The organism is Sphingobacterium sp. UBA2480 (assembly GCF_002341965.1).
Classification (GTDB): Bacteria; Bacteroidota; Bacteroidia; order Sphingobacteriales; family Sphingobacteriaceae; genus Sphingobacterium; species Sphingobacterium multivorum.
Map to the genome: position 1 here is coordinate 634,386 of NZ_DDPA01000009.1, position 57,671 is coordinate 692,056.

Consider the following 57,671-nt stretch of genomic DNA (forward strand, 5'->3'; position numbering starts at 1 on the left):
GCTGTGCATTGATAAGTTCAGCTGATTCTTTGAGTTTTGATTTTATCGCATCATATTGGTTTTGGGCTTGCCTTCCTGAGATGTGAAACGGAACTCCGATCTGACGATCTCTGACGGAATCAACGATCGCTTCACGCGCATCGTTTACGTCATCAATTACACCGACTAGAGCGCCGATCTGAGGATTCGTACGTTCGATATTTGCTTTAATTACATCGAGAGCTGTTTTCTTTTCGCAGACGACAAGACATTTCAGTCCATTGGCAAGTGCATTTGTGATCAATGCAGTTAGTGATTGACTTTTTCCCGTCCCTGGAGGGCCTTGTATTATTTGATTCGGTTCATTTCCAAGAGCACTTATTATAGCCTGTTGGCTGGGGTCTGTATCTACGGCGCTGAAAGGTGTTGTCGATAGATTTTCCACTTTAAGCTCATCAAATTCAAAGGCATCGAAGCGATCCAATAAGCGGGAAATGTCGGTAATAATACTTTCTTTTTGCGCTCTGAACAAACCAAAAATACCACCAAAATGAATGTAAGCTTTGTTATTGGCGATGGCATCTATCTGGGATGCTTCGGGTAATACATTGATAGCTGTTTCAAAGTTTTTGCTTAGCACCTCGAGTATCTGCTCTTTACTATTCGAATTGAGTGCCTCCAGTGCTTCAGCACAAGCGTTCACTAATTCGTTGCTATCAATCAGTGCGTCATCTAAGGCTTCATTGGTCAGACTGGGCAGTGTGATGTCATCTTCACTTTTGATAAAAGAAAGGAGGACTTCGTTTATACTAATCGGGTGAATATCTGAATCCACTATTTTTCCATTTGCTTGAACCACTTTATTTCGCAAAAACGACCATTCATTGACTTTGTTTTTAGATTTAACGGCCTCTAGTTGCCAAATAAACAATGGGGCTTTTATGATCTTAGCGGGGTCTTTTGAAGATCTTTTTATAAGAATGGGATAGCCGAATCCGAGGGTTTTCATCCCATGTTCTTTAAAATAATCCTCATTTTCGATGATAATGGAGTTCAGTCGTTTAGAAATGACTGTCAGTTTCTTTTGAGTCTCCGCATCTTTTTCATTGAGGTCTATCTTATCAAATGAAATCTTAAATTCAAAGTTTGCTTTGGTCAACAAGGTATCCAAAAATGATTTGGCGAGACCATCCTCAATGAGGTCGAGCTGCTGCAGGTCTAACCGTGTGGCCAACCTTCCTGGCAATGCATTTAAATGAATAGAACGGGCGTTACCGCCTTTTAATTTACTTTGTAAAGATTGCAGGAAAATCTTGGATGACATAATTGTAATATTTGTATTTAACCTAAGATACAAATATTCGGTACAATTAGCAATGCAATCAATTGCTGGTCTCCTAGAATACCAATTGTAAGAGTCCTGCTCTCCGCTTTACCATCTTGCACTACTCGGAATCTGTAATGGGTATTTGGCCGATACAGTTAGTCATGGGAAGGGAGGCTTTTTAATGGTAAAAGCATAGTCCTATCGTCAAAGTAATTGTTTGAATAGCTGAAAATTTTCATCATCAAAACAAACTATTGTAATTAGTTTGATTGTAGTATTTGATTCAAGAAACTGATTTATCGCTTTAATCGATATTTGGGCAGCCAATTCCTTCGGGAATCTGTATATACCTGTGCTGATATTCGGAAAAGCAATTGTTGTACAGTTATTATCCGCAGCCAGTCGAAGAGAGTTGAAGTAACAATTTGCCAGGAGGTTCTTTTCATTCTTTTGGCCGCCGTTCCAAACAGGACCGACGGTGTGGATGACATATTTAGCCTGTAGATTGCCAGCTGTGGTGATAACTGCTTCACCCGTTTTGCAGCCCCCTTGTCTAGCTACTATCATTCGGCATTCTTCCAGAATAGCTGAACCACCCGCTCGGTGAATGGCACCATCTACACCGCCACCACCAAGTAAGGAGCTGTTTGCAGCGTTTACGATTGCATCGACTTCGACCTTAGTGATATCTCCTTTAACAACGTTTACTATTTTGTTCATTTGGTATGGATAATGTTCGGAAATTTGCATTGGCGTATCCGATGACAATAATATTTTAAATTTAATAAAAGTTACCCATTAAAGCTTCCTTTATCAGCTTAACACAATATTGGTTTCTTCTTTTGTAAAAATTAGCTAGATTAATGTGATTAAATAATATTCATAACGCTAGTACAGATCGTCAATTTTATTGTTGTCTGTTTCGATATCAATATGTAAATTTATTACGCCATAGGCCATATAACATTTTAATTTACATGAAGATCCTATTTATTTTTTTAGTCTCACTGCTATTCGTTTATCCATCGTTTTCACAAAGCGATAAATTGTTAGGTCAATGGGTTTTAGACTTTGCGCTGACTGAACAAAATTCGCTTGTTCCTCTAGATAATCCCTATTTTTCCAATGAGGTTATCTATGAAATAAGTCGGAATAAGATGAAGATATCAGCTTTTACATTTGACGCGAAATACATTGGCGATAACGAGATCGACCTGGGTCATATGAAGCTAAGTTATACATTCAGCGATGGCTATTTGACAGTTATTGAGAAGGGTACTGAAATCAAACTCTATTTTTTAAAGAGAGACGATTTTGTTAAAAAATATCCTGAATTTGAAGAAGAACGCATACTTAGTGAGGGTAGAGAATTATATATTGCAAATACGCTTTCCAAATTAGTATTCGATAATGGGACCATAGATCCCAATTCTTTTATCACGAATGGGGCACCACTATTGAAAAAGAAAACATCCAAAAATTACTTTATGAAGGCCGCGTTTATCCTTGACCGGCGTAATCAGATTTCAAATATTGTTGTTTCAAACATTGAAGAAGATGACATCAGGCAGCAAGTCATAAAATCAATAGAACGTTGCAGTAAATTTTATAAAAATTATACGGGGAAAGATTTATTGATCACACTACCTTTTAATTTTTTTAAAATGTATCAGTTTTTTGATCCTGAAACCAAAAGAGTTTATCGAGCCTATCAACAGGGAGAAGAATGGTTTGGGAATTCGGAATTTGAAAAAGCAATCTTTGAATACGAAAAGGGTATAGACACAAAAATTGATATGGAGCGATACGGCAATGTATTTTACCACGATTATATTATCCACCTTGGAATTGCGTATTTATTGACGGATCAAAAGGAAAAAGCTGCCTCTACATTTCGAAAGTTGGGCGATGAAACGAATTTTAAGATTCGGAACTATTTACGTTTTTATTGTCGATCTTAAAAGATGGAAATCTCGTAAAAAAATAAATCTCACCCTTCCGATGGTTGTGCCGCAATTGCTGTTTTATCGGTTATCATTGGCTTGTTAGCAATTCAATCGAAATGTCTGCTCGTCATATTTGTTCTGCTTCATATTTTACAATAGATTTTGATAAGCTTAAGATACATTTTTATTATCGTATTGAAATTATAAAACCATTGCATTAATGGATGACTTTCCTATCTTAGTCCTATGCTGTACAATCCCTTTGAACAAGTCACCAAAAGTTCCTTTCGCGAGCTTGTCGAGTCGGGCTATGCCGATTTTGTGCTGCAGCGCTTGGAGTGGCCCGACGTTACGGAAAAGACAGGCTTTCTCCTTACGCCGTATGACGATAAGGTTTGTTACGCATACTTATTGAATGAGGAAAGAATAGTAGGAGATATATGGTTATACAATAGCGTTCCTACGCCGAGCGAACCCGAATGGCATAAAAGGGAAAATCTACCATTTTTAAATCCTGCAGCGTTTGTCAAAGAGAATCTTGAACCATTTGATGCGAGTTCACTTGTCTAGGTAATCTGGGATTTTGGAGAAGAAACAGTGGCTAAGATATTTTTAGCGTCCAGATTGATCGCAAAGCTAACCGTAGGATCGTGTCCCGGTTGGTCTAACCTGGTCACTAAAGATGGGCCTTTGGCGCAGAAGATGTAGAACTTTTACAATATAATTGTCAGTAAAGATTCCTATGTGTTTTTATTTCTTCGATCCTTTTATAATAAAGTTTTCTTTGTTTTTGTTTACGAAATGGGTCAACAGACAAATAAATAAACGACAATATAATAATAACAGAAAAAAAAGCAGCTACATACATTAACCAAGTAAAAAACTTTTTCATTTTTTTCGGGGCAGTCCCAATAAGTATGTGAATAAAAACTATGGATTCCAGTTATGTTCCTTATAACTGGAATCTTTTTTTCAAATAAAGTTAAGAATTGTGATAAGATCCATAGTTATTGAGATTTTATTATCGTTAACTCGCCATCATCAAATCCCAACGTTATTGCTATCGCCTGGGCAAAAATTGAAGTTTTGAAATCTTCGGATTTTACATACGATTGGACTAACGATTCAGCACATTTTAAAATATCCTGCCAGTCTTTATCTTTTAACAACTCATTACCGAATGAAAAATATTTCTGTTTAGGTTCAAAGTCCATATTTGCAGCCCAATCGTCATCATCTTTATCGAATATTTTGGAGCCGGTGAGATACATGGTGAAACCCTCTTTAGATTCGAAAAGCCCGAAATTGAACGCAATTATTGATTTATCAATTCTTTCAATTTTGTTGATGTTATCCACCCATTCGTGGAATCTTTGATCGACTGGTTTAACTTTATGCAGATAGCTCATCATGATGCAGTAGGAGTAATGTCGTCAAAAGTAATAATTAATACCTATCTATTCTGGTTTTATTTTCACGCCACAGCTCCTGTTTTACAGCAGTAGAGCTAATTCAATAATTACAAAAAATGGCTCCCATTTTCCATATTTGAAATCGACGAAATTGAACTTAACTAATGTCGACTCAAAGAGTAATTTGGCTGAATTGACTTATCAGCTAGATCGTGGTATTACGTTGCAACAAAAAGCATCAGATAATCCAAATTATCCAATTCATACCTCGCTAGATTTTTTGGGACGAGATCGGTTACGCTTGTTTAATAATGGAACTATTAAGGTGTCAAATTTAAATGAGGCAGGTTATGTAATTATGAGCGGGGAGCTTATACCAGAAGGTAACGTTACAGCTGATCCCTCAACAATATACATCCGGTCTGCTAAATCAGGAGGGAGCTTGATTCCAGGTTCAATTTGGTTTAAACAATCCACAATTGGTAATACAGGCTGGGTGCGAATTGACAATGGTAATGCAACAACGACCGCAAAAGGAGTCGTTAATCAGGCTGCTACATCTATGGATTCGGCACCTAGTCCAAGCACGGTTTATACCCAGGCTGAGGCACAGGGTGTACTAGCTGAACTTAGAGATTTAAAAGCTAAGTTGCGAAGCGCAGGAATTTTAGCGAGCTAACCGTTTAACTTGGAACGAATAACAGTTTATATAAATAAACATTTTTCTTGTAGAAACCAAATGGAAAATTGTTTGTGACCTTTCTTCTTCACGTAAGAAGGAAGGTTACTTTTTTTATTGAAAAAGTAAATATTGGTTTCAGACAATTTTTTTACCGCTGTTTGCTGGCATTAAAATTAGATTATTCAGCGATCATCACCTTTTCCTCCTTGATATTATTTAGAAAATCCGTGTATTTTATGGGTAGCTTTTTTCTGTGGTAATAAAAATAGAAGTCAAATGAGCCCCCGATGATTCCCTTTTCCGGAGCATATACAAATCGATCAATTCCTCGCTCAAAATCATAATTATACTCATGTTGTGTCCAATCTACATAGGTCCAAAACTGATATCCCGTTGCATGCTGTGCTAAGGTGATTTTTTTTGATAGATATTCTCTTCTGTCCCGGGACCAATCTAAAAAGGAAAGCGGGTCTTCACCTATCCGATATAAAGGGAATTGTAAACTAGGATAAGCGCCTTTAAATATTTTTTCGAATTGAAGCACACTATAGGCCGAATCTTGCGTATTGATAGTCCCATAGACATTCGTAAAAGCTTGCGGACGATTGCGGACTGCATAAAACTGTAACAAACAATATTTTGGTGCATAATAAGTATCTCCTTTTTTTATAATTAGCTTATACGCATTAAAATACTTTGTTGTTTGCTTCACAGTAGTGTTGAAGTACGATAACGTATTTTTTTTATGAAGCTCTTCCAGATCTTTAAAGTTAATCATTGAAGAACGTACAGTATCAGGGTTGATTTCATACCAATCTTCTGAACCATCTAAATCAGGTAGAATGGAAAATAGCATGATATTATAATCATGTTGTCCATTATATATACCCTTATTACCAATAAACGTTTGTACCTTACTCATTACATTAAAAATATGCACTTCACGCTTAATCTTATATAGCGGATAGGTGTTTAACCTAAAGGACGAGGCTGTAAACTCTTTGCTATCTTCTTCAAAAAGGAAATATTTGGTGTGACTAAATCCTTTATTGAAGGACAATAGGGAGATAAGGACCAACCAAATTATAAGGCACTTAGTTTTAAGCATAGCAATGTTCATTTTGTTTGTTAATTAGTTTCTTTCAATTAAAAATTAGTTGCATTTAGTACCTGCTTTGCCATCTCTATGAGTCGAATTAACACTTGACTTAACTGCATCGAGATTATTTACTATTTAAAAGTCCAAAACTATCAGAAAGGGAGTTACATCATTTAGGTAAGTGTGCAATCAATTCAACTTCTAATTTAGCGTCTGACATATATAACCTTTGTACTTGTATCCAGGTAGCGGCAGGAAAGTCATTATTGTAAAACTTTTTCCTGACATCATTATATTTCTTTATTGCTTCAATGTCTGTCGTGTATAAATTCTCTTTCACTACATGTTGAAATGTTGCTCCAAAACTGGCCAAAGATGCTTTTAAATCATTGTAAACTGCTTGAATTCCTTTAGGGGAAAGATCCGTAGTTACGGCGCCCGATATATAAAGAACGTTATCAACTTTTAAAACCTGACAATATCCCGCTGTTGTATCCTGTTTCATTTTGTTGTTGTTCCAATGCCATTTTTCTTTTTTGATATTTTTTTCCTGTGAAAAAGTATTGCTAAAAATTAAGAGCAATGTAAGTAAAATAAGGTATTTCATAGCTTTTGGTCTTTATTTAAATGGAGATCTTCATTGTTTAGTTATTTCCCTAAATTAAGAAATTTAGGAATTGGTTACACCTTTTCAGAAATTTCTATCTCTATTTCAAAATAGCGAATAACGGCTCCTCCGTTATAATGTTAGACTTTTATGCGTTACAGGTAGGAAAAGAATCCTGCTACCAACTAAAAATGTCTTTTACCGGTTGCCTCATCTCAATTGAATAAAAAAATCACCCTTTAACAGACTTTTCGGTATATCCCACATACCGCTTACATATACTTTGTTTTCCTCAGATCGCCATCGTAGCAACCATACTTTTGCTATACACATAAAAACAAAAGAAAATGACAAATCAATTTTTAATTAAAAACACAATGGCAGATATGCGAAGTCTATCTACTTGTGAAATTACGCTATTACAGAGCGGCTGTTATGCAGGGGTGGAGTTGTTAGGCTATTATGAGAAAGGGGATACACCTGCTCCAATTATCTATTTTTTGAGTACTACGCTTCTAGATGATGATGGTGGCAGTATTATCCAAACAGGAGATATTAAATTAGAACATCAATTTATTGGAGAGCTTAATGTCAAATATTTTGGAGCCAAAGGCGATGGACTGCATGATGATACATCTGCCCTACAAAAGACCATCGATTACGCGCCCATAAACAGTGAAGATACGGTTGCAATAAGTCCTAAAGGCTTTGCAAACGGTTTTAATATTCAAATACCAAAGGGGCGTTATAAGATAACAGATACCATTGTTTTGAAACGGGGACTGAATATCAAAGGAGCATCTCTTGAATCTACTCAACTTCTGTCTTTTTTACCTGGTTCAGTAATAAAATACAGTGATGAGGGTAGATATATACAAGATGAAATCAAAATAAGTGATTTATCGATATGGCAGGATGCGTCTGTCCCTGCTACGAATGGCGCTGCTATTATGCTTGATTTCGGTTCCACTACTGTTTACAGCATGAAGTTAATGGTTGAAAATATTTACATTGAGGGAACATATGACGGTATTACTGCCGTAGCGCTTGTAGGTTCATCAATTAAGAACGTTTTTATATCCCAATGCGTGAGACATGGTATCTATATCCCAATGACAATAGGTAATAAATCTTCGAGTAGTACATCGTTAACATTATACAACTGCTACACAAGTTCAAACGGAGGTGATGGAGTGAGGATAATCAACGGAGCCTACATTTCGCTCGTTGGTTGTGCATCAGATTCAAATACTGGGTATGGCTATTATATTCAAGAAGGATTGGGGCACTCGCTTTTTTCTTGTGGTTGTGAAGAGAACAAATCTGGAAATATCTTTTTGTCCAAATGCCAGGGAATTACATTAAATGTAACAAGCCTTTTCTCTGAGATTAACGGTGAAATTGATGGTATAACAATCCATCAATCGCACAATGTCAATATAGCAGGATATGCAAGAGCTATAGGAGGAAACACAGGATACGCCGTAAATATTTCTCTTAATGGGGGTATGGTGGATTTATCAAATCTAAGTACTGAAGATTTGTGGCAGACAAAACGCATTAATACAGGCGTGCTGGTCAGAGATTTAAAAAGCGCACTCGTGTGTAGAGACGGACAGTTCGCGCTCAATGGAAATACTGTACAGGCTGGAAAATTAGTATCAATTGTAGGCTTCTTGCCTGAGTCTATAAAAACCTCCGTAGAAAATATCGCTTCCTTTTCTAAAGCTGATTCTACTCGGAATGTTAACCATTTTGTGCAATCAATAGTTTCGGATAACAACGAGTCGTATCCACTATTGGTCTCAAATTATACAGGCGTTGCGGTTAAAGGTAATTCTGCAACTGTTCAGAAATTTGCGGCAAACTACATTGTTGAGTCAAATATCGGTAGCGCTGCCAACGCCAATATAATGATTGATACACAGAGTGGGACAGTTCCGGTCGGAAACTGGAATATATATTCTGAAAGTCAGCGCAAGTCCTATTTTCGGGGGCCTTTGGTATTAGGCTCCAATAATGGCAGTGAAATTATGGGGGGAAATGGCTCTCCAGAGGGAATTGTTTCTGCAAGAGTTGGGAGTATATACATTAACAGTGCAGGATCGTCTTCGTCAGATAGTATTTTTGTGAAAGACAGTGGTTCTGGGAATGTTGGATGGTTGGCTTTTGTTCCTATGCGAAAAGCTGCAGCCGCGGCAAATTCTGCAGCAGATCCGAGTACGACGTATATGCAATCTGAAATGCTGGCAATCTTAACTGAGCTTCGTGATCTTAAAACAAAATTACGAACTGCCGGCGTTTTGGCGGTTTAATTTTCTAAACGTTTCCCCTCTTAGTTAGGGGGAACGTTTCGCATTCCTATATACAGGATTTAAGCAATTCACCATCTTATAGATGACAAGACGTATGAAGGGTGACATCTTTATTGACACACTTTTGTGTAGAATTAAAAATAAGGAGATTTCTTCATAGGTGTTTTACCTATCTTCCAAGATAATTATATTACCAAATGAAAAGATATTTAGTATTTATTACGCTACTGGGGCTAGGCTTTGGTGCGTGTAAAAAAGATCGGGTTGTCGAGCCTGAACATCAAAATGTTGAAACAATTAAAATTGCTGGGCATGTTTATCCAAAAGATTCCATCATGAATGTTTTTGAAAAATACAGTGGCTTTACAAAAGAAAGATTCATTTTCAACCAAGAAAAAGAGCAATTCTACATTGCTGATTACAAACTATTTGTTGAACCTTCTGATTATATTATACTTAAAAAATAATGAGATATCTAATTTATATTCTTTTTTCGCAAATTCTATTTTTGAAAACCTTTGCACAGGGGAATTTTGAGAAATATGGTGTGAATGTTGAATTTATTGCTGAACCAAATGTAACTACTATTAATGGTGGTGTTCAACTTTTTTATAACTCGTCAACTGATAATAATTATAAATTCAAAATTTTAGCCAGGATTTCAAGAAATGATAAAGGTAAAAGTGATCAATATGGGGAGTTTACGTGGTTGAGGCTAAAATACGTCACCAATGGAAATACCTATGTAATAGCAGATGAACTAATACTCTATTTTGTTGCAGATGGATTGAATCAAAGCCCATATCGAGAGCATGTAATTGAAATACCTTCAACAATTCAAACTGATGGCCAAATAGTAGGGGAGTTTTTTAATCGCAATGGTGCTACTATCAATGAGGTTAAAAGTATTAATACACCGTTGATAACTAAAATCATGAGTGGCCCTTCAGTACTATGCTCAGAGGGAATATATACCTTTGGAGGACCTGAGCCAGTATCGCTTGAAAATGGAGCAAATATTGCAACGCTAACAAGTTTAGGAAATAATCAATGGAAGCTAACAAGAAACGGTAGTGCTACAGGTGTAGTAAAGTTGAGATCAACTACACAAGGGAAAACTTTTGATAAAGAAATAGTTATCGGCACTCCTGCACCTACTATTTCTGGCGCATCTCAAATAAATACAGTTGGAGAGTATAATTATGTTGTATCGAAGAGTGCCGCTAATACAATTACTGAATATAATCTAATGCTTGGCGGAGATGTTGAATTAATTCCAGTCTCCGAAACTCAATTTAAGATAAAAGTTGTGAATCCTAATACTTCTGGGTCAACTATGGTTGTTAAAGTTAGGGCAAGAGAAACAAATTCTTGTGGGACATCAAGCTATACAATTAAAAATATTACACTTAGTGGCAACATGTAGCTATTGGAAAGCCACCTAACATTATCGTGTAAACAAGATATTCTCCTTATAAGGTGAATTTTCTTCAATTTTTAAGCTTTCCTCAGTTCTCCAGAGGAAAGTTTTTTGTTTATATTAGATATTCTATGGGAAGTTTAACAAAATATGTATCAGATGATCGCCCTGAGTTCGCCGTATTTATCGAAGATGACGATAAGGTCTGTTATGCCTACCTTTGGAAAGAAGGTGAAAATATTATTGCCCATGTGTGGCTATACAATGTAGCGCCAACTCCGAGTGAGCCAGAATTGCAAATAGAGGAGAATCATCCCTTTTTAAATCCTGCGGAATTTGTTGGAGAAAACCTTGAACCATTCGACGCTTGGACGCCTGTTGAAGTCACTTGGGATTTTGGGGAAGAAATAGTAGCTAGGATATTTTTATCTGAAAGGTTGATCGCGAAACTTACCGCAGGTGCAAACCCTGGTTGGTCTAGTCTGGTCACTAAAGAGGGGCCTTTGGCGCAGAAGATGTAATGTTTTTACGAAAAGAATTGGAAGCAGGTAGTTTTGGCTTTTCGAATTTAACATAAAATGTTAGCCCAACGTTGGCTAACATTTTATGTTAATGCAATTACATAGTGAATATTCTATTTGTATGTTTTGAAAGCCTCACCGTGATTAACAAAATATGGGCCGAAATTTCCACTCAAATTAGACGTGTAAGCATAGACGCCAGATTTCGTATTATACCATTGATTTATCGATACCAGTTCAGGATCGCTATTATTGCTTTTATAAGCGGAAAAGGCTGTTCCATGATTAACGTAATTTGCACCAAAATTTCCACTTGGGTTAGTAGAGTAGGCATAAACGCCAGTTTTGGTATTATACCATTGATTAACTGGAACAGTTTCATTGGTTGCTTGTTTTGGAGTCCAGAATACTATACCATGATTTACATAATTTGCACCGAAATTTCCATTGATATTCGCCGTGTACGCATAGATGCCGTTCCGAGTATTATACCATTGATAAATTGGGACTACTTCAAGAGATTGCAATTTATTCTTCTCTAGATATCTATTTACTGCTGCAACTATTTCAGCTTTTTTAGTTGCAAAAGAGGCCGGAATAAAATCGTAAATAGGATATGTATTGTCCCAATCGATTTTAACTAATCCAGCATTATTTACGTTTACAGATTTTTCCCAACTTCCCTTGTTTACTTGAGGAAATACAGCATCCTTTCCTTGGTTATAAGTAACATCAACACCTTCTCCGGCTTTATATTTAATATATAAATTTTGCTCCACATTTTGAGATGCCAACGTTTCATTTGTGGTAACAGTCTTATCTACATCTAATCCTAAACCAATTTTAGGTAACATTGCTTTGAAGCCGGCTTTTACAGTATTCTTTTTATTTGTGGTGTTTGATTGATCTGTAGAAGAACTTTTGTACAACACACGTAGTGTACCCCCAAGAGTGATATCTGTTAATACATGGGTACCGTAGGCCGCTACAAATGCATCTGCGCTGAGTGTTTGTAAGTCTGTTATAAACTTAGATGTAACATAATTTGACATCACTGTAGGCGTTTCCTCAATTCGCATCGAGCTGACATATTTTAACACATCTATGGATGCAAAAGCGTATTTTGTGGAATAAGAATATTTAGTAGTTAACTCGCTATTGCTAGTTATATTTCCAGTAAAAAACTTCGGTAAAGCGCTAGTTCCTGGATCTACCTTAGCTGAAACATTTGTTTGTTTGATTATATCCTGCAAATAATCATTAGAAGAATAGCCGTAATAATATAAATTAGTTCCTCCTGTTTCAGGGTTTACTATAACGGAATATTGCAAGTCATTCGAAAGCTTCTCAACATCAATGACAACCCTTCGGTAAGAGTCTTTATCTAAATATTCTTTGGTCGCGTCATAGCTAAATCCTAGCATACGATATTTTGAGTCCCCTACGGAAGTCTTCAAATTGGAATTAGCTTTGAGCACCTTATCTGCGGCGTTTTCGGGGGATTGTAATATTTCCTTTTGGCAGCCTACGAAAAATAATGGCATAAATAGCCCGATGTACTTGTGTTTCATGAATTTTACGTTCTTTATTTGAAAATTATCTATTGTTAGTAGTGTTGATATTGCTTTCTAAGGTAATATTTTTTTTCAAGAGTAATGTTTTGTTTTTATTTAATTATTGTTATTGTATAATTTCTTTTATTGATCTGTGTGATGTTTTTGGTGATAATTTATTTTGTTTTATATGGTCGGGTATACCTCCTAGATCCTTATTTTTCAGTATTGTTTATTTTCACAATTCTGCTTCCAATTACGGTTATTAGTGTCTAATTCTCTAATTGTCAATAAATTATTTATGCTATAGGGCTTTATTTAATTGTTATGCTATAATAAAGGATATTTATACTTTTCCGGAGAGTTTCCCACTGATGTGGGGGAAGTTATTTTTCTTTTACAGTTCCATTTTTTACTGTTATAAATATTAACTTTTCGGTCACATACCATTTAGACCGTTAGTTGCCTTAACCTAAGTGATCTATCTGCGTGCTTTTATAAGCCTGTGTAAGCTTCAATTTTTTATAAAAATTATCTACCTAATAATAATTGTCTGTCTGAAGATTAACTCGGTTGTGGTTTCCCCGAATCAATTGTTCTTTGAGACTTTTCGGTATCTCTCCCATACCGCTTAGAAAGCGCCGGTTTCACTCAGATGGCCCTTGTTACTACCATACCTTTGTCTATATCATTTAAATCAAAAAAATATGGCAAATCAATTTTTAATTAAAAACACCATGCAGGATATGAAGGATCTTTCTGCAGACGAAATCGATGGATTAAAAGGGAACAATCCAATCTATTCCGGTGTAGAGCTATTGGGGTACCACGAAAAGGGCGATACTCCTGCACCAATTATTTACTATTTAGTGCCAGTTAACCAAGATCCAGGACCTGATGACGGAGGCAGTATAATTAAAGTTGGGAACGTAAAACTCGAACATCGTTTTAGTGGAATGGTTTCATTGAAATACTTCGGTATCCAGGATGGAAGTGCTAATGATACCATTCGAGTTAATAATGCGGTATTGGCAGTTGAGCGATATAAGGCCGAAGGATATATCGTGCCTTACACCATAAATCCTATTATGATTGATGCGGTATCACAATCGGTTTCAGGCAACAACTATACGAGAGGTATTATTCAGAAATCAAACCAGACAGTATATTTTGAAACAGGCGCAAGATTAAAGATTATACCCAACAGTTCAGGTGGTTATGCGGGTTGGAGCTTCTATAAAGTTGAGAACGTTAAAATAGTGAATGGATATATCATTGGCGATGCTGATGTACACATCGCACCAAATAATAGTATTTGGAAAAGATGGGAGAGTTTGACCCAATTTACGCTGGGAGACTATATTTATATACACCGAATGGGATTTAAGGTAAATCAAACAGGCATAAGTGCTGCTGTTCGTCCATTTTATAAAGCTGGGAGTCTGCCTATTGGTACAATTGTACAGAACGGAAACTTAGTTCTTGAAGTCGTAAATAACGATCTGGGAGAATGGGGGCACTGTATAGAAGTAACGGATTGTAAAAATATCGAATTTCATGATTTTCGTGCAGACAAAGCTTGGGGTGATGGGATTTATTTAGGGAACGAAGCAGGAAACATAAATAGAAGCAAACACAATACGAATGTCAGTTTTTTAGGTAAAACATATTTTGAATCCTGTCGAAGACAAGGTATATCCGTGATAAGTTGTAACAACTTTTATGCGCAACATTTGGAGGGTTATGATATAAAAGGGGCGGATCCAGAGGCTGTAATTGACTTTGAACCCAATTCTTCCACTCAAACTATTAGCGGAGTGGTTGACAATATTACCGCGGTAAAGTGTGGCTATTCGTCTTTATTTGCTTCGCAATCCAATGAACTTAAAATACGAATCGGTTCTGTGCAAAATATAGACTCATTTCTGACAGGATCACTTCATTTTCAGGGCTTAGGGCACGTCAGTGAAAATCCTGAAAATTATGTGCATGTTGGCAGCTATTATGCCAATAAGTGCCATGTGGCCCCCGTTCAATTGTCCAATTGGTTTGAAGGGTACCAATCTTCCGTTAGAGTAGATAATATTTTAATAGATGAGTGGTCACCTGATGGCGATGGGGAAACAAGTATCGTTTATTTTAAAAATATTCTTAAAGATCAGCAGGGAAATCTAGTTGCTTTGAATAAACCCATTACAAATATTGACATTAAGAATTTTGGATTTAATAAACGGATATTTGCTACGGGTGCAATTTTTAGACCCTTCATGATGTACGCAGAAATGTTAATGAGCCCTAATAACTATCTGAATAATATTAATATTGATTATAACTATTTTGACTATGATGCGACTGAAGATGGACAAAGCTCTTTTGCTGTTAATAACAATTCTGTCAGGACATCGATAAAAACGACCTCTACAGCCACAGCTTCGCTTAAAACCAGTTTGGCGACTCAATCTGTCAAATCTGGAGACATTATATACACAACGGCGTCCAACACTACTTTAAGGGTTTTAAGAAGAGGATTTACTGAGGCAATTGTCATTAATTCATATCAAGCTGCTGATGCTGCTACTTTTATCTTAAACTTGGGTTCACAGAGCGGTTTTACCGAAGTTGAAGCAATAGGAGTTGCGGTTACAGCAAATACGTTTACTCTGAGGTATGGTGCAGTGTTCAAGTTACAAAGAGTGAACGACTCAAAATTACGTGTAACTATGTTATACTACGGATCTAAAAATATCAACAATGTAACGCTTATAGGCACGCCTTCAGGGTCGAATCTATTAGATATTGCATCCGATACCACTTATGGCAATTCAGATGTATTCTTACACTGGGATTCGTCAAGAGCGAATTTGGTTAACTATCCGCCGAATGGCCGGGGAAGTATTATCCAATATACGGATTCCTCTACTGGAGCAAAAACATTCCTGGCCTTTGGATACAGTGGGGGAAATGCTCTTTTCTATTTGGGGAATAAGGTGGGATCCGTCGTGAATTGGGTAAATATGATGCAGATGGCGACTACCTCATTAAAGGGAATAGTAAATCAAACAGTAGCACTGCCGAATATCACTCAACCTGACCTAAGTAATACTACAGCTTCTGATGTCGCCGGGTTGACTACTTGGATCAATACCAATCTAGTTCCTTTGGTCAATGCGATTAAAGCTTCGCAAAATGATGAATTAATTAATCAGCGTATCGCTGGACAGCAAGCTACCTAAATCTTTTACTAACAATTGGTCATGACTCAAGCAGCATTTCAAGAAAATGAATAATTGTAATCCAAAATAATATGTCCGATCTTAATTAGGTCAAAGCTCAAAGTCAGTTAAATTCTGGCTCAAGCTGAAATCTAGCCAAAAGCCTTTCTTAATGGTTTTAAGGAAGGCTTTTAATTTTAAAAACGCATAAAATGCTAACAACAAATAATCAAGTATTTGTGATATTTAAATTTGCTTTCTCTAGATTTAAAACCTCAGATAATTTAATTGATTTTCGATCATAATATGCTTTAGAATCTTGTGATTGACTTGTTTCCTTACATGTTAAGTAATTTTCGCCGTCTACTTCAATATCATGTCCCGCATAAAAAAATATAAAACAACTATATTCTCTAATATTTTTGGCTAATTCATTTATGAGATCTATCCATGTATCTATATCAATATCTTCATATTATAGGGTTTTATACCCAAAGGATTTAAAAATATTCTCAATGGATTTAGCGTCATTGATCGCGTTGTCAAGTTTCTTAAAATCTGATGCATTATTGACACCAATACAAACCGCTAATACTTTCATAACATTGTTATTAAAAAATGGTATTTGTTAAAATTAGAAATTCGATTGATCGTTGTTATTGCTAGAAAATTCCTAATCCGGTATTGATGCCAATTCCAAACCAAGGCTTATTTTGATAACTCCATTTGTTTGAATCAGTACCGAAATTATTATCGAAGCCTAATGATAGAACTAATCCAAAATTATTTCTTGCTAAAATTGCATTTACGCCGTAAGACAGTGCAACGTTTGTCCTATCAATAGTCCAAATAGAGGGATCTTTAACCGTACTTTTTTTCAAATCCGCAGAAGTGAGTCCAATGAATGGACCCAAGGTAATAGAATAGTTATTTAGTGCTCTATTACTTATTCTGGAATAACCAAATGTTCGACCATAGTTTACACTAACACCCAAACTCGATGATATTGTTGATGCGGAATAATCGTTCTCTGGTCGAAACCTAAATGGTGTTGTACCTACCCCCCATGTCCAAGCGCGAAATGGAACCTTAATCGTTTTGGTTGGTTCACCAATTTTTTTTCTAGCTTCTAAATCAATTTCGAACCTGCCACCATTCTGAATAGGTGTTTGGTTTGTTATGCAATTTGAATCCGGATATTGATTGTCAGATGTTATGGTCCAAAAATCTATTACAGGAATGCCTTTGTCAAGAGAAATTATTCCCTTGAGATATTTACTGCAAATTTTAAGCTTTTTCTCAAGAACTCCCTCTTTATAGATTAATTTTAGATATTCTGATTCAATATCGGATCTTTTTATTTTATGATAAAATTTGGATCGATTCTGTGAATAAGAATTTAAAGTGAAAAATAACAAAAAGAAGAATGTCAAATTACTTTTCATAATGATTGTCTTTTTAAGTTTATAATTATTTTGGCTTATTCCAAATATGCAAAATTTAATTCAAAAAATGTTTTATGGAAAATATTTTTCTCTCACGATAACTATTAAGATTTTTTAAACAAAGATGATAAATCATCTGCTAACCTCTATGTTTCACCATCGGATTTGATCTTTGGGCATTGTGCTATAGTACTTATAGTCGTCAGTTTCCATTACATCGTCATCAAACCATTCATCATCTAGATACTTGTAAAGATCATTTAAGTCTGCTATATCCTGACTTGTTTGAAAACAAGGGTGAAACCAAATCCAAAAATTCTCCTGGTCTTTATAAGGATCGGGTAGTGGTACAATCACTGTACCACGGAATAAATCTCCGGGATGTTCCTTATACCTGAAGTGTGTAAACTTTTCGCTCAAGTTTTTCATAATTGTCATTTGAAGCAAATGCCACAAATGCTGTTCCGGAATGAAAATTATGAATAGCCGTTAACTTTTGAACAACATTTTTGAAGAAATGAACAACAGTTCTTCCAACTAATCTTACGACCTTTGATTTAGATCGAAGCCCAAAGCCGGTTAACATTTAGCCAAAGCGGACATCTAGCTAACATTGCCTCCCTTGACAGTTAACAAGGGGGGGCTTTTTATTAACTTGTTTATTGCTTCCGATAACCAACTATATCTATCATCTGCTGAAATTTCGAACTATATATCTAAACAATAGCACTTAAGTAGCCTTGTAATTGATCAAGTTAAACTAGGAGGGATCTTTTCTAGATGAAAATTTAGCGTAGATAAATACCGGTGATTATAGAATAGAAGTTCTTTCGTATATTTATAATAACTAATTATTTAAATAAAATTATGAAAAAAAATAAATTGATGAGAGGGAACTCTCGGGCGGATGGAGTTAATATTGAAACATTGATTAATGATTGTGAACAGAAGCTAAAAGATGAACTTTCATATGCCTCAGTTGGTCTTGGTATGACCCAGAAGGAGTTTAAGAAAAAAGAAATGATACCATTTATTTCTCTTTATATTTTTATCTTCACTTCGCTCAATATCACGTCTTGGGGACCATTCCCATTCTTGTGGCAATTGGTTATTATTTCACTTACCAGTATTTTTGCCTATTATGGTTTTAGTCATTTATTTAGAGTGAGGAAAGAACGAGAAGATCGATGGAGTAGGAAACAGGGGTATAAAAAGGGCTATAATCACCACCTTTTGCTTCAAAAGAGGAAGCAAGCGATAATTCACCTATTAAAACAAATGGATTGTTGCTCTATCCATTTGTTACACACGGCTAACGAAAGGTTAAATAATGATCTTGAAAAGATGATTGTGAAAGATTATCCAAGTCACCTAAGAGGAGGTTTTATTGCTTTATTAATCAATGTTTTCCAAGAGATTTATCAATCTCCAATGAGTATTAGTTCATTATTTGCACCTAAAATTTTAAAGTCGATATTGTCTTATATAACTGTAGTCGGCATTTTCAAGATCATTTTTTTTAGCAAAAAGTATTTCAGTCTATCCTATCGCAGAAAAAAAGATCTTCAGGATATTCTAATGTCCATCCAGCATAAGTTAGGCAATAAGAAAAAGAATAAAAAATAGCGGGAAAGTAGGAGCCAAGCTGTTCATTAAAGTTAGTATAGAGACAATATATATGACAGGACTTCAACAAATGATTTTAATAGGGGAAATTTCCTTGCAATCTCAAATTGCCAAAAAAGCAGCGGAACGTCTACTTGCTACACACGAAGTATTTGACAACGTTGAAACCTGGTGTTCGATTCAGTCTATTCTTGTAGCTGCTGGAAATGTTTCAAAAATTCTATGGCCAAGTCAAAAATACAAACTACGCGGGCAAAAGCTGAGGAAATTGCTTGGAGTTGAAGATAATAATCCTCTTGCCAGTCGCAAATTTCGAAATCATTTTGAGCATTATGATGAGCGTGTCGAAGAATGGTTTGAAAACAATTCCCAAGGAGTATATGTCGATTTGTCGATGAATCCGTCTTTAAGGAGTCTTCATTTCAGCCTACCCCCATTAAATACTCATAGAGGCTACAATTCATTTAATAATTCAGTCGTATTTCGCAGTGAAACTCTTTATTTAGACGAGATTTTGAGTGCACTTGATATTCTTTTCAAAGCATGTAGGTCGTATTGAAGCAAAGATTATCTATCGCATTGAAAGTTCTTTTTAATTTATAAAGTAGCATTAATCCATTTTTTTCTACAGTATTTTGAGTTTCTGCCCAATAAAGTTAGTTTCATTATATAACTAACGCAGATATAAAAGAAAAATGCTTTTTAATTATCTGTGAAAATGACAAGCAGATCTATATGTTTTAACTTCGCAAGGCTTTCCTTTCTTTTCTCGACTCCTACATGGAGCACCACATTCATGGGCGTATCCTAGTTGTTGATTATTTGAGTATCCTAATCTTTTAAGAACTTCTTCTTCTGGGAAGATTTTCTCGAGCTCCTTATCTTCTCCATTTTTCGATTTTATTATGAGAATACCGTCTCTGTCTAGAAATCTTGTAATATTAAACTCTTCTATTAATTTCCAATCGCTGATATAATTGTCAAAAAAAGCCAAGTCTTTTGAATTTATTGCATCAACCACGGATTCCTCAACTCCTATAAAAAGTTTTGTTACTCCGAATTTTTGTGTTTTTTCTTTGAAGGCCTGATTATGATCATCATTATACTTTAGAGTATCTAAATCTTCTCTAATTAATCTGTAATCAAAGCATTCTCCATAATAGTCTTTCCCAAAAAAACTATATTTCCCAAAAAATTTTCCTTTATTTATTTTGACCTTTTTTATCTTACCAATTTTTAAAGGCTTTATAAATTTATTATAATACTTTGAATCTAGTATATAGCTCAGAAAAAGCCCGTAGTTTAAGAGTTGTACTTGTAAGCTACTTTCATCTAAATTATTATTGTTTTCATTTGGAGGATCATCAACAATGATACATCTACATTCCTTATTATCACTGGGACAATTAATCATTGCAATTGTTCCAAATTTCAAATAAACATTATCCGAATTGGAGTCCTTTTTTTTCTTTAAGATATCATTTTTAAACCTACTGTAATATCTTCCAATGGTTCCCTTAGTTTCCAATTCATACTTCTTCTGCATATGTGTAACAGAATAATCCAGATATTTTCCTTTAGTTGGAATTCCTATTTTTTTAAACATATTTGGAGATACTTGTAGGAGTTCAACAGTATATTTTATTCCAAATGCAACACCTATTATTTCAGAAATAACCTTTTGTTTTCTGTCGTCTTTTGAAAGGTTTTCAATCCTGTTATTTTGAACGCTAATAAAATCATCATGTAGTAATTCATAGGCAGGAATTTTAGACTGTAAATAATCAAAATCAGAATCTTCAATATGGTCTGGTACTTCTTCTGCCATCACGCCATATTTAAAAATTTCTGGTTTACAGATTTCAAATTCAGACTTTTCCTTAAATAATTCCACATCTTTTGCTGTGGCATCGATATGTATTTTTGGCTTAGAGATACTCATTTTTATTTAGGTCGTTTTAAACTGTTATTTATAATTTAAAATTAGATGTATTTAATAAATCAAAGATTTATCGGTTAGATTTTTATCTAAAATACTTCATCTCAATAAGTCGTCTATGCTCCGGGAACCGCCCTTCGCGTCTCCATCTTGCAAGACCAATATTATCAAAAACGATATCGTTGTCTTTATTATATACCCAATCGAAATTCAATTGATCCAAAATAGGTAAGTTTCGATTGTGAATAATAGATGGTTGTTCTTTTCGGTTATTTTTAGAAAATTCAGCACCATTATATAACAACTCGTCGATTTGAGCAATTACTAGATTGCAATTATCATAAAATTCCATTATGCCTTTGTAGGTATCAATTTGAGGTATCTCAACTTTTTCTAGGGTCTTTATATTCTTTATGATTTCAATACTCGGAATCTCGGACTTATAAAAATTACATCCTCGAACTAATTTGCTTAGAGCCGATATATTATAAATGGCTCCGTTGAAGTCGTTAATTATATCATCTAAAATCAAGGCCTCAATGCCAGATTTTATGCTTAACGCTAAATGTTTGCTGTTTGTGCAGACAGCAAAACTTTTATTATACTTTGCGTTAGAATAATAATCAAACTTTACACTTTTAAGGTCTTTGATTTTTAAAGCTATAGTCGAGCTATCAGTATCAATCTCTACAAGAATAACGTGCGAAATAATCATAACAGTCAAGCTTTAATTTATGCGTCTAAAGCAAAGTTTGCGATATCGACATCATCAGTATTAGCATACATCCATCGAACAGAATTTATAAATTTCAATGCTCCGTCGAAATCATATCTTCGACTTTTTAAGAGCTCTATCTGTTTATCTTTTGGAAGTAGTATAGCCCATTTTGCAAAACTTAATATAGCAGGATTGGTATCAATCCGAAATGCTAAATGTTGATCCAAATCCTGAAATACGGCAAGCAGCTTTGGTGCAGACCATTCAAATCCTTGCTCTTTATCTATTTCAATAGATGCTGATGCGTCTTGATGCCGGAATTCTAAGCCTGCAGCTGATAAAATAAATTTTAAGGTATCAAATATCTTTGACCCCTGGAAGGTATAAAATTTATAGGAATTTTCTCCGAAAAACAGCGGACGGTCATCTTCCAAACTCTCAATGGGAATATCTTTAAACACCTGACGCATATCATCCAATATCGCACGGCATTGCTCATCAAGCTCAGGATCTATGGATGAAGTCATCAGCAATTCGAGCATTTTTTGCCTCACTAATGGATGTGTATTGCCGGGCTCACCACCAAAGATCGGAGGCTTGCCATCGTTCGTAGGTTTTACAAATATTTTCCTGCTTCTAAAGTCTATATCAACCACTTTCCAGATCTTTGCGGCCAACAAAATGTTGTCTTCGATCATGATCGGAGAGGAGGAGGGTAGATCTCCGATAGATTTGCCATCATGTAGGACTTTAAAATGTATTTCAGTCGCAAATACTGAATAGAAATCTCGCGAATTGACAATTCGCTCGCCTTCGAGTCCTATGATGACCTCTTTACCTAATTGTTCGAGCATATCGGTTTCGATCAGATGGCTTAAAATATCATCAAACTCTTCGGACGTAATATCCTTAAATGCAAAGTTTTGCTCGAGCTCGGTTTTTAAAATCGATATGGGTAAGCCACTATACTGCTTGACTACTGCCAATAGTTGATGTGCAAATAAATCAAAGGGCTTTAAAGCTACAAAGGGCGGTTCGATGAATTCCTGTTTATAAAGTTCCCAGCAGGCTAATGATTGTAACAGGCTCCATTTTCCAGTTGCATATAACAACAAAGAACTTGCTTGTCCATCCTTCCGCCCACTTCTACCTACTCGCTGTATAAGGGATGCAATAGAATGCGTAGCATCGATCTGAACTACTTTTTCCACGCTACCAATATCGATACCAAGCTCTAGTGTTGATGTACATGATATCACAAATGGATGATAGGTATTTGTTTTGGCAAAATGTTCAATCCATTCCCTTAACTCCCGATCGACAGATGAATGGTGTGAGTAGTATGAGGTATGTCCATTTACTTTTTCGGCAATCCTTTTTAGCTTGACGGCAACTTCTTCAGCACGTCCACGGCTATTTGGAAATACCAAAACTTTACTGTTGTAGGTTTCTTTGTAGAGATCTTTGAGCAACTCCAAAGAAAGTTGATTTGCCCCGCTCTCAAAATAACGGAAAGATGTAACCATGCTTTTAGCGGTCCGGTCCCGTAGTACAACCGTAGCATCTGGCCGACCGGTCATACGTTTGGCTTCTTCGAAATCGCCCAAAGTCGCTGATAAACCAACGATAGCAGGTGTCACCTTAGCGGACTTTTGAATTCGGTGCAATATCGATTTCAACTGAATCCCTCTGTCTGTGCCTATAAACGAATGAATCTCATCAATAACAATGTATTTCAGATCGTTAAATAATATGCTAACGTTTTGAGGTTTATTGACTAACATTGCTTCTAAAGACTCTGGAGTAATCAATACGACACCGTTCGGCTCTTTAATCAGATGCTCTTTCGCCGTTCTATTCGCTTCGCCGTGCCATTTTGTTACCTTAATATCTAGATAACTACACAGATCCTCTACGCGCACAAATTGATCGTTGATCAATGCGATCAACGGAGAAATGTAAAGGACTTGAACGCTCTCGCTACGCGGACTTATTTTGGAAAGGATAGGGAGGAAGGCAGCCTCTGTTTTACCGGAAGCCGTTCTGCTTGCCAATATGACATTGCTATCGCTTTTCATGATTTTTTCGATTGCAGCCGCTTGTATTGGTCTTAGACTTTCCCAACGCTTATCTTTTACATAACGTCTAATTGGTTCAGAGAGCAGTTCAAATGCCATACTATAGTTCTTCTATACTGTCTAATAATATATCAACTGGGCGTTCATCTTTGATCTGGATATCGCTGAACAGCGCGGCTTTATCCAATTCCGGATTTTGACGCAGGATACTCAAAATATTCAGGAAATCACGTATTACTTCCCTCGGTGTTAAAAATTCACTTGCACCAGGCTTATTATATATTTCCTCCATAAAATTTTGGATCTCGTTATCGGAAAAATCAACTTCCAATTTATAATGAAATTCAAAAACTTCTTTGAGTTTTTTAAGCAATACAAATATCTCGTTATGATCGATAGGCATTAATCGGATCACAGGCTGTGCGAAATCACGAATTTGAAGGGTCTCAAACTTATTTGTTTCTAACCTTGATTTCAATGCTTGGTAGCTAAATAAACCACGACGTTCATTCTCCAAAAACTCACGTGTACCCGCTATATTGATAAACAAATTACTTACTTTACCTTGGAAACAATCGTTATAAATCGTCAGGATTTTTTCATAGTTCTTTTCACGCATTGTCGATGTAGAGATCTTATAAAGATTGATGGCTTCATCGAGATTGAGCATAAAACCACTGTACCCCATACTGACAAATAGTGCTGTGAAATTTTTGAGCATGTCGTAGAAGTTCAAGTCGTTGATCACCTCAAGGACGCCAAGGTCTTGACGTGCTTCAGTCTTTTTATACTGACCTTTTAACCACCTTAGCGCATTTCTTTTCAGTAGCTCGTCATCATTGATATATCCTTCGTAATATTTCATGATTACACTCGCAAAGTCAAATCCACCAACATCAGTCAGTTCATTAATTGACTGCATAATCTTGTTTTTTACAAGGTTCAAATACTGTTCTTCCCGTATTTGGACAAGGGAGAGGTTATTTTCCGCTGCCGTAGTGGCGACAACCTGTTCAATCCATTTTTCCAGTAGCGTTGCTAAAGCGCCACCTTCTGGTTTTGTCTGTATGGCAATATTATCCATGATAGCCGTATAAAGCACGAGCGCTTTCCCATCATTTGAATATAGGCGATTATCCGGCGTGAAGTCTGCTGTTGACACCACAAACTTCTGTTTCAATGCTACCGTATTGAGTAGATGTAACATAAAGGATTTTCCTGATCCAAAGTCACCTATCCAGAATTTAACCATGCTATGGCCATTTTTTACATCGTCTAGTGCTTTGATGAATGCATCCACTTCATCCGAACGTCCTACTGTAATATGTTGTACCCCGATTCTTGGCACTACACCGCTAAGTAATGAATTAATAATAGCGGTGGCTTCTTTAGGTTTTACTGCTAGTTTCATGCTTTAATAATCATTTTATAATAATCCTCATTCATGTCCAAATATTCTTCGTCACGCTCTTCGATCAGCGTATCATCTAAAATTTCATAACAAATCTCGTTAATATCGTTGATCATGGGGCCAGACCTTAACCCTCTCGTTTTACAAAAATTCGCTAGGTATTCTTGAGTCAGTTCAAAACTATTTGCTGTAAATAAACCGATCAATTCACGTTGATCTAATGATAGATCAATCTCGTCAACAAATAAGTTGTCGGGATCAGATTCAATCTCGGTAGATTTTACCTCCGTCTTCGAGCTTTCAACTTCGCTGCTATTTACAACTGGTACATCCTCTACGACCTCTTCATCATCTTGAAGGTAGTTGTTTAAGAGTTGAACTGTATTTTTATCCTGTTCCTGAACGGTTTTGATCGCTTCGATATTCAATTCTATTTTTCTTCGGATTGGAGCATATATAGAATCTACTTTTTCAATTGCTGAAGCGAGATTACGATCTTCTTTTAATTGTTGTATAATATCGTTAAAAGCCTGTTCGTGGTGATCATTTTTAAAAAGTGCCTTGTGGATTGTTTTTGTGAGCTGTTTGTCGTCAATTTTATCAGATTGGAGATCAGCGTACAGATAATGTAAGTAAAGTTTTATGGCTTCATTTTTATCTATGGTATAGGCTATTTTACACGCTTCATAGTAAATGTTTTCCGCAGAAGGGTTTAGTTGATTCTGCTCAAAAAGCGTATGAATTTCCTGTCCAAATTCGACTATATTTTCTTGGTTTACATCATGCTTTAAAATATCAAATTTGGATTTCCAACGCGTTGTATTCATCCTATTTAATTCGATCTCAGTCGCTAGATCTGGATCTTTGATGGAGGACTTTAGGCCTTCCAAAATCGTATTCACATCAGAGCCTACTCGATCCTCGAAAATATCGCTTAGACCAGTAAAAGTTTGAGCAAATTCACCAGATACTTTTCGTTTATGTCCCCAATTTTCCCTTACTAAAATCTCGGCTCTTTTGAATATTGTGTAATACACTTGCTGCGAGATTATGTCATTTACATATTTTTGATTATAATAACTATCAAACATCCAAGCACCTTCCTTCGTTACTCTTGAGATTTTGCGCGCACTTTCAACAAGGTTTTCGATTTCCTTTTTCAGGTTAGAATCTTTTTTTGTGAGGTTAGCTCTTAATTTTTTTTCACAACTCAGAAAGAGGGTAATCGTCTCTATACAGCATCCCTCAACTTCTAGAAAAACATTATTTACTCCATTTAGCTTATTGACTAGACTTACTTGAGCTTTTGAAAGTCCCATTTTATCTTTATAACGCTTGCCGAGTAAATAGTCTTCATAGTTATAATTATTCTCAAACCCTTCCGAATAGCTGTGTTGGATTGGTTGTACGCTTGGACTTTCCTTTTGAGCTGCAAAAAGATTAGAATTATCCAATTTTGCTAATACTTCTTCAATATTTAAAGAAGGTTCAAAATAGGTACTTGTGCTAGTATCTATATTATAGGTTTGAGTTGATATAATTTCTTCCTGATGCCCCGTAACGTCAATAATATCATTGGGTGTTTCGTCCGATATATTTTTCGCATTTAAAGAATCCAATATAGACGTAATCTCACGTTGTTGCTCTTTGTCAGCTTTACTATCTTCTATTTGAATGGGAGTTTCTACTTTGGAAGGTTTATCATCAGCGGTTTCCTCGTCGCTCTTTATTGCTTGTGGTTTAGGTAATGGTTGGATTGTTGATATCACGTTATTCATAACAACATTCTTGTTATCTTGTAAGATTGCAGTAGCGGACTTCTCTTCACTAAATCTAGGAATGGGAGGTGCTGGCGATGATACAGGCAGTTTTTGAATTGTATCAATCACTATCCTATAGGCTTTACATACATTCTCGCTAGTGTATTGACGATTTCTTAATAGCCTTAAAGTAAGGTTGTAAAGCAGTTGAGATCCATCTCTATGATTAAAATGGATTTTAAGATCATAGTTTTCCTTGATGGAAAGTTTACGTAAAGCAAGGGCAGCAATTTCAAAAAAGTTTGGTGGCCACAATTCATACTTACCATGGTGCGCGATTAAGTATTGACGCCAACCCTCACCATAGTAGAAGTTCGCGTTCTTCATTTCCGCTGCAGTTGGCTGCTCTTGAGGCTTTGGCGGAGCATAATATTGCTGCTGTTGATTCTTTTTATTTTTTTTACTTGAGGCAGCTATAGCAATCACAATAAAAATCAAAATTATAAAAAAGGTTCCCATTAACTTTTATACTGAATGTCTGCAATTTTACTGACAATGAGGTTTTTAAACTATGTCGGTAAGGTCAATAATCCTATTTTCTAATTTATCAATGTTTTTCTATAAAAGCAATGTTTACGCATTATTAATAGATAATTTGTTGTAACAAAAATAGCGTCTTATAATTGGTAATATTTACGGTTTACCGTAACAGTCAAATCAGAGTGCATCGAGTTTACTGTTTGCCCATCCAATAGAAAAAAGCAAGTATAACAACTACAATAAGGAGGAATACGAATACTTTACCCTTATTTTTTTTAGAAACAATTGGTTTATTTTCAGTGTAAATAGGCTCGCGTTTTAAATCGTCAATTTTTTTCATAGACAATTCAGGTTCGATAAGTGTATTTATAATCTTTTTTGAGTTATTGTATATATTTGGAGGAGTATATTCTAGGTTATTATTTGCTGCAAGTTTTTCTAAGTATTGTTCCAGCGCATATTCGTCTGGAAATAAAACTTCTCTCGGTTTACTTCCTTCAAATGGACCAATTATTCCTGCAGCTTCTAGCTGGTCTATTATGCGACCAGCACGGTTGTATCCAAGCTTTAATTTACGTTGTATTAATGATGTAGATCCTTGCTGGTACATCACAATCAATCGAGCAGCTTCTTCAAAGAACTGATCCTTATCTTTTGGATCAAATAGCACCGGTATATTTTCGGCAAAGCGATATTCAGGTAGGAGGTAAGGAGAGGGATACCCGCGCTGGCTTCCAATGTACTCACAGATTGATGATAAGTATAGGTAATCCAAATAAGGTTGATGGCCTTTAATTAGTTTTTCACCACGTTCGTAGACTAACTGTCCCGAGGACGTGAGTTTTTCCGCACCGATACGGTCCAATATCTTTTTAGATTCATTTTGGGACATGAGTTTCATTCCAATTCTGAAACTAAAATTAGCTCTTAACTGTGGTGAAATATTTCTAGCCATTATTTGGCTTGTTACAGCCAATAGATAGATTCCTGTATACAAGTTTTTTTGCGTCAATACGATAAGAGACCTTATTGTATCATCATCTAAAAATGTTTGCAGGTCGTCCATTATTAATACGATGTCAGGCAGATAACGATGACCTAGTAATGGGTCGAGTGTTCTATGGACAAATTTATTATTATAATCTGTAATTGATTTTACACCTGCTTTTTGGAATAACTCTTGTCTTTGCTCGCATTCAATTAGTAATGCATTAATCGTCGGAAGAGCCTTATTGTGATCGATAACAGGAGATTGATCACCGGGTACTGCAGCTATAAAATGTTTTTCAAGTTTGGTAAAAGCAGTGTAGTCAATTGGTTTGCTTTTACATATGACCATTTTCAACTGTGCTGGATGGAATTTATACAACCACATTACCAATTGATTGTAGATAAACTGCGTTTTACCAGAAGCAATCGTACCAGCTAATAGCAGATTTGGGTGCTCATATAGTTCCTGAAAGGTAAGATTTTCTTCACCATTTAATAAGACTGGAAGTTTATACTCCGCAGCCTGTTTATTAATTTTTTCAATTAAGGGGTGTAATTGGGGCGGGAAAAGATCTAAACTCGGATATTGGTAACCGGATAAATCCAACTTTTCGTCATATAGTCCAAATTGTTCAACAAGATTAATCGGATCAGCGATTTTTGAAGGTTCCTGGTAGTATTTGATAATTGCTTCAATGAGTTGTTCGAGATTTTTTTCTTGATATTGTGTTTCAGCGAGATCAAAAAATTCTAATAGGGAAGCGGCTGATTCTTTCCGCCACGCGTCTTCATCAGAAAGACTTGTAGCTTTATTAAATATAATGTCTTTGGTAACGGGTGTCCCAAAATAATTCTGCAACTCTTGTACGAATTCATTGATGTTAGTTTGATTTTGGGTTGGCCAGTCATTCATAGCAGCGGCAAACAACACTCCCATTTTTTTTAGCGGGTGATCTTTTGGATCATTATTAACTAGATCAATGAGTTGTTGTATATTTTCAATACTTGTGTCGTTTTCCATGAATTTTGGTTAATAGAAATTTTTTATTATCGAGCTACTATTGGCTAATTATAGGTTTCCATTCTATTTAAAATTAGTAATTCATTTTCAATTATCTATTTTTAAAAACTTAGTTTTTATGGAAAGAGATGTGTAGAGTCCAGTTACCCGAGCGTTACACCGTAACATCTTGAGCGGTTTGGTGTGAATGGATAGTATTTCTACTCCATACGATGATAATGGGCTTTCTGCCGTTTAGGGAAGCTTTAATACATTTTAGAAAAGAGGGAATAATTATTGATTTTTATTCAACTGTTCATTTTATAAAAATTATTTATATAACTCAATTACTATGAGTAAACTACACGGATGATGACTTTTAAACCTCCTCATTTGAGAATTGGACTACAGATCCTATGTGAGGAGGAGAGTAGAGATATCATCCGCAAATAAGGTGAGAAAATTGATTTACTCTTTTAATTATCTAAGTTTATAGGTGGTTAGTGATTCTTCGACGTTGTGAAGTCTCGGGCTTTTTTGCTTTATTTGTAAATTATTAACCAATCGAATTTATGGACACTATCAAAGAATTATTAGACCCCGTAAAGGCTCGGCTAAATAATAGCATTATTGGAAGCTTCATTATTTCCTGGTGTATTGTAAATTGGAAATTTTTATATGAATTGATAGTTTCTAATTTACCATCATCCGAACGAATTACCTTAGCAGAGTCTCAATTAAATCACTATTATGCATGGATATTGCCTACTATTGCGACAATCTTTTATATTTTTCTGTTACCAAGGATTGAAAACTATATATCCAGTATTAATAAATCAATTGTATTAGAAAGAGAAAAAAGCTTAGTGGATCTAGAGATTTCTGTTGTAAAGGAAAAGACTAGGCTAGCGAGAGAAAGTGCAAAATTAGAGTTGGCTAAATCAGAAACGAGTACTTTGGAAGACCTTAATGAAAGAGTTTCTATACTCACGAGTGACTTAAACAGTAAAAATGAAGAGGTCAATAGGTTGAAAAAATTTTTAAAAAGCGAAGCCGAAAATGTCGTTAAATTAAGTGATAAGTATCCTAATCTAAAAGCTGAACTACAGGATTTACGAAACAATAAAGAAATTGATCTGTCTCCAATAAAGAAAGTTGATGGAGCTCTTGAACAGCTTGATAACTTGCTGACAAATAAAAATATTTCAGAACGGGACGATTTCGTTTTAAGAATGATACATTCTTTGGAGGGAGACGATATTGAAGCATTTGTACCTATTTTAGTTAATTTTCTGAGTAAAGAAGGTAAAAAGAAATTCTCTGATTCTGTCGATTGGAAAAATGAACGGTAGTTCGGTTTGTAAGTGTTCCAAAAAATCATTCACTTGAAAATAAATATGGCATACAAATCGATGAGTTTGATTTTAAAATCCATAAAGATTCAGATGAATTGAATCCTTTATATCAAAATTCGTACGCTTACTCCAATTACTTGCTTTTAAACCAATTATTAGCAAATGATTGGCACAAGGGAAATGTCAAACCCAAAACGGAGGATTTTTTCATATCTAATTTTAATGGGGGGCCTACTTCAATTGAAGCAATCAAAAGTTATTGATAGTCTTGCAAATTTTATCCGGACAAAAGAGCCTGCGTCTTTAATTGAGCCAATTTTCCCATCAATGATCATCATTGCGCCATTTCATTTTCCAAAATATAGACAGGTAATGTCCATTCCTTTACAAAACGAAAAATTAAATTTAAATCTCTCCAAATTGGCATAGTCTTTAAATCAATGTTCCTCTTTAAAAGTATGGGGGAGACATTAGAATGCTTCTGACAATAATCCAAAACTATTCTAGGATTTAGGAAGAAATATTTCTGTAACTGAACCAAAAGGCATATATGGTAGAGTTGATCCATGTAGTTGACCTTTAGAAATATCCAGGAATGTATGTGAGATCTCCGGAAAGCAGCCAGGGTCAACAGGAAATTTGGCTTTGGGGTTATGGTACATCATAACTCCATCACCCCAAGCTTCTTCATATGATGGATCATCGATATCTATTTCATTTAGGATAGCTTCAGAAGCAAATGGATCGGGGTTATATAATGTACTTGTTCTGATCATCTTTACATTCTCAAGACCTAATCCTGCCAACCTTCCCATTCGGTTAAATGTTGCAAGAGTAGCATTATTAGCAAACAGCACAGCGCTGACGTGCTCGCTGTCTGGAAGACTAAAAAAGTTGGATGGAATAGATTTATCTTTCCACTGGTGAGAGATAATATTTTCATTTATAGGTTCTACGCTGTATTGTGTTGTGTGGGTTTCAAAACAAATATTACCATTTTTATCAATTTTTGATTTCATTCTCAAACCATATAAGTAATCACTTAAGGCTGTGCGGCTCCATATCATAGATCCAAAATTTTCTTTCGTCGCCGGCATATGATAATCATGTATAGCTAGGATAAATGGCTTACCCTTAACTTGATCTTTTTCCCAATATTTTTTGTTCAGTTTACTAGTTAAGGAGCTTCCGTACTTAATCGGCATATAATCTCTACTTAATAAAAAGATTTCCGCAGCATTTTTAGGATGAGGTTCATCAAAGTTTTGGCTCTTGTTAACCGTAACTGCCTCAATTGCAAATTCCTTTCCGAAGTAAGATACCAAAAAATCAGGGACATTAAAGGAAGTGTCAATGGTAAACTGTGAATTCAAAAGAAATGTGTGAAGAAACAGTTCCCACAAGCGAGCATCAAATCCAGTTGTTTGAAAATCCTTAATATAATTCCCATCGACATCAAGATGACTGTAAACTATTTCATTAATCAGCTCCTTCGCTGGCGTATAGGACTCGTTATTTAATAGAATTTGATAGTAAGGATGAAGTTTTTCTTTCTGAACCTGAGGAACAAGAAATTCCTCAGGCTTCGCCCGCTTGGTTCCTTTCTTTTTTTTCGGTTCTATTTCGGGAAACTCATATTTTTCAAGAGCAATCTTACATTCTAAAATTGCTCGTTTTTTAGTTCTGAAAAATCTTTCTGCAAGTTTTACACCCTGAAATACCTTTCGGTCGTCACGAGCAAGAATTAAATATGAGTACTCAGAGTCTATGTATTCCTCTACAATTACCGCAAGTAAAGTTTTGCCTTTTGCCTCGAACCACGCTACCTCTCTTAAAAATTGAGAAGATCGAGGATCACGAATATAACAGTAAGCATTAAACTGACGTAATGAAATTTCATTGATCATGAATTTTGATATTTTATTTTTACAATGAAAGTTAGGGAATCCGATATCTTAATACTTTCTAAATTACCATGATATCGGCTAATCTATTGTAAATTGATTACATTTTATTATAAAAGAAATTTAGCCTAATAATAGCGACATCTGTAAATCCTATACCTTTTTTTTAGCAATGGCAGAGATAAAACCTTTCAATTTCCCAGTAAGCTGATCTAAATTTTTTCCGGTATGCCAAAGAATGCTGCGTTGCCTGATGTCAAAAGGAAGGTCTTCAATTTTATATTGCTCCGTATCCATTACCATAATGATTTTATCCCACCCTAACTTTGCTGCTGCAAATCCTAACTCAATCATTACATTAGGGTTGGGGCTGAAATTATTCTCTCTCGTCAAACTTTTTGCTACGATATTGACATCTGCCAAAAATATATCGGATGCTTCGATCTTTTCAAAAATAGTCGCTGGAATATTTTGGCTTCCAGAGGTTTCCCGCATATCTGATTCAACTTTTAGTTTTTTTCCCTCTTTCTCAAATGCTTTTTCAATCTCCCTGATTCCCTTCCAAATAAATGAACGCGTATCTGGATTATCTGTTTGCCATGAATAGAAAAGAATTATGGTATCCTTGTCCTTAACTGTCTCTGGCGGCTTGGGCATAGATTCGTAAATGTTAATTAAAAAATTTAGCTTTTGCTTACCCTCGTCAATGATTTCTACCCAAGCTTTTGCAAATTCTTCGATTTTGCGTTCAATCAAAAGAGATTGACGAGGTCTTGCTCCAGAATTATCAACAAAAGCAGTTTGTTGAAACGCACTAAAACGATGGAGCTTTTCCGGTCCCCATTCTGTTTCCTCATCGGAATATTCTTTTTGTACAACGTAATCTTTTAAGGCTGAAAATTCTTCATATATATATTCCAAAAGGCCAATCTTCCCATCATGACTCTCTTTTTCAAGGGCTAATGATAATTTAGACATTCCAGCCTTAATTAATGCTCTATAGTGTGCTTTAAATTCCCATTCACTTCCACAATCGTTTACACCGACGATCGTATAATCCATAAAAGCATGTTCCTTGTAATATAATGGTTTGGGATTATACTTAATTGTAAACACTTTACTTTGATCCAGAAGCTCTGAAAAGATACACTCAAAATCGTTTTCTTGTATTTCCATTAATAATTTTTGATTTGCCCTAATTATTTTTTGAATATTATATTGTAAAATATAAAATTTAAAATAAATAAACGCAATTAATTGTTACTATAATGCATTGTTTAATGGCTGCTGACCACATCGAAAGCTCGAAGAACATTAGTAGGGAACTTGATAGCATGGACTTTGTATATATGGGGACAATCTGAAAAAAACTGAGTTTGGAGCAGCCGTTATTACGCTAGAAAGTAAAATCTGAATCAAAAGCGGAATGGGCTGTTTGATCTAACTTATTCAGTCCCGGTTTTCCCTAATCCGTACTAGTAAGTTTTTGAAAACAAACAGCAAATTTAATTCTAGTGTGACCAAGATATATTATTCAGACTCTTTAATTCCTAGGATTGCCCGTAGAATCGCAATTTTTTTAGAGTTGTTATAAGTTTGAAAAGCGAATGGATGTTTATTGATAGAATGGAGTTTATAGCCTTGATTACCCAGATCCTATAAGCTTAACTGGTTGCAGTGCATTGTCCGAAAAAAAGATTTCTCAAATTAACATTATTTAAATTTTATTCAAAATATGCTTAATCAAAGAAATAATTAGAGATAGTGAATTGCCAATTTGGAAAGTGATTCTTAGAATTTTATGGAAAAACGGCTAAATCAGGTCGTCAAATTTCTGGTTCGAATTTTTTTGAAACTGGAAAACCTTCGGTTGAAATGACTCTCTTTCCTGCGTTGTTCGTGTCTTATATTCTTTTATTATTGTACCCTTGCCAATGTGCCTTTTTAACAAGTCATATGCTCTAAAAGCGGTAATGGGCAGTCCATATTCCTTTCTTATAATTTTGATTATCTGATTCAATTCTATTGGCTCGTCAAAATAGCGGGTAATAATGCAATTCCTTTCTTGTTCCTGCCTTTGGCTTCGGACTTCAATAGTTTCATTCAAAGATCGTTCACGCAGTGACAAAATAATACCGGGATCAATTTCCAGTGGAACGCCGAAGTCAAAAAAATCTTTTAGGGGGACCGAAATAGCTACACAGATACTGAATATACTTTCAACAGTAAATATTCTGTTTGCAGAGCGATAGCTTTTTAGTATTCTTGGATCCAATTCGCAGACAATAGCAAGCTCCGTCTGGGTGAGTCCTGTTATATCGAGAATTTCAGTAATCCGCTCAGAGATCGTAATTGCAAGGGCTGAATGTTGTGGTTTCATCATTGGATATTTTAATACAAGAAGGCCGCGTTGTATTAGCCGGTTATCTATCTAACCTTAAGCAAAAAGCGTTAGCTTTCTATTTGATCAAATATCGATAGAATAATATCTAAACAACTTTTCGAAAAGCTATAAAAAGTTAACGTTTTTATTCAAAATTGATGAAGGGTTTTTGAATGGGAGCAATTCTGGGGTAGATAACTTATACCTCGCTATAATTTTTAAATTAGCGATATTATATAGTAAGAATTGTCGTTAAAAAGAATCAATTTGCAATTGATAGCAAATAGCCATTGTTTTTGTTCCCTGATACCTATAAAATACGTTGATGAATAAGATAGACTGGAATTCCTTTAGAGTTAAAAATGAGAATTACACTCCTGGTAAAGAATTGACTGAATTCAAACTTATCGTCAAGCTTTCACTGCTGACAGGAAATGCGGGTTCTGGAAAGAGCGTTTTGCCAAATTGTTTGAGACAAGAAGAGTATTTGATTACAATCATATTTTGCCTGTGCTGGTCAATCTTAAGGATTGTTATTCCGACAGCCTAGAGAACCTTATCAGGCAACGTCAGAAAGATTACCGAGTACGTAATCAAGATATCCGTTTTATCTATATCCTCGATGGATTGGACGAACTGGACAATCTTCATGCTGAGCTCGCGCTGCGGTTTGTAAAAAGGCTCTCAGAAGCGAGCAGCACGGATAAAATTTTAATCTCCTGCCGCAGGGGTAGCCTTAACAAGCTAACGATCAATGAATATTTTGAAGCATTTGAGACTTACGACATTAATGAACTGACTTTTATGGATCTTGAACGATATTTCCATCAGAAAGATGACAAGAAAAAACCGATAGTCTTCATCTGCTTAACGAGCAGAATAATAAACTTATTGAAGGAATTACGGATATTTTTCTTGTCAAACTGCTATGGGATACCATCGATGATCTTACAGAAAATACGACTATCATTGATCTTTTAGAATTGAAAATCAATGGGCTGTTCAAAGGAGAGCAGCACCGGAAAGACCTTGATAATCTTAACCTGCTGATTCCGAAGGATAGACAGATCATTAGGATCAACGACAAATTGTCTTACCGTTTCTCTAAAAAAATAGCAGTATAGATTTAAACACTCTGCCATTGGCAAATTTTTAAGCAGGGAGTTTCCACAGCTAGATTTCAAGGACATCAACACGATTGCAAGCTATATTTTAAATACGTTTTTTGATAAAAGTGTAGGGGACGAGAACAATGATACGTATATCTATCAGCACCGGAGATACCAGGAGTATTTCTTTGCGCGGAGATTAAAGAAAAAGTTTGAAAAGGATATCGGTATCATTCGAAAGACGGGTATTGTCCTTAGTCCGGATTTTTTTGATGATATCTTTATGAAGTATCTTCAAAAAGAATATAAAAAAGAAAATGACTTTCCTGCCCTGGCTCTGCTCTCAAGCATCCAGTTTTATGAGAAAAACGGCGACCAATGGTATATCAATGATTCGCAGTATTTTATGGATGCTTTAGCTTGCCAGAAACCCAGAACAGAACATTGGAATTTTTGCTTAATGACGATATACTGAATGCAAAAAATTACATCAACGGTACATATGAAAATGCACTCAGGTTCTTTGAAAAAGGAAAGAGCGATGCTGCTTTAAGCGTAATTAAGACTTGCAGTGGAAAATTTGGGAAGTATGAAACAGCCTCTGAAATTAAAGATCTTGAGGGGCAACTGTACTACAAATTCAGGATACAGGAGGACGGAATAAGTTCATCTAAATCTTATAAAGGGGTCAACATCTGCCGGAATGGCATGCGATAACTCAATGGAATTGCGCATATACTCCAGTGCAACGTACCGGAATCATGGGGTCAATTTACTCCGGAATATGCAATTGGTATTGTCCGCTTCTTAGATTCCCCCCAAAAGCCAAACATACGGATTTCAGTAGGACATCATCGCCGGGAAGGGAGATGCAACGCTAGCTATGTCACTGGTGGATTAAAAACTTAAAACTCACTTTTTAATTCAATATAAATCATTGTTTAGAACAGATGCTATTCAACTAATTGGACAATTTTCAAAATAGAATTTCTAAAATAAATGCAATTCGTCCCGTTCGCTTTGTTTCCAATGGTCGGCACTTAAAGGGATGCAATCCGATTTTATTTTACTAACAAAAGAGGAAAGCTTTGTAGAATCTTTGAAATGCTCCTTATAAATTTTATAATAAGTATTTTTAATGCAAAACTTAATAAATTTGGCTGGGCTAACATACTTTGCTACAGGAATTCTGACATCATCTATCATTCCAATGTGAAAATGTGAAGTAGAATGTAAATTTGGAGAATAGCCTAACTCTGAAAAATCATATCTAAAATAGTTGAAATTTGATAATCTATCTTCTGTCTCTTTGTATTTTTCATATTCAGGAGCTAATAAACTATAAAATTCTTCCTTCTCAGTAACTTCTAAAATATTTTGAAGCTCGTCTAAATCAAAAATTGTTTCAGCAAATTCATCTAGGGTTAGGTAACTTCTTGGATTTTGTAAAAAAGCATATCTTAAAATGTCCTTCTCATGTTTCATTTGAAATATAGAATCGTCTGAAAGGATAATGTCAAAGTCATTATTAGCTGTCGCTACATCATAGATTTTGACAAAATTTTTAGAGGTGCTAACTTCCTTAAAATTTTTGCTAACTTCACATCCAAATTTTACAGATTTTGCTTTAAATAGCTTTAGATCCTGCAAGAATTTTATTCCCTTTTTTAAGGAGTCTTCAAATTGTGGCTTACTAATCATTTTCTATTATCAAGATTCTTGATCATTTCAATAATTTGTTCTTTATTTAATCCCAATTTATAAAGGTGCTCAAAACTGGTTGAGATATTATTTAATATGGTCTGTTGCTCATTAATGCCCCAAAGAATCTTTCTTGTGCTTACTTCACTGGGCTGCTTAAACTTTAACTTATAGTCGTTTGCTTTTAGTGATTCCATTTCTTGTTTGCATTGACTTAAAGCGGGATAACCTGTCATTGTTACCCAACCCTTACTTCTAGTTATTGCAGTAAAGATTTTATTTCTGTCGACAATGTAATCTTTATTAATAAAACCATATTCAGTCCCAACGATGTAAACCATACCTGATTCATTTCCCTTTGCTTTGTTGAGAGTAGAAAGGGTTACAAAATCATCGTAAGAGTATACTTTATTATTGGAGGAAGTTTTCAAATGGTTAAAAACTTTTATATCTCTTTTGGTTAACATTTCCTCAAGATAATTAAAATAAGTCTCTATATGTCTACCGTCAAGACCAATTACGCTAATATCATCTGGACGCAGATTTTGATTGTATATGTCATTCTTTATTGATTCTGCAACAAATTCACATTCATCAGATATGCTATCATAAATATGTAGCTTGATCACATCTTTATTTAACAACTCATTAGATTTTTTTGGACTATTTTCCAAAGGTCTTGAAATTATCATATTTGAATTGTCTTTTGAATCACCAAGTTCGATTTGAAAGCCCAGGTCTTCCCAATGTTTGTTGTTTTCCAGCCTTTGTAATACTTTATCATTATAAATGCCAAGCCCCAATGAAAAGGCATTTAAAAGAAGGATACGTGGAGTTCTATAGCATTTATGAAGCACAATATCTTGCAATAAATGGTTGTTCCTAGAAAAATCAACATGATATAATCCAGTTATTTTATCTTTTCCAAAAGTTTGTTTTTCATCTTGCATTTTAACATCGAAAATATTTTGGAAATCATCATAAGCCCAAACTATACGAGAATCTCTAGTTACCCTTCTAATCACTCTATAAAAAGATGGCGGAAAATCTTGACCTTCATCTATTAATGATAAGTCATATTCTGTTTTCAGATTTTCTTCCTCATCCAATTTTTGGAATATATGTTCAAAAGGGCTTTTACTATTAAACGATCTAGCTTCAATAAATGGTATCTTTCTTAGATTATTAGAATCACAAATATCGGAATATACACCTTTTAAATCTTTCCCACCCCATCCGTGTAGAATATGTATTTTTCTCCAGTTAGGTTGATTATTGTCTGAAAATTCTCGATAATACTTCTCAATTAAATTGTGGACATGTCCAAAAAGAGCTTTGGTATAAAAGGTATACAAAATATCTGCTTCAGGATTTTGAAGATGGTATAAAGCTGCCTTCATAGCAAGAATGATAGTCTTTCCAGATCCTGCTAATCCCCTAATTCTCTGTGGTGTGTCAATGATATTTAGAGCTGCCTTTTTTTGCTCTATGTCAAAAACTGAATGTTCTGCCTGAATGATATTAAGTATTTCACCTTTTGTTAGGGGGCCAACACTTGGCGTATTTATTACTCTTTCTTTTTTTGTTTTTAAGGAATATGACCCTTCAATAGCAGATACCAAAATTTCAAATTCTTTCTCTTGGAGCTCAATTTTGGCATTTTCTTCTATAGCATTTCTAATCCCAATTTTATTTACAAAATCAGGGCTTCTGTCTATATTATTTTTCTCAACAAAAAACTTTGGAGTTACATTTATTTTTAATTCTCTTCGGCCCACTCTGAGATCGCTTACTTTAGATATCTTCGAATGTATATGATTATCCAAATTATCTAATTTGTTAACTTCAACTGTATTAATTTCAGTAGTTAGTAAACATCTAAAAAAAATCACACCGTATTTCCTTGATACTAATAATACATGGGCCTGAATTAATTCGTCGTCTATTTCGCCTCTGTAAAAAGGGAAATTATAGTAAATGAAAAAATTTGGATCGGCTTTTAAAATGAAAAAATTATTTATCTCTTCAATGACTATATTTGCTAGCTGATCGTCTTTGAGTTTACTTTCGTCACCTATAAAATGTAAATTTTCCATATAATATTCTAAAGAAATTGGATAAGTTAGACCCGTCGTAAATTAACTTTAATTAAGGTAAAAAGAAAGTAAAATATAAAATTAGTTTTGCTAAATTCTATAATTTGTAAAACTTTACCATAGTGAAATATCGATAAAATAATATATTATCACTTCATCTAATAACTTCCTTTACCCGGTATCACATGCCTAACACCACCCCTTGGATTTTCCATATCACCAACATAGCGTGGTATCAGATGACAATGAAAATGAAATACCGTTTGGCCGGCAGATTCACCGCAGTTCATGCCGATGTTGTAACCATCAGGTTCAAATTCTGCCTCAACTAAAGATCTAGCTAGGCCAATAGCATTATCCAAGTCAGCTTTTTCTATAGGAGTCAGCTCGAAATAATCTGTACGAAGTTCCTTACTTATTATAAGTGTGTGACCAGGGCTAACTGGAAAACCATCACGTAGAAGGAAGAAATATTGTGTTTCTCCGATTTGCTTATCTGTTGGTAATTCTAAAAAGTTTTTAATGCTACTCATGGCTAAAAATTTCCTGGCAGTTCAATCCAAGGTTCCCATTCGTGAATGGAATAGGAGAGTGCTAGGTTATACTGCGCTTGCAGAAAGATACGTCTTTTTTCTTTTGTCTTGCCTGTTTGATTTATAATTGTTTCTGCAAGAGGATGTTTACTTTCTATGTAAAACTCATTTCGATTATACAACCGTTCTAAGTACTGGCGATGTGGTACCCTTGCACTTTTATCACTGTTGATTTTTGGATCAGCTAAAACCAAATTCCAGATGCCATTGATATTTGCTTCCTCGGCTGTATGAGCTTTTTTATTAAGATGCGGTAGAAAGTGATCCACTTCACAGATGTTGTCCGATCCTTTATTAACAAATATATCTTGGTAGGAGTAGAAGCATTTGCCTTTTTGGTATCCGTTTAATGCATCTCTTACAGAAGTAATATCAATACGACGCATAAATGAATCAACAAACAATTCCTGTTTTACAGAATCGTGTTTGACTTCTAATAGGTTGGGATTTATTTGGAGGTTCCAAGCCGTTTCGACCAGATTCCATCTTGCATCAACTTCTTGCTCCAAATTTATAAATTGTAGCGCCTCCTTTAATTTAAAGATATTATCGGTAAGAATGATCTCTTTTCTGCCGTCAGCATAGTTCTTTTGATAAAAAGGATCTTTGATAATGTCGCCATTTACATTTTGAAAGGCATCGACCACATTAACAAAACCGAATTTAATTGTCGTTTGGATCAACTGATCTTCATTGATACGACCAGCAATAAAATCGCGACAAGCATTTAAGAATTTGCTAGAAGAAGAATTACCTTGTTTATCACTTTTCCGTAAATGATCAACAATATTCTTGGAGAAGGGCGTTGCTAAATCTTCCAATGACAACGACGATTTGCCAGAAGGCAGTAGCTCGATCATTGCCTTGGCAAAGGCAAATTTATATGTTGCCGAGTTTTTGCCAAACAGTATAATCGCTCGCCATTGTGATTCGAGACTGGGATCGTTAATCTGGAATTTTGTAGACATGTTATGTGCTAATTTTCTCTTTATCCTTTATAACACTTCTGCTTCTCCAATAATTTTAGGTCCTTCATGTAGCCACCATTTACGGCCTTTTGTCAAATATTGTTCTAGCTCTTTTATAAGGAGAAAGCGAACAGTAGCAATCCTTTCTTCACCAGGCATTAGATCCTCACCTTCAAAATTTATATCACCTATGTAAGTCCGCTGTAATTTACCTTCTGACGTATATTCAAAAACGTGATTGGGTCGATAACCTGAGATGATACCTGTTTTTCGGCCACCATCTTCAGTAGGTATTAGCTTTATTCTTGCCTTGACTATAAACAATCCATTTTCATTTCCAAGCTCTTTTATGCTGACAAGGGTATATTTGTCATATGCCATTACGTCGAACACTTTTGACACGCCCGTGTCCAACCATCGTTTGTAGATTAGTTTGCCATTCATGAATAGGTAGAGCTCATTTTCTGAGAAATCTTTAAATATCATTTTGGACGTTTTTATATCTAGTGTTTTGGATTATTTCTAAAACTGTTTGCGATCTCTAGCCTTTAAATTCTTCAATCAAAGCTTTCACAATCGGAATATCTGCGGGTGCAAGCTTCCAGTTTAATAGATCATCAACCTTTACCCACTCAAGCTGATCATGATCGGTAGACTCTGTAGCTATATTTTCGGTTTCACAAATGAAAGAGATCAATTCAATTGTGATCTTTTCATAATGGTGAACTGTATTAAAAAAGTGCTTTTTAATATTCACGTTTAAATTAAGTTCTTCCATTAATTCGCGTTTTAGCGAATCTTCGTGAGACTCTGCTTCCTCCACCTTACCTCCAGGAAATTCCCAATAGCCACCTAAAGATTTTTCTGGTTTCCGTCGACAAATCAAGACAAGATTATCTTTGAATATAATCCCGCAAACAACTTTAATGATAGCCATGTGATTCTCTATGATATTTAAGATTCTTATTATTTAACTTGTGGGAGGGATGTCGAAACAACATACCTGAAATCTCCCCAATTAATTCTAGATCATCCTTAATCGAGAAACTACCACGATCGAACATCACGTGATGATTAGGACAAAGGCAGAGGATATTATCTGAACTATCATGTCCATTATGCGGTGTTCCCAGAGGTTTAATATGTGCGCCTTCGGCATAATGGCCTGATTTGGTAGGCAAAGCAAACTGACATACCTGACATTTAAAATCATATAGCTTTTTAATGTCATGCGCTATTTTAGTATCTCTTATGATTCTTACGATAGAACCTACTTTTCTTTTGGTAGCTTCGTTAGAAATCTTTAGCTCGACCTTTTCAGCTGTCTTCTTTAGTTCGCTAGTTCCTATATAAAGGAGTTTAAAGCGACAGATTTTAAAACCGCTTTTTCCGACTTCTTCCCAAGCATCGACGACACTATACAATCCCCCATAGGTATATCCTTTTTCAGGAGAGTAAGCAGATTTATGGGTATATCCTCTAATAACTCTAACCGGTAGGCCTTCATCCAGGCTTTTTCGTAGGCCAGCATTACCAGGCGTTTTCCATGATTGGTCTTTGACTTGCTTACTCGTATTCGGGTCGTTTCCACCAGCGCCAGTATAGATGATTTCTTCACCGTTGTCTTCATCATCCTCATATCCACCAGACAAGACGATTGCAGCAGTGCCTTCATTACCATTTCCATCAATTCCAGCTGCCCAGTTACGATGAAAGCTCGTCGGCATCATTTCCCTTCTACCTTCAAACCAATGGCCTTCTGGAATATTAGGAATTTCTCCAAAAATTATAGTTCTATTGGCCATTATTCTCAATCTCCTTTTCTTGGCTAAAAAGTTTAGAGCAGTTTTCAAACCAATAATCCCCTAAAACATTGATAGCATTTTTAAGATCATCAGCGTCGACTGCAGATAATATTTTATAGAATAATGGTTTAGGACCTCTTCCAGATTTCTCATTAAAAGGTTTATTTGTCTTCTTCACATATGTAGTAAAAGATTTAGCAAGTCTATCTCCTATAATTGTAGTGTCAGAGGTTGAATCAGCATCTACAGTATTTATTTTCTCAACAATATTTTCGGTTAGAAACTCATCGTTTTGGTTATAAAAAGAAAGCACTATTGTGATTTTATCATTTATTGTCGACGAGTTTTTTGATTCTGGAACATAAGTACCTCTTTTCTTTCTATATTCTATTCTTTTTTGCGTCCTCTCGGGAAGAGAACTATAGTTAGGAATTTCTTGTGTTGGATTACTAAATTGGTAATGATGTAAATTAAATGATTGAGCAATAGCTTCCATCCTCGGTAATTCCAAACTTCCTTTAAGATTTACCAAATTGTCGATATTCGATCTATTAGTTGAGGAAAGAAACGCTATATCAACAGTCTCCAGCCCGAATTTTTTCATATACTTTAAAAGTATCTTTACGAACTCATTTAGAGCATTGTAAATAGGTACAGATTTATCCATTTTAATTAATCGAAAAATTTGAATTTTATATATTTATTATTACATTTGTATTGTAACATGCGAAACAGGGTAGGGGAAATCCCTACACGAACGATTGTCACTTACGCACGAAAGCCGTCAAATTTTCCACGTAGGTTGGCACGGGGTTCGCTTTCCATTGATTTTTGTATCTTTGCATACATTTCATTGGAGCGAACTTTCTGTCAGACTTTGTGGAACTAGGACTTTGGTCTTAGAGGCTCTTGACGGCGCCACGTGCAAAGCTTGGAAGTTCGCTCCGTTGATTTTAACAAGCAACCTTCTCCAATAGCCTTAAAGTGTCATCGTTTTTATAACCAAAATGGATTATGAAAAAACGATTCAAAAACCACCAAAAACACCGAACTTACCTCAAGGAGGTGAGCCCTGAATTTTCCAATTCGATTTTAATAAGCAAGATTATCCGCGCTCCAGAATAATTAGTTAAGCCATATAAAACCAAAATAGGGGATAGCGGCATTCGCAAAATAGTTCGTGCCGAACAGGTAAACACTAGAAAGGCCCTTAGACTAGGTTTTCCCGATCTGTATTCATAACACTACACCCTTTAATTTTGTGTAATTAATAAAATTGCTCTTACGAGACTTTGAACACCTTAAATGTAGCACTTTTATTTCTAAACAACAAAATTAAATACTATAATTGTGTATTGTTATTCTATACTAAGTAGGTCGGGTTTTTATTTCTTTCCGAGAGGGAGCGCCATAATAACCCCTAATGATGACTTGTAACCAATTTGAGGGCGCTTTGCGGATCTGTTAATTTTTTCTTGTTGGATAAGCAGTATTTAAAAAATACTGCAAATGACAACCCTTTTTAATGCGAAAAAATTGCAATTGGGGAAGCTATGCTCTTTTTTACAATATTGAGCGGGGGTTACAGTCATCTTTATTGAACCTATAAAATGAACCAAAAATATTCAAATGTGCTAGCGCTAGAGCTAGCCATATATCAAGTACACGATCAGAACTATGATCCCACGGATAAGATTGCTGATTTTTGGAAAAAGTATGATATCCGTACCATCCAGAATACCATTTCTTTACTACTTAAAAAGTCAGCAGACCGCTGGCCTAATGAAAATCTAATAGAACTCTGCCAAAAGCATGTGTTCGGCTTCGACCTATTAGCTGTACTGATTGCTTATTTCCACGTGCATAAAGACTATGTGGACATGAGCAAATTAGATTTTTCAGACGCAGAAACAACAGGTTTTAGTTTGGATGAGCTGGAGATCACCAAGCGGATCCATGAGTTTTTTGGACGAATTACAGACTAACCTTTAACAATAAGCAGATGAAACACAGATCAAATCTGATGGCTGCCTTATTGGATAAGGTAGCATATCTGGCAGCTATAAAGGATGCCGCAAATAATAATTTTAAAAAAGTACCATTTACGTGGGGTAAAAAGCACCCCTTCGATTGTATAGTATATAGCTTGAGGCAGATGATGTCGGCATGTACCCCTGTGCCGATGCCAAAGAGTGTAAAGGGAATGTTTAGCATAAGGACAATTCTAATCCTGTTCCTTATGATGTTCAGTTTTCATATGTTTAGTTTATCAGCTCAGACGCCCCGCAAGGACAGCGGGGCGGAAGGGCTGTTATCTATCAGTGGTAAGGTCTTATCGGGGGTAGACGGAAAACCCATCCAAGGGGTGTCCATCCAGTTGCAAGGTGAAAAGGGTAGGGCTTCGTCCAAAAATGATGGTTCCTTTTCGTTAGCAGTTTCCAATTCTAAAGGCACAGTTGCATTCTCCCACATGGGTTTCAGGCGATTAGAACTGGCTTATGTTGCTGGGGTATCGTTGCAAGTGAAATTGATACCGATAGAGAATCAATTGGAAGAGGTGGAAATAGTTTCTACGGGTTACCAAAAGATTCCGAAAGAAAGGGCGACTGGGAGTTTTGAGTTTGTGGACAACAAGCTACTCAATCGCAAGGTTTCCACAGATTTTATAAGCAGGCTGGAGGATGTTGTACCTAGTATTACCTCCGTCAAGACATTTGCAGCCGGGCGCGGCAATTATCCAAATATTTACATCCGTGGGAATAGCACAATCGGCCCCAATCGTTGGCCCTTGATCGTGCTCGATGGGATGCCTTATCAGGGTGACTTTAATAATATCAACCCCAATGATATTGAGAACATCACCGTGCTCAAAGATGCTGCAGCCGCTTCAATCTGGGGAGCACAGTCTGGAAATGGCGTTATCGTAATCACCTCCAAGAAAGGTGTGCTCGAACGTCCTTTTGAATTGTCTTTGAATTCGAATCTGACAATAGCTGCCAAACCTGATCTATACTATCAACCGCAGATGAATTCTTCGGATTTTATTGATGTAGAAAAAACTCTTTTCGATCAGGGTTACTATGACTGGATGTTTAACGATATCTGGAATAATTTTAGCCCCGCGGTACAGATCCTTCGAAAACAGCAGCAAGGAAATCTTACGGAACAGGAAGCTACTGCACAGATCGATCGGCTGCGCAACAGCGATATGCGGAATGATTTTGATAAATACATATATCGAAATGCAGTAAAGCAGCAATACAACGTCCAACTCAGTGGGGGAAGTGCTAAAGTAGCCTCTTTATTTTCTATAGGTTTTGACAAAAATAAAGGTGGAGTGGTGACTTACGGCAATGATCGGATTTCGCTGAGGAGTAGTCACGTCTATCGTCCATCTAAAACGGTGGATATGCAATTGGCAATTCAGTACGTTGAGAATAGAAACCGAAAGAGTGATGCGCCATTGGAATATAATAGCCTGGGTAATGGTTTTGGCAACTATCCCTACATGCAACTAGCAGATCAGAACGGTAAGCCCCTACAGGTTGAGACCGTAGGCATGAATCCGATGTTCCGGGATACTGTCGCCGGAGGTCGGCTCCTGGACTGGAATTATAGACCGTTAGCTGAATTAAATGAAACGTATAACCGGCGGACAAACAAAGAGGTGGTACTCGACTTTAATCTAAACTATGAAATCATAGCTGGATTGCGGGCTTCGCTCTATTACAGCTATCGGAATAATAATGGTCTTGAAGAAACCTACAGAAGTAAAAACAGCATCAGCATGCGCGAGATGATCAATTATTATGCTTCTTGGGATGACGAAAAGGTAAACTTTGCGGTGCCAGTAGGTGATTTTTATCAGCCGTTCAATCATTTAGGCCAGGCACATCAGGGTAGGGCACTGCTTTCATTTGATCGGAGCTTTGCAGGTAGGCATCGGCTGAATATGATCGCAGGAGCCGAGGTTAGGCAAAATGTTGAACGTGCTTCATCAAATGCCTATTATGGTTTTAACCCCGAGACTTATGCCTATGTCAACGTCGATTATACGCGCAATTATCCTTATCTGAATGGGATGGCAGGAGAGTTGACCATACCGGACTATAATGTGCTTACTAAATTGACCAATCGGTATCGCTCGTACTACAGCAACCTTGCTTACACGTATTTGGATCGGTATGTGCTCTCAGGGAGTTTTAGGAAGGATGGTTCAAACCTCTTTGGGGTGAAATCCAATAGTAAAGGACAGCCTTTTTGGTCTGCCGGACTAGCATGGGTGATGTCAAAAGAATCATTTATAGGGTTAAAAACGACTGACTACCTCAAACTGCGTGCTACCTATGGGTATAATGGCAATGTGAATAATAATACCTCGGCTTATCCGATAATCAATATTCAGACAACACCACACTTTATCACTGGGCAACCCTATGCTACCATGCAATCGCCGCCTAATCCCCGTCTACGGTGGGAAAGGGTCGGTACATTGAACCTGGGGCTGGACTTTGCTTTTTTCCATAATCGGCTGAGCGGAGCAATGGAATATTATGATAAAAGGCCAAAAGATCTGATCGCCTCTTCCCGCATAGACCCGACATCTGGTTTTAATAGCCTCGTTGTCAATAGTGCCGATCTGCATGGCAGAGGAGTAGATATTTCCATTAATTCGGTCAATATCAAAAAGAATTACTGGCAATGGTCTTCTAATCTTGTATTCGCCTACAACCGGACCAAAGTGGCTAAGTCATACATCGCTAATCCGACGGCCTCCAACTTTATCGGTGGAGCATTTGGCAATTTGATGACGCCCGTAGAGGGGGCGGACCTGTATACCGTATACGCCTACAAATGGGCCGGCCTTGACCCCGAAACAGGGGAAGCTAGAGGTTACGTAAATGGTGAGATTTCGAAGGATTATAGCCAGATCTTTAACAATACGACGGTATTTGACCTGGATAATCATGGTACGGCAATGCCCGTCTACTTTGGCTCTTTACGTAATAATTTGAGCTGGGGTCCGGTGGAATGCTCGTTCAATATTGCTTTTCAGCTCGGGCACGTATTTATGCGAAGTACATTGAATAATACCAGGCTGATCTCAGATCGCGTAGGCCATGCAGATTATGCAAAAAGATGGCAGAAACCGGGAGATGAAGCTTTTACTGATGTACCGGTATTTACATATCCTGCAAATTATTATGCAGATTACTTTTACGAAGCATCTTCGCCACTCGTAGAAAATGCAGGGATCATCAAATTGAGGGATATTCAGCTAACCTATCATTTACCATCGCTGCAACGACTTAAATATAAAAGTGCTTCGGTATACGCCTATATGGCAAATATCGCTACACTATGGCGGGCTAATAAGTTGGGAATAGATCCTGAATTTGGCAGGAGCAGCCCTGACCCCTTGGCCGTTTCAATCGGTGTTAACTTAAAGTTTTAGAAACAAAAAATCGCGTATTGAATATTTTTTTGTTCATAACATATTGTAAAATATATAATTAAAGGAATATGTTTAAGAGATTATTTAAATGGATGGTTTCCTCATTCTTGCTGCTATCGAGCTGTAACAACTATTTGGATTTAAAGCCCGACGCCAAAATGGTTATCCCCAAGACATTGGAAGACTGTGAGCTGCTGCTCAATGATTACAGCACCATGAATACCAAGTATCCCAGTTATGGAGAAGTGGCTGCGGACAACTATTACCTGACTTCATCCTCATGGAAGGCTATTTCTGATATTGACGAACGTAATGTATACATATGGTCGGATGAACCGATTGTATCGACTAACCAGTGGCAGGGCCCCTATAAAGCTATTTACCAAGCGAATCAGGTTATATCGGTATTGGCGGAGATCACGGATCATTCAGGTGATCGATGGAAGATATGTAATGCGGGCGCGCATTTCTATCGGGCATTTGCTATGCAGCAGTTGATGCAGGTGTTTACACCGCCTTACGACAAGGACACTGCGCCAGAAGCCCTCGGCTTGCCGATAAAGCTTTCGCCGAACCTGGGGGAGCGCTCGGTAAGGGCTTCGCTCTATGAAACCTGTCTTCAGATTATAAAAGATTATACACTCGCAGCACGTGATCTGCCTCTACAGGCAGAAAATAAAGGTTTGCCCGGCAGGGCAGCAGCCTACGCTGGCTTGGCCAGACTTTATTTGAGCATGCAAGATAATGAGCGGGCATTTCAATATGCAGATTCTGCGCTAGCCCTGCAGCCTGTGCTGTTAAACTATAATAGTCTCAATGCTGCTGCCAGCCTGCCGTTTGCAAGATTCAATGCTGAGGTACTCTTTCCGGCAACGAGTTCTTCCAGCTATGCCTTGGGGCATAGCTATGCACTTGCGGATACGGCGCTCTTTAGGAGCTATGCGACAAATGATCTGCGACGAGGCCTCTTTTTCAGACAGACGGGCAATGGGATGGTGTTCAAAGGTTCGTACGATAATTCACTATCGGGAATATTCGTGGGCCTCACAACGGCCGAGATGTATTTGACAAGGGCAGAAGCTGCCGCACGCCTCGGCCAGCTTGATCTGGCAACCGACGACCTAAATACATTCAGATCAGTTCGCTATAAGGCGGGTAGTATAAGTCCTTTCGAAAGTGCCAATGCAACCGCGCTGCTAAATGAGGTGCTGCTAGAGCGGCGGAAAGAGTTAATTTTTAGAGGGCTGCGCTGGGCAGATCTAAAAAGGCTCAATCAAGAGGCAAGCTCTGCGCAGACACTGACAAGGATGCTAGATGGAAAGTCATATACGCTGAAGCCTGGTAGTAAAAAGTTTGCAATATTGATTCCCCAAGTAGCCATCCAAGAGTCGGGTATGACGCAGAATGCCCGTGATTAAACGGGTATTATATATTTAATAGTGAGTTTCTAAAATAATATAAATCAAGAAGTAATGAAAAGAAATATAATGAAAGTAGTTTTGTTTTCCATAATGGTGTTATTGCATTTAAACAATGCATTTGGGCAGAGTAGAGGCTTAAAGATAAATGACAAAATGCCAAAGCTAAATAAAGTTGAGTTGATCGGCAGCACGATGGAGCTGAGTAAAAAACCGTCGGTTGTAATCTATGATTTCTTCGATACCTATTGCGTCAGCTGTATCGAAAGTATGCCCAAGCTCAAAGCCTTACAAAAGAAGCTGGGAGCTGAAGTGCAAATTTATATGGTCACCTGGCAGGATAGGGCAACCATCGAAAAATTTTACCAGAACAACAAGTTTCTGAAAGAAAAGGACGCCATCCTGCCGACGATTATAAATGACAAACAGCTCAAAGCGCTATTTCCGCATGCTGGAGTCCCCCATGTGGCCGTCGTAAAGAATGGTATCGTCCGTGCTGTTACCTTTAGTGATTTTATAACGGTAGATGGAATAAACGAACTGCTGCGTAAAGATCATATAAAGGCTTCCCTGAAAGATGATTATATGCAGCTCTCTGATGTGAAAAACAATGCCAGCGATGGGATTGCTTCGGTTGTACTCAAGGGCTATTCAGAAGACTGGCCACAATGGGAAGGTATCCAGGAAACGAAGACAAGTGCTGGTACAACAAAAATTACACTTTCCAACAATGGTATCTTACGGACCTATAAGGCCCTGTTGAGCCGTATCAAAAAGCCGACATACCTTTTGGGAAGTAACCGTATCATCTGGGATAACGTAAATAGGGATGTGTTGGATTACCCCGAAAATACAGGCGGGATTCAAAAATGGCTTACGCAATATGGAATTTGCTACGAGCGGAAGAGTTCGATACCGATGGATAGTGTATTAATGACGCATGCAGTAATAAATGATTTAAATCTTTTCTTGGGTTTGGATGTTCGCTTTGAAAAACGGAGAATACCTTGCCTGATTCTTCAGGAGGATGAGACAGGCCTTCGCGCTGCCGCTGATCCGAATGATGGACGACAGGGCATGGAGGGGACCGGTGTATTGACATTTTTAGTAGACTATAGTGGCTTATTTCCGCCAGTCTATGATGAGGTGAATAAAAAAGATCGGATCAAACTGGGCGATTTTACTAACCTGGAAGAGCTCAATAAACAGATGCAGGGTCAGGGGCTAAAATTTGTTGAAGGAGAGCGGGAGATGGAAGTGCTGGTGGTGTCTAAGAGATAAATCTATTAAGATCCCAAAAACAGAAGCGGGGGATTATTTCCCCCGCTTTATTTACAGCATATTTATCCTAAAATAAATTGCTTCTTGTTATGCAGCATTCTTATGGAGTACTTCTCAATCTTACGTTTGAGGAAGGACTATTATTTTGAAGCGCTACAATCATTTCATTTTTTAATGAATCTGTTAAGTCTGGTTGTCCACTACCATTGTCGGTAGCATTGACAGCACAAATCTTGGTTGATCCACTACAGGAAGGTGTCGTAACACTATTGTAATGCGACGGATTTGTCGGATTACCTCCTGCATTTAATTGAAACCATGCCATAATGCAAAATTCTAATTAGTCAATTCTTGTTCATTAATCAGCTACACCCAAGATGTATCCGGTGTCACAGATTCTGCCGGAGCTGGTCGAAACGCCGCACTGTGCCAGTCCTTTTTGATTATTGCTATACCGTACCGACACACGGGAATGTGGTAAACCTGCGTCCATGCCGGTCGCGTACAGGGCCGGCACAGCAGCAGGTTGCTTGACGCAAAAGCTTTATCTTGGCCAAGCCAGCATACGTTCGCTGCACCAACTGTGAAGGCCATGGCCGATGCGGGGTTCTCAAATCCGCGGCGAATGGTTTCTCGTTTAAAGAATGCATCCTGACTCGTTCTGTACGCTGTATATGCTCTTGCTTGATCATACTTTTCTGTTTATAAATTCACCCAGTCCTAGGGGTGTATGGTTCATAATTCAAAGTTAGATACAGCCGGGGCGCAAAATTTGACACAGTCCGTTGGATGATTTGACAAAACCCGCGAATCTACTTGCTAACTGCTGTCTTTTGGAGGGCGCATTTGATATTGGAACTTTTTTGGAGACAGTCCGCTCTCACTTTTGAAAAACCGGCTGAAACTTGAAATTTGGCCAAAGCCACATAAGTCTGACACAAGGTGTACGCGTAAATCCTGACAAAGTAAGTGTTTTGCCTTTTTTAGCAATTCTCGATTACGGTGTTGCAACAGGGTTTCTCCATAGCGTTGCATATGGTATCTATTGAGCTGATCTTCTTGTATATGTAGACTGTCAGCGATATCTTTTATCCATGTCATTTCCTCGGTTTCAGCGATGCGCTTACTGATCAGTTCCCGCGCCTGTTCGACCAAAAGATCTTGGTGGTTGAGCAGCCCTGCGGCTTTCAACATCTTATTTTTGCTCAAAAGGAGCAGATCCTGAATCGTATGGAGGATAATGCTTTTAGGGATCAGGGGCTTTTTATTGAGCTCTTCCGTAAGTTCGGAGAATGTCCGTCGTGTTTGCTCCATAGCCGCAAAATCAAGACTGACACGGTACTGTGCGAGTTTGCCTTTGTGTGCAGCGATAAGGCTGGCTAGATACTCAAAGCCAGGCACACCACCGATGTGCAGCAGATCTAGCGGGAGGGTAAATCCTTGAATATGATACTTTCCAGGTTCGAATTTTAGCGCAATTATCGTCTCAGGGGCATAAAAAAATGCGCCATGTTGGGGACGAAAAATAAATTCGACATCGACCTGTGGCTGGTTGTAATGGATCGGAGCACGCCCTGCGAGATGGTAGAGCAGGTGTGTCTGCGGGCTGCGTATGTCAAAGCGAATTGTTGTTGCACTGCTCACCTCCAGTTGGTAGCAATAGCTCTCCAGATTTCCTGTCTCTAGATACTCCTCAAAGATGCTAATTTGTTGATTGCAGAGCAGTCTGGTTCGGCTATCGGGTAGCCGCTGATGAAAGGATTTTGTGAGCGTACTCTTGCTCACAAAATCCATTTCTGCTTCTATCAACCTGAATGATTCGGTCTGCATATAGCTGTTAATTTTGGGGAATATGCCACGTCTGTTTCGGGGAAACGTGGATCAGCTACGTGCTGCATTCCGATAAACAATGCGGATAGAAAAATAACCTGTCGGCAACAAGCTGTTCGCAACAGGTAAATCACTGGATGAATTGTATCGTGAAAGGATGATATCCTTGGGTGTATCCTCGTCCTCATCAACTGAGCTGCTTTCTTTTTGAAAATCAACCGCTAGATTGTTGTTCCAACTATCAGCAATCCCGATGCTAAGTTCGGTTTTGAGTGCGAGCGACATGGTGTTCAGATATTGAATCTGGCTGAGACGGAGATCAAAATAGGCCAGCATAAAGCCTTCAAAGTCACTCATGACAAAGTTGATCATAGCAAGACGGTCGGCATAATTGGCAGTCAATACAACTTGTTGCAGGTCGTTAACACCTGCTTGGTCAAATGTTCTTTTCATATTTTTGCTGTTATGTAAAACCACAAATAAATCGGCTAGAACCACGGAAAACAAGTGTTTCGATCAGATATGACAGGATTCCGTATATTTTGACGGAATGTTTCATAGAGCAATAAGTGTTATTTTGAAGAAATTTTGTAAATTTGAGATAAGTTCTTTTTGTAAAGCCTATTACCTAACCCATTTGTAAGCATGATGCGATCGGATAAATTAAATCAACGAAAAAGTTTGTTTTCGTCTTTATTAAAAATTGTATCAGGTCGATGGGATCGAATATTTTTTTATTCCCTATATATTTTTTTTTGCTTCATCTTTTCTTTGATCATAAATTTAGGTTCCGCGGGTAGCAAGATGGCTGACCGTATCCATAGCAAGCGCTTTATGGCGGTATGGATCGGAACGGTTTTGCTGCTGTTGGTCTACGCGATGCTGATCAGCTATATGCATACGGCTTTGGTACTCCGGAAGCGGTTCAGTAGAAATACCAAACTAAATTTTATAATTTATATAGTCTTCTCGTCCTGTGTTATCCTGGCTCTTCACGGAGTTGTGCTGGAGGTATTGCTGCCTGACAGACCAGGATTAATATTGCTTTCGCGATGGTATCTGACAACAGATTTTTGGTTTTTCTTTCCTATCGTCGCCGCATATATACTGTTTGTACATCGGTTTCCAAAATGGGTATTGCTGGACTGGCTACCCTTTGGACAGATGACGATTCATCTACGGGCACCGAAATTCCAGACGGATCAACATCAGGCGCTACTTTTATTGGAAGGGGGATCCGGAACTTGTGAAAATCAAGATGCCCGTGAACATGTGACCGAACAGCTGGTTAAAAGCCCAAGGCAGCTCTCCTGGGATAATGGCCAGACGACAACGCTGGATCTCTCGTCTTTGACAAAAGCAGAATCCCAGGCAACACTGTTCAGTCTATGGCAGCGCGATCGGGACCGGCTAGCATTGATGGTATATCTCTTGCGGAAATGGGAGGATGAAAAACCGACAGACGGTACAACAATAAAATGTCTGAACGCGGTGATTATCTATAAAGAACAACGTACGGCTGATGTCTATTTGCATGACGGTAAGTTTTGTCGGATAGATGTGACGACAAAAGTGCTACGTGAAAATCCCTGGTTAGTGAAAATAAGGGCCAAGGTATACGTCAATATGTTATACTTTCGTGTGCCAGTAGATCAGCCTACAAAGCTGGAATTGAATGCTGAAATTAAAGAAAAACTGCAACGATGGTTGCCAGAAGATAAACTTAGGATGCTAGTCACACCCTCGCGTGATCTCAGCAAAAACTTAAAAGATTTTTGGGGAATAGTAAAGACGCTGGATGAAAGGACACTGGAAGAAGAATTTGATCTGGCATAAAATGGATGTATTGTTTAACGCTGTGGTAGTGGGGCTCCCGGTTCAATCCCAATTGGACGATAGGCTCGTTTCGGCAACCAGCATTTCTAATAGCATGGTTATGTTAAATTTAATGAATCGCATATGTGACCTTTTGGAGGTCATAACCTCCTTACTGCAAGCGATATTGAAGCATATAGCGGAAGAGATGAATAAGCTTCCTGTTGAAACAAAAGATACAGCCACCAACCTGGATCATATGCTTGATATCGCCGATGTGCTCGACAAATTGGGTATTTCAGAATCGAAGTATTACCGGCTGGTCCGTGAAGGAAAGCTCAAGCCGAGGAAGCTGGGCAAGCGGCACTATTATTACCTGTCGGATTTACACCAGCAACTGGACGAGAGTAGGCGGAGGGGGCGGATTTAGCTAATTGTCAATGAGGGGCCTTTCGGCTCCTTTTTAATTTTCAGCAAGCTAGCGAACTCAGTTCCTTGAGGTAGGTATGCTTCGGCAGTGGTTCGGAAACGCTGTGGCTGTCGTTCGGCTCTGCTCCGACACAGCTAGGGGACATGTTCGACGCTCCTTCGGGTGAGCTTCGGCAACTCTTCGACTGGGCTTCGACTCCCAGCCGAGCAGCACCCGAACAATTCCCGAACAGCAGCCGAGGCTGTGTCGAAGCTGTCTGCAATCTGTACCGAATACATCCCGAAGGAAATCCCATAACGACCCAAAGGACAGCCGAGCATCTGCCTATTCTTTAAAGTTGACAGGCAATGACAGCACTGCCTGTCGTATAATATCATTCCCTGTACTTGTTCGCCTACTGAAAAAAGTCCTACTAATTTAGCTCTTGCTAGCAAAACAAAGGCTGCTCATGACAGTCGTAATTATTTATCAATCAAACATGTATAGACATGGCAAGATTCTTAAAAGGTATACACGGGGCCTACTCTGGGAAAGTGGGAAGTGTAATAGGAAGTAGTTGGCGAGGTGTGGATTATGTCCGCTCGCTCTCCAAGATTACAAACAAAAAAGCGAGTGAAGGACAAGTGGCACAGCGGACAAAATTCGCAACGGCGGTAGCTTTTCTTTCGCCGATCAAGGATTTACTCAACCTGGGCTATTCGGACAAATTGCAGGGTAAAGCAACAGGATACAACAAGGCGTTGCAATACCTCATGAACTATGGGGGCATCAAAGGCACTTACCCGGCATGGGAAATAGATTATGCGAAGGTTCTTATTTCCAAGGGCTCGTTGGCCAATCTGATGGGCGTGGTATGGTCGGAAGCTTTTCCGCAGGAGATCATGTTGACATGGGAGCCGGAGCTCAACAAGTTTAACGCTTTCGCTGATGATTCGGTTATTCTGTTGATGTACAACAGCAACAAGAATTTCTTTAGTATCCTAGAGTCGGCGACTCGGGAGGAAGCAAGCCTGGGTTTCAAGCTGCCTGCTAGCTACTCGGGTGACACACTGGAAGGCTGGGTATTTGCCGGTCATCAGGATGGTGTCAAAACCTCACCGAGTTTCTATCTGGGCAAACTATCCATTAGCTAATATGGCTGTTCAACACACCCTGCTGCTCCTACGAAAGTATGGAGCACAGGGAACCAATGGAAGTATCAGTTATCGGGGTGAGCATATCTGCAATACCATTGAATTGCCAGATCGTAACAACCTCCCTCGTATCAGCTGTATTCCAGTAGGTCGGTACAAGCTGGAGAAACGGCGTTACCCCAAACATGGGGAACAAATTGGCATCCCGATAGTGCTCGGCCGTGAAGCAATTCTAATTCACGCGGCCAATAATGCGTTGAAAGAATTGCAGGGCTGCATTGCCCCGGTGACGAATTTAACGGGTGAAGGCACAGGGGATTACAGTGGTAAGGCTTTAGCAAAACTTAAAGCGCTGGTGTATAGCCTGTGGGATATGGGGGATGAAGTGTATTTGAATATTCGGTAGCAATTTGGAGGACATGAATTTGCGCTGCATTCCTTTGTGCCATCTTCTTAGCAATATGACTGCATAAATCAAACTCGCTTTGCTCGGACAGTGACTTATGCTATCGTCATATTGCGTCAGCGATAGGCAGTCGCAATGCCTGGCTTTCAATTCTTTGTCCTCCTATATTGCTCGAATAAATAAGGAGTGATGGGGGGAGGAATAGATCATTGCATTCTTTAGTGTCATCCCGTCAAAGCTTGACAGTCAGAAAGCTATATTTTCTATTCTTGGCCCTTCCTAATTATCGAAGCAAAAGGTATGGGATGGAAGCGGAATGCTAGCTTTCAATTCTTTGTCCTCCTAAATGATCGAATACTAGGGTTTGACGGAGTAAAAGAATAATTATGAAAAAAAACTTAAACAAAAT

General features: G+C 37.3%; 53 protein-coding genes (2 of these 53 cut by a window edge). 22 read left to right on the forward strand and 31 right to left on the reverse strand.

Translation table 11 applies throughout. The features are described from left to right. Both B3600_RS23250 and B3600_RS23255 read right to left on the reverse strand, forming a co-directional pair. A protein-coding gene (locus B3600_RS23250) for an AAA domain-containing protein (protein WP_286754569.1) crosses the window boundary here: on the reverse strand, positions 1-1,303 show its beginning. It extends 3,206 nt beyond the left edge of the window; the window shows 1,303 of its 4,509 coding nt (coding positions 1-1,303); its start codon is at positions 1,301-1,303; the stop codon falls past the left edge of the window. Between the two features lie 207 nt (positions 1,304-1,510). Beyond that, positions 1,511-2,026, reverse strand: coding sequence for an O-acetyl-ADP-ribose deacetylase (locus tag B3600_RS23255; RefSeq protein WP_286754570.1), 516 nt, complete (start codon positions 2,024-2,026; stop codon positions 1,511-1,513). A gap of 257 nt (positions 2,027-2,283) precedes the next feature. Between B3600_RS23255 and B3600_RS23260 the strand changes: the two genes are divergently transcribed. Next, positions 2,284-3,267, forward strand: coding sequence for a hypothetical protein (locus B3600_RS23260; RefSeq protein WP_286754571.1), 984 nt, complete (start codon positions 2,284-2,286; stop codon positions 3,265-3,267). Positions 3,268-3,498: 231 nt separating this feature from the next. Next, on the forward strand, positions 3,499-3,822 hold the full coding sequence (locus B3600_RS23265; protein WP_286754572.1) for a hypothetical protein: 324 nt from the start codon (positions 3,499-3,501) through the stop codon (positions 3,820-3,822). A 437-nt stretch (positions 3,823-4,259) separates the two neighbouring features. Here the strand turns inward: B3600_RS23265 and B3600_RS23270 are convergent, their stop codons facing one another. After that, complete coding sequence (locus B3600_RS23270; RefSeq protein ID WP_286754573.1) at positions 4,260-4,664, reverse strand: hypothetical protein; 405 nt, start codon at positions 4,662-4,664, stop codon at positions 4,260-4,262. Between the two features lie 151 nt (positions 4,665-4,815). Here B3600_RS23270 and B3600_RS23275 point away from each other — a divergent pair, with 151 nt between their 5' ends. Then, on the forward strand, positions 4,816-5,343 hold the full coding sequence (locus B3600_RS23275) for a hypothetical protein (protein ID WP_286754574.1): 528 nt from the start codon (positions 4,816-4,818) through the stop codon (positions 5,341-5,343). 181 nt (positions 5,344-5,524) lie between these two features. Here B3600_RS23275 and B3600_RS23280 read toward each other — a convergent pair whose 3' ends face one another. Both B3600_RS23280 and B3600_RS23285 read right to left on the reverse strand, forming a co-directional pair. Next, positions 5,525-6,454, reverse strand: a complete 930-nt coding sequence (locus B3600_RS23280; protein WP_286754575.1) for a hypothetical protein — start codon at positions 6,452-6,454, stop codon at positions 5,525-5,527. A gap of 160 nt (positions 6,455-6,614) precedes the next feature. Next, positions 6,615-7,052 (reverse strand): RidA family protein, encoded by a 438-nt coding sequence (locus B3600_RS23285; protein WP_286754576.1) that lies wholly within the window; start codon positions 7,050-7,052, stop codon positions 6,615-6,617. A 377-nt stretch (positions 7,053-7,429) separates the two neighbouring features. Here B3600_RS23285 and B3600_RS23290 point away from each other — a divergent pair, with 377 nt between their 5' ends. The 4 genes from B3600_RS23290 to B3600_RS23305 all read left to right on the forward strand — a co-directional run bounded on the left by B3600_RS23290 (position 7,430) and on the right by B3600_RS23305 (position 11,308). Further along, positions 7,430-9,367: a right-handed parallel beta-helix repeat-containing protein gene (locus B3600_RS23290; protein ID WP_286754577.1), complete on the forward strand. Its 1,938-nt coding sequence runs from the start codon at positions 7,430-7,432 to the stop codon at positions 9,365-9,367. Between the two features lie 197 nt (positions 9,368-9,564). Further along, the gene (locus tag B3600_RS23295) at positions 9,565-9,834 is read left to right on the forward strand and encodes a hypothetical protein (protein ID WP_286754578.1); all 270 of its coding nucleotides are present in this window, start codon (positions 9,565-9,567) and stop codon (positions 9,832-9,834) included. After that, positions 9,834-10,793 (forward strand): hypothetical protein, encoded by a 960-nt coding sequence (locus tag B3600_RS23300; RefSeq protein ID WP_286754579.1) that lies wholly within the window; start codon positions 9,834-9,836, stop codon positions 10,791-10,793. Before B3600_RS23295 ends, B3600_RS23300 begins: the two co-directional genes overlap by 1 nt. A gap of 125 nt (positions 10,794-10,918) precedes the next feature. Beyond that, positions 10,919-11,308, forward strand: coding sequence for a hypothetical protein (locus B3600_RS23305; protein WP_286754580.1), 390 nt, complete (start codon positions 10,919-10,921; stop codon positions 11,306-11,308). Positions 11,309-11,421: 113 nt separating this feature from the next. On the opposite strand, the gene B3600_RS23310 is transcribed toward B3600_RS23305, so the two are convergent. Then, on the reverse strand, positions 11,422-12,879 hold the full coding sequence (locus B3600_RS23310) for an MAC/perforin domain-containing protein (RefSeq protein ID WP_286754581.1): 1,458 nt from the start codon (positions 12,877-12,879) through the stop codon (positions 11,422-11,424). Positions 12,880-13,568: 689 nt separating this feature from the next. Between B3600_RS23310 and B3600_RS23315 the strand changes: the two genes are divergently transcribed. Continuing rightward, positions 13,569-16,094, forward strand: coding sequence for a hypothetical protein (locus B3600_RS23315; RefSeq protein ID WP_286754582.1), 2,526 nt, complete (start codon positions 13,569-13,571; stop codon positions 16,092-16,094). A gap of 454 nt (positions 16,095-16,548) precedes the next feature. Here B3600_RS23315 and B3600_RS23320 read toward each other — a convergent pair whose 3' ends face one another. The 3 genes from B3600_RS23320 to B3600_RS23330 all read right to left on the reverse strand — a co-directional run bounded on the left by B3600_RS23320 (position 16,549) and on the right by B3600_RS23330 (position 17,947). Then, complete coding sequence (locus B3600_RS23320; RefSeq protein WP_286754583.1) at positions 16,549-16,674, reverse strand: caspase family protein; 126 nt, start codon at positions 16,672-16,674, stop codon at positions 16,549-16,551. A gap of 61 nt (positions 16,675-16,735) precedes the next feature. After that, positions 16,736-17,518, reverse strand: a complete 783-nt coding sequence (locus B3600_RS23325; RefSeq protein WP_286754584.1) for a hypothetical protein — start codon at positions 17,516-17,518, stop codon at positions 16,736-16,738. Positions 17,519-17,671: 153 nt separating this feature from the next. Continuing rightward, positions 17,672-17,947, reverse strand: coding sequence for a hypothetical protein (locus tag B3600_RS23330; protein WP_286754585.1), 276 nt, complete (start codon positions 17,945-17,947; stop codon positions 17,672-17,674). A gap of 438 nt (positions 17,948-18,385) precedes the next feature. Between B3600_RS23330 and B3600_RS23335 the strand changes: the two genes are divergently transcribed. Together B3600_RS23335 and B3600_RS23340 are read left to right on the forward strand one after the other, a co-directional pair. Continuing rightward, positions 18,386-19,144 carry a hypothetical protein gene (locus tag B3600_RS23335; protein ID WP_286754586.1) on the forward strand — a complete coding sequence of 253 codons (759 nt, stop codon included), beginning with the start codon at positions 18,386-18,388 and terminating at the stop codon, positions 19,142-19,144. 52 nt (positions 19,145-19,196) lie between these two features. Next, positions 19,197-19,703: a hypothetical protein gene (locus tag B3600_RS23340; protein WP_286754587.1), complete on the forward strand. Its 507-nt coding sequence runs from the start codon at positions 19,197-19,199 to the stop codon at positions 19,701-19,703. Between the two features lie 147 nt (positions 19,704-19,850). Here B3600_RS23340 and B3600_RS23345 read toward each other — a convergent pair whose 3' ends face one another. The 6 genes from B3600_RS23345 to B3600_RS23370 all read right to left on the reverse strand — a co-directional run bounded on the left by B3600_RS23345 (position 19,851) and on the right by B3600_RS23370 (position 29,601). Beyond that, on the reverse strand, positions 19,851-21,086 hold the full coding sequence (locus tag B3600_RS23345; RefSeq protein WP_286754588.1) for a hypothetical protein: 1,236 nt from the start codon (positions 21,084-21,086) through the stop codon (positions 19,851-19,853). Between the two features lie 82 nt (positions 21,087-21,168). After that, a complete protein-coding gene (locus tag B3600_RS23350; RefSeq protein WP_286754589.1) occupies positions 21,169-21,798 on the reverse strand; it encodes a hypothetical protein in 630 nt (209 codons plus the stop codon). Positions 21,799-21,815: 17 nt separating this feature from the next. Beyond that, entirely contained in the window at positions 21,816-23,978 is a 2,163-nt protein-coding gene (locus B3600_RS23355; protein ID WP_286754590.1) for a DEAD/DEAH box helicase, read from the reverse strand. A 1-nt stretch (position 23,979) separates the two neighbouring features. Next, positions 23,980-25,290: an ATP-binding protein gene (locus B3600_RS23360; protein WP_286754591.1), complete on the reverse strand. Its 1,311-nt coding sequence runs from the start codon at positions 25,288-25,290 to the stop codon at positions 23,980-23,982. Further along, on the reverse strand, positions 25,287-27,569 hold the full coding sequence (locus B3600_RS23365) for a tellurite resistance TerB C-terminal domain-containing protein (RefSeq protein ID WP_286754592.1): 2,283 nt from the start codon (positions 27,567-27,569) through the stop codon (positions 25,287-25,289). The genes B3600_RS23360 and B3600_RS23365 overlap by 4 nt, the downstream gene beginning before the upstream one ends. Before the next feature lie 214 nt (positions 27,570-27,783). Continuing rightward, positions 27,784-29,601, reverse strand: coding sequence for a DNA translocase FtsK (locus B3600_RS23370; RefSeq protein WP_286754593.1), 1,818 nt, complete (start codon positions 29,599-29,601; stop codon positions 27,784-27,786). A gap of 551 nt (positions 29,602-30,152) precedes the next feature. On the opposite strand from B3600_RS23370, the gene B3600_RS23375 reads away from it, so the two are divergent. Then, positions 30,153-30,932 (forward strand): hypothetical protein, encoded by a 780-nt coding sequence (locus B3600_RS23375; protein WP_286754594.1) that lies wholly within the window; start codon positions 30,153-30,155, stop codon positions 30,930-30,932. A 506-nt stretch (positions 30,933-31,438) separates the two neighbouring features. Here B3600_RS23375 and B3600_RS23380 read toward each other — a convergent pair. The 3 genes from B3600_RS23380 to B3600_RS23390 all read right to left on the reverse strand — a co-directional run bounded on the left by B3600_RS23380 (position 31,439) and on the right by B3600_RS23390 (position 35,222). Further along, the gene (locus tag B3600_RS23380; RefSeq protein ID WP_286754595.1) at positions 31,439-32,842 is read right to left on the reverse strand and encodes a hypothetical protein; all 1,404 of its coding nucleotides are present in this window, start codon (positions 32,840-32,842) and stop codon (positions 31,439-31,441) included. 150 nt (positions 32,843-32,992) lie between these two features. Continuing rightward, a complete protein-coding gene (locus tag B3600_RS23385) occupies positions 32,993-34,015 on the reverse strand; it encodes a hypothetical protein (protein WP_286754596.1) in 1,023 nt (340 codons plus the stop codon). Between the two features lie 637 nt (positions 34,016-34,652). After that, positions 34,653-35,222: a hypothetical protein gene (locus B3600_RS23390; protein WP_286754597.1), complete on the reverse strand. Its 570-nt coding sequence runs from the start codon at positions 35,220-35,222 to the stop codon at positions 34,653-34,655. 465 nt (positions 35,223-35,687) lie between these two features. Here B3600_RS23390 and B3600_RS23395 point away from each other — a divergent pair, with 465 nt between their 5' ends. After that, entirely contained in the window at positions 35,688-36,203 is a 516-nt protein-coding gene (locus tag B3600_RS23395) for a hypothetical protein (protein ID WP_286754598.1), read from the forward strand. Here the strand turns inward: B3600_RS23395 and B3600_RS23400 are convergent. After that, positions 36,200-36,364, reverse strand: a complete 165-nt coding sequence (locus tag B3600_RS23400) for a hypothetical protein (RefSeq protein WP_286754599.1) — start codon at positions 36,362-36,364, stop codon at positions 36,200-36,202. The two genes, B3600_RS23395 and B3600_RS23400, sit on opposite strands and share 4 nt — an antisense overlap. Positions 36,365-36,775: 411 nt before the next feature. On the opposite strand from B3600_RS23400, the gene B3600_RS23405 reads away from it, so the two are divergent. Next, on the forward strand, positions 36,776-37,048 hold the full coding sequence (locus B3600_RS23405; RefSeq protein ID WP_286754600.1) for a hypothetical protein: 273 nt from the start codon (positions 36,776-36,778) through the stop codon (positions 37,046-37,048). Positions 37,049-37,321: 273 nt separating this feature from the next. Here B3600_RS23405 and B3600_RS23410 read toward each other — a convergent pair whose 3' ends face one another. The 8 genes from B3600_RS23410 to B3600_RS23445 form a co-directional block, all read right to left on the reverse strand. Next, positions 37,322-38,032 carry a DUF2290 domain-containing protein gene (locus B3600_RS23410; protein WP_286754601.1) on the reverse strand — a complete coding sequence of 237 codons (711 nt, stop codon included), beginning with the start codon at positions 38,030-38,032 and terminating at the stop codon, positions 37,322-37,324. Then, positions 38,029-40,128 (reverse strand): DEAD/DEAH box helicase, encoded by a 2,100-nt coding sequence (locus B3600_RS23415; protein ID WP_286754602.1) that lies wholly within the window; start codon positions 40,126-40,128, stop codon positions 38,029-38,031. Before B3600_RS23415 ends, B3600_RS23410 begins: the two co-directional genes overlap by 4 nt. A 158-nt stretch (positions 40,129-40,286) precedes the next feature. Further along, entirely contained in the window at positions 40,287-40,661 is a 375-nt protein-coding gene (locus B3600_RS23420) for an HIT family protein (RefSeq protein ID WP_286754603.1), read from the reverse strand. 2 nt (positions 40,662-40,663) lie between these two features. After that, entirely contained in the window at positions 40,664-41,689 is a 1,026-nt protein-coding gene (locus B3600_RS23425; protein WP_286754604.1) for an HNH endonuclease domain-containing protein, read from the reverse strand. Between the two features lie 27 nt (positions 41,690-41,716). Continuing rightward, positions 41,717-42,175, reverse strand: a complete 459-nt coding sequence (locus B3600_RS23430; RefSeq protein ID WP_286754605.1) for a hypothetical protein — start codon at positions 42,173-42,175, stop codon at positions 41,717-41,719. A gap of 55 nt (positions 42,176-42,230) precedes the next feature. Further along, entirely contained in the window at positions 42,231-42,626 is a 396-nt protein-coding gene (locus B3600_RS23435) for a (deoxy)nucleoside triphosphate pyrophosphohydrolase (RefSeq protein WP_286754606.1), read from the reverse strand. Then, the gene (locus tag B3600_RS23440; RefSeq protein ID WP_286754607.1) at positions 42,613-43,494 is read right to left on the reverse strand and encodes a YDG/SRA domain-containing protein; all 882 of its coding nucleotides are present in this window, start codon (positions 43,492-43,494) and stop codon (positions 42,613-42,615) included. Before B3600_RS23440 ends, B3600_RS23435 begins: the two co-directional genes overlap by 14 nt. Next, a complete protein-coding gene (locus B3600_RS23445) occupies positions 43,484-44,098 on the reverse strand; it encodes a hypothetical protein (RefSeq protein WP_286754608.1) in 615 nt (204 codons plus the stop codon). The genes B3600_RS23440 and B3600_RS23445 overlap by 11 nt, the downstream gene beginning before the upstream one ends. Positions 44,099-45,104: 1,006 nt before the next feature. Here B3600_RS23445 and B3600_RS23450 point away from each other — a divergent pair. The 4 genes from B3600_RS23450 to B3600_RS23465 all read left to right on the forward strand — a co-directional run bounded on the left by B3600_RS23450 (position 45,105) and on the right by B3600_RS23465 (position 51,648). Further along, on the forward strand, positions 45,105-45,479 hold the full coding sequence (locus tag B3600_RS23450; protein WP_286754609.1) for a hypothetical protein: 375 nt from the start codon (positions 45,105-45,107) through the stop codon (positions 45,477-45,479). Between the two features lie 17 nt (positions 45,480-45,496). Then, positions 45,497-48,949, forward strand: a complete 3,453-nt coding sequence (locus B3600_RS23455; RefSeq protein ID WP_286754610.1) for a SusC/RagA family TonB-linked outer membrane protein — start codon at positions 45,497-45,499, stop codon at positions 48,947-48,949. Between the two features lie 68 nt (positions 48,950-49,017). Beyond that, positions 49,018-50,367 carry a RagB/SusD family nutrient uptake outer membrane protein gene (locus B3600_RS23460; protein ID WP_286754611.1) on the forward strand — a complete coding sequence of 450 codons (1,350 nt, stop codon included), beginning with the start codon at positions 49,018-49,020 and terminating at the stop codon, positions 50,365-50,367. Positions 50,368-50,421: 54 nt separating this feature from the next. Then, positions 50,422-51,648, forward strand: a complete 1,227-nt coding sequence (locus B3600_RS23465; protein ID WP_286754612.1) for a TlpA family protein disulfide reductase — start codon at positions 50,422-50,424, stop codon at positions 51,646-51,648. A gap of 100 nt (positions 51,649-51,748) precedes the next feature. Here the strand turns inward: B3600_RS23465 and B3600_RS23470 are convergent, their stop codons facing one another. The 4 genes from B3600_RS23470 to B3600_RS23485 form a co-directional block, all read right to left on the reverse strand. Further along, positions 51,749-51,973 (reverse strand): hypothetical protein, encoded by a 225-nt coding sequence (locus tag B3600_RS23470; protein WP_286754613.1) that lies wholly within the window; start codon positions 51,971-51,973, stop codon positions 51,749-51,751. Positions 51,974-52,006: 33 nt separating this feature from the next. Next, the gene (locus B3600_RS23475) at positions 52,007-52,141 is read right to left on the reverse strand and encodes a hypothetical protein (RefSeq protein ID WP_286754614.1); all 135 of its coding nucleotides are present in this window, start codon (positions 52,139-52,141) and stop codon (positions 52,007-52,009) included. Between the two features lie 326 nt (positions 52,142-52,467). Further along, the gene (locus tag B3600_RS23480) at positions 52,468-53,478 is read right to left on the reverse strand and encodes a helix-turn-helix domain-containing protein (protein WP_286754615.1); all 1,011 of its coding nucleotides are present in this window, start codon (positions 53,476-53,478) and stop codon (positions 52,468-52,470) included. Positions 53,479-53,529: 51 nt separating this feature from the next. Further along, a complete protein-coding gene (locus tag B3600_RS23485) occupies positions 53,530-53,931 on the reverse strand; it encodes a hypothetical protein (protein WP_286754616.1) in 402 nt (133 codons plus the stop codon). 351 nt (positions 53,932-54,282) lie between these two features. Between B3600_RS23485 and B3600_RS23490 the strand changes: the two genes are divergently transcribed. The 5 genes from B3600_RS23490 to B3600_RS23510 all read left to right on the forward strand — a co-directional run. Further along, positions 54,283-55,314 carry a hypothetical protein gene (locus B3600_RS23490; RefSeq protein ID WP_286754617.1) on the forward strand — a complete coding sequence of 344 codons (1,032 nt, stop codon included), beginning with the start codon at positions 54,283-54,285 and terminating at the stop codon, positions 55,312-55,314. Beyond that, entirely contained in the window at positions 55,277-55,723 is a 447-nt protein-coding gene (locus B3600_RS23495) for a helix-turn-helix transcriptional regulator (protein ID WP_286754618.1), read from the forward strand. The genes B3600_RS23490 and B3600_RS23495 overlap by 38 nt, the downstream gene beginning before the upstream one ends. 488 nt (positions 55,724-56,211) lie before the next feature. Beyond that, on the forward strand, positions 56,212-56,856 hold the full coding sequence (locus B3600_RS23500) for a DUF6266 family protein (RefSeq protein ID WP_286754619.1): 645 nt from the start codon (positions 56,212-56,214) through the stop codon (positions 56,854-56,856). Position 56,857: 1 nt separating this feature from the next. Next, positions 56,858-57,262 (forward strand): DUF5675 family protein, encoded by a 405-nt coding sequence (locus B3600_RS23505; RefSeq protein WP_286754620.1) that lies wholly within the window; start codon positions 56,858-56,860, stop codon positions 57,260-57,262. A 386-nt stretch (positions 57,263-57,648) separates the two neighbouring features. Then, positions 57,649-57,671: the start of a hypothetical protein gene (locus B3600_RS23510; protein ID WP_286754621.1), read on the forward strand. Its footprint extends 277 nt past the window's final position; 23 of the gene's 300 nt are visible here — the first part of the coding sequence; the start codon lies at positions 57,649-57,651; the stop codon falls past the right edge of the window.

Coding starts and splice junctions, on each gene's coding strand:
- B3600_RS23495 (WP_286754618.1), top strand. CDS start 55,277: ATGAAAGGACACTGGAAGAAGAATTTGATCTGGCATAAAATGGATGTA.
- B3600_RS23330 (WP_286754585.1), bottom strand. CDS start 17,947: ATGAAAAACTTGAGCGAAAAGTTTACACACTTCAGGTATAAGGAACAT.
- B3600_RS23470 (WP_286754613.1), bottom strand. CDS start 51,973: ATGGCATGGTTTCAATTAAATGCAGGAGGTAATCCGACAAATCCGTCG.
- B3600_RS23505 (WP_286754620.1), top strand. CDS start 56,858: ATGGCTGTTCAACACACCCTGCTGCTCCTACGAAAGTATGGAGCACAG.
- B3600_RS23435 (WP_286754606.1), bottom strand. CDS start 42,626: ATGGCTATCATTAAAGTTGTTTGCGGGATTATATTCAAAGATAATCTT.
- B3600_RS23380 (WP_286754595.1), bottom strand. CDS start 32,842: ATGATCAATGAAATTTCATTACGTCAGTTTAATGCTTACTGTTATATT.
- B3600_RS23360 (WP_286754591.1), bottom strand. CDS start 25,290: ATGAAACTAGCAGTAAAACCTAAAGAAGCCACCGCTATTATTAATTCA.
- B3600_RS23445 (WP_286754608.1), bottom strand. CDS start 44,098: ATGAAAAAATTCGGGCTGGAGACTGTTGATATAGCGTTTCTTTCCTCA.
- B3600_RS23460 (WP_286754611.1), top strand. CDS start 49,018: ATGTTTAAGAGATTATTTAAATGGATGGTTTCCTCATTCTTGCTGCTA.
- B3600_RS23295 (WP_286754578.1), top strand. CDS start 9,565: ATGAAAAGATATTTAGTATTTATTACGCTACTGGGGCTAGGCTTTGGT.
- B3600_RS23375 (WP_286754594.1), top strand. CDS start 30,153: ATGGACACTATCAAAGAATTATTAGACCCCGTAAAGGCTCGGCTAAAT.
- B3600_RS23260 (WP_286754571.1), top strand. CDS start 2,284: ATGAAGATCCTATTTATTTTTTTAGTCTCACTGCTATTCGTTTATCCA.
- B3600_RS23480 (WP_286754615.1), bottom strand. CDS start 53,478: ATGCAGACCGAATCATTCAGGTTGATAGAAGCAGAAATGGATTTTGTG.
- B3600_RS23290 (WP_286754577.1), top strand. CDS start 7,430: ATGGCAGATATGCGAAGTCTATCTACTTGTGAAATTACGCTATTACAG.
- B3600_RS23430 (WP_286754605.1), bottom strand. CDS start 42,175: ATGATATTTAAAGATTTCTCAGAAAATGAGCTCTACCTATTCATGAAT.
- B3600_RS23345 (WP_286754588.1), bottom strand. CDS start 21,086: ATGAGTATCTCTAAGCCAAAAATACATATCGATGCCACAGCAAAAGAT.
- B3600_RS23450 (WP_286754609.1), top strand. CDS start 45,105: ATGAACCAAAAATATTCAAATGTGCTAGCGCTAGAGCTAGCCATATAT.
- B3600_RS23265 (WP_286754572.1), top strand. CDS start 3,499: ATGCTGTACAATCCCTTTGAACAAGTCACCAAAAGTTCCTTTCGCGAG.
- B3600_RS23280 (WP_286754575.1), bottom strand. CDS start 6,454: ATGCTTAAAACTAAGTGCCTTATAATTTGGTTGGTCCTTATCTCCCTA.
- B3600_RS23370 (WP_286754593.1), bottom strand. CDS start 29,601: ATGGAAAACGACACAAGTATTGAAAATATACAACAACTCATTGATCTA.
- B3600_RS23400 (WP_286754599.1), bottom strand. CDS start 36,364: ATGGCAGAGTGTTTAAATCTATACTGCTATTTTTTTAGAGAAACGGTA.
- B3600_RS23485 (WP_286754616.1), bottom strand. CDS start 53,931: ATGAAAAGAACATTTGACCAAGCAGGTGTTAACGACCTGCAACAAGTT.
- B3600_RS23305 (WP_286754580.1), top strand. CDS start 10,919: ATGGGAAGTTTAACAAAATATGTATCAGATGATCGCCCTGAGTTCGCC.
- B3600_RS23325 (WP_286754584.1), bottom strand. CDS start 17,518: ATGAAAAGTAATTTGACATTCTTCTTTTTGTTATTTTTCACTTTAAAT.
- B3600_RS23465 (WP_286754612.1), top strand. CDS start 50,422: ATGAAAAGAAATATAATGAAAGTAGTTTTGTTTTCCATAATGGTGTTA.
- B3600_RS23270 (WP_286754573.1), bottom strand. CDS start 4,664: ATGATGAGCTATCTGCATAAAGTTAAACCAGTCGATCAAAGATTCCAC.
- B3600_RS23425 (WP_286754604.1), bottom strand. CDS start 41,689: ATGTCTACAAAATTCCAGATTAACGATCCCAGTCTCGAATCACAATGG.
- B3600_RS23440 (WP_286754607.1), bottom strand. CDS start 43,494: ATGGCCAATAGAACTATAATTTTTGGAGAAATTCCTAATATTCCAGAA.
- B3600_RS23490 (WP_286754617.1), top strand. CDS start 54,283: ATGGCTGACCGTATCCATAGCAAGCGCTTTATGGCGGTATGGATCGGA.
- B3600_RS23255 (WP_286754570.1), bottom strand. CDS start 2,026: ATGAACAAAATAGTAAACGTTGTTAAAGGAGATATCACTAAGGTCGAA.
- B3600_RS23285 (WP_286754576.1), bottom strand. CDS start 7,052: ATGAAATACCTTATTTTACTTACATTGCTCTTAATTTTTAGCAATACT.
- B3600_RS23335 (WP_286754586.1), top strand. CDS start 18,386: ATGAAAAAAAATAAATTGATGAGAGGGAACTCTCGGGCGGATGGAGTT.
- B3600_RS23475 (WP_286754614.1), bottom strand. CDS start 52,141: ATGGACGCAGGTTTACCACATTCCCGTGTGTCGGTACGGTATAGCAAT.
- B3600_RS23415 (WP_286754602.1), bottom strand. CDS start 40,128: ATGGAAAATTTACATTTTATAGGTGACGAAAGTAAACTCAAAGACGAT.
- B3600_RS23355 (WP_286754590.1), bottom strand. CDS start 23,978: ATGGCATTTGAACTGCTCTCTGAACCAATTAGACGTTATGTAAAAGAT.
- B3600_RS23410 (WP_286754601.1), bottom strand. CDS start 38,032: ATGATTAGTAAGCCACAATTTGAAGACTCCTTAAAAAAGGGAATAAAA.
- B3600_RS23310 (WP_286754581.1), bottom strand. CDS start 12,879: ATGAAACACAAGTACATCGGGCTATTTATGCCATTATTTTTCGTAGGC.
- B3600_RS23350 (WP_286754589.1), bottom strand. CDS start 21,798: ATGATTATTTCGCACGTTATTCTTGTAGAGATTGATACTGATAGCTCG.
- B3600_RS23320 (WP_286754583.1), bottom strand. CDS start 16,674: ATGAAAGTATTAGCGGTTTGTATTGGTGTCAATAATGCATCAGATTTT.
- B3600_RS23385 (WP_286754596.1), bottom strand. CDS start 34,015: ATGGAAATACAAGAAAACGATTTTGAGTGTATCTTTTCAGAGCTTCTG.
- B3600_RS23300 (WP_286754579.1), top strand. CDS start 9,834: ATGAGATATCTAATTTATATTCTTTTTTCGCAAATTCTATTTTTGAAA.
- B3600_RS23365 (WP_286754592.1), bottom strand. CDS start 27,569: ATGGGAACCTTTTTTATAATTTTGATTTTTATTGTGATTGCTATAGCT.
- B3600_RS23390 (WP_286754597.1), bottom strand. CDS start 35,222: ATGATGAAACCACAACATTCAGCCCTTGCAATTACGATCTCTGAGCGG.
- B3600_RS23455 (WP_286754610.1), top strand. CDS start 45,497: ATGAAACACAGATCAAATCTGATGGCTGCCTTATTGGATAAGGTAGCA.
- B3600_RS23500 (WP_286754619.1), top strand. CDS start 56,212: ATGGCAAGATTCTTAAAAGGTATACACGGGGCCTACTCTGGGAAAGTG.
- B3600_RS23340 (WP_286754587.1), top strand. CDS start 19,197: ATGACAGGACTTCAACAAATGATTTTAATAGGGGAAATTTCCTTGCAA.
- B3600_RS23315 (WP_286754582.1), top strand. CDS start 13,569: ATGGCAAATCAATTTTTAATTAAAAACACCATGCAGGATATGAAGGAT.
- B3600_RS23420 (WP_286754603.1), bottom strand. CDS start 40,661: ATGAGTAGCATTAAAAACTTTTTAGAATTACCAACAGATAAGCAAATC.